The organism is Roseibium porphyridii, assembly GCF_026191725.2.
GTDB classification, from domain to species: domain Bacteria; phylum Pseudomonadota; class Alphaproteobacteria; order Rhizobiales; family Stappiaceae; genus Roseibium; species Roseibium porphyridii.
The window spans coordinates 4,705,933-4,761,718 of record NZ_CP120863.1 but is presented as its reverse complement, the minus strand read 5'-3'; the positions used below and the strand labels follow the sequence as shown (position 1 = coordinate 4,761,718).

Annotated in this window: 57 protein-coding genes, 1 tRNA gene and 1 riboswitch (2 of these 59 running past the window's edge); of the genes, 31 read left to right on the top strand and 27 right to left on the bottom strand. The window is 55.4% G+C overall.

The annotated features are described in order from the left end of the window. On the bottom strand, positions 1-1,375 hold the 5' portion of the coding sequence (locus tag K1718_RS21890) for a GMC family oxidoreductase (protein ID WP_265680858.1). Its footprint begins 239 nt before the window's first position; only the first 1,375 of its 1,614 coding nucleotides appear in the window; its start codon is at positions 1,373-1,375; its stop codon lies off the left edge, out of view. Positions 1,376-1,560: 185 nt separating this feature from the next. Between K1718_RS21890 and K1718_RS21885 the strand changes: the two genes are divergently transcribed. Further along, positions 1,561-2,448 carry a LysR substrate-binding domain-containing protein gene (locus K1718_RS21885; RefSeq protein WP_265680859.1) on the top strand — a complete coding sequence of 296 codons (888 nt, stop codon included), beginning with the start codon at positions 1,561-1,563 and terminating at the stop codon, positions 2,446-2,448. A 23-nt stretch (positions 2,449-2,471) separates the two neighbouring features. Here K1718_RS21885 and K1718_RS21880 read toward each other — a convergent pair whose 3' ends face one another. Both K1718_RS21880 and K1718_RS21875 read right to left on the bottom strand, forming a co-directional pair. Next, entirely contained in the window at positions 2,472-4,841 is a 2,370-nt protein-coding gene (locus tag K1718_RS21880; RefSeq protein WP_265680860.1) for a fatty acid cis/trans isomerase, read from the bottom strand. Positions 4,842-4,848: 7 nt separating this feature from the next. After that, the gene (locus K1718_RS21875) at positions 4,849-5,079 is read right to left on the bottom strand and encodes a DUF3329 domain-containing protein (RefSeq protein WP_209006670.1); all 231 of its coding nucleotides are present in this window, start codon (positions 5,077-5,079) and stop codon (positions 4,849-4,851) included. A gap of 199 nt (positions 5,080-5,278) precedes the next feature. Between K1718_RS21875 and K1718_RS21870 the strand changes: the two genes are divergently transcribed. The 5 genes from K1718_RS21870 to K1718_RS21850 all read left to right on the top strand — a co-directional run bounded on the left by K1718_RS21870 (position 5,279) and on the right by K1718_RS21850 (position 10,064). Beyond that, positions 5,279-6,604, top strand: a complete 1,326-nt coding sequence (locus K1718_RS21870; RefSeq protein ID WP_265680861.1) for an NAD(P)/FAD-dependent oxidoreductase — start codon at positions 5,279-5,281, stop codon at positions 6,602-6,604. 1 nt (position 6,605) lies between these two features. Continuing rightward, on the top strand, positions 6,606-7,940 hold the full coding sequence (locus K1718_RS21865) for an NAD(P)/FAD-dependent oxidoreductase (RefSeq protein WP_265680862.1): 1,335 nt from the start codon (positions 6,606-6,608) through the stop codon (positions 7,938-7,940). Between the two features lie 251 nt (positions 7,941-8,191). Beyond that, positions 8,192-8,563, top strand: a complete 372-nt coding sequence (locus tag K1718_RS27565) for a GNAT family N-acetyltransferase (protein ID WP_371419589.1) — start codon at positions 8,192-8,194, stop codon at positions 8,561-8,563. A 72-nt stretch (positions 8,564-8,635) separates the two neighbouring features. After that, on the top strand, positions 8,636-9,136 hold the full coding sequence (locus tag K1718_RS21855) for a ClbS/DfsB family four-helix bundle protein (protein ID WP_265680863.1): 501 nt from the start codon (positions 8,636-8,638) through the stop codon (positions 9,134-9,136). Between the two features lie 103 nt (positions 9,137-9,239). After that, a complete protein-coding gene (locus K1718_RS21850) occupies positions 9,240-10,064 on the top strand; it encodes a VOC family protein (RefSeq protein ID WP_265680864.1) in 825 nt (274 codons plus the stop codon). A 203-nt stretch (positions 10,065-10,267) separates the two neighbouring features. Here the strand turns inward: K1718_RS21850 and K1718_RS21845 are convergent, their stop codons facing one another. From K1718_RS21845 to K1718_RS21835, 3 genes are read right to left on the bottom strand one after another with little or no spacing between them, the layout of a single operon-like run. After that, a complete protein-coding gene (locus K1718_RS21845; protein ID WP_265680865.1) occupies positions 10,268-10,966 on the bottom strand; it encodes a GNAT family N-acetyltransferase in 699 nt (232 codons plus the stop codon). A gap of 1 nt (position 10,967) precedes the next feature. Next, positions 10,968-11,291 carry an antibiotic biosynthesis monooxygenase gene (locus tag K1718_RS21840; RefSeq protein ID WP_265680866.1) on the bottom strand — a complete coding sequence of 108 codons (324 nt, stop codon included), beginning with the start codon at positions 11,289-11,291 and terminating at the stop codon, positions 10,968-10,970. Next, positions 11,288-11,815: a MarR family winged helix-turn-helix transcriptional regulator gene (locus K1718_RS21835; protein WP_265680867.1), complete on the bottom strand. Its 528-nt coding sequence runs from the start codon at positions 11,813-11,815 to the stop codon at positions 11,288-11,290. The genes K1718_RS21840 and K1718_RS21835 overlap by 4 nt, the downstream gene beginning before the upstream one ends. An 88-nt stretch (positions 11,816-11,903) precedes the next feature. On the opposite strand from K1718_RS21835, the gene K1718_RS21830 reads away from it, so the two are divergent. Further along, the gene (locus K1718_RS21830) at positions 11,904-12,266 is read left to right on the top strand and encodes an ArsR/SmtB family transcription factor (RefSeq protein ID WP_265680868.1); all 363 of its coding nucleotides are present in this window, start codon (positions 11,904-11,906) and stop codon (positions 12,264-12,266) included. Between the two features lie 9 nt (positions 12,267-12,275). Next, complete coding sequence (locus K1718_RS21825; protein ID WP_265680869.1) at positions 12,276-12,767, top strand: SRPBCC family protein; 492 nt, start codon at positions 12,276-12,278, stop codon at positions 12,765-12,767. A 63-nt stretch (positions 12,768-12,830) separates the two neighbouring features. On the opposite strand, the gene K1718_RS21820 is transcribed toward K1718_RS21825, so the two are convergent. Further along, positions 12,831-13,130 carry a winged helix-turn-helix transcriptional regulator gene (locus tag K1718_RS21820; RefSeq protein ID WP_152504398.1) on the bottom strand — a complete coding sequence of 100 codons (300 nt, stop codon included), beginning with the start codon at positions 13,128-13,130 and terminating at the stop codon, positions 12,831-12,833. Positions 13,131-13,261: 131 nt separating this feature from the next. Here K1718_RS21820 and K1718_RS21815 point away from each other — a divergent pair, with 131 nt between their 5' ends. Next, positions 13,262-14,155 carry a DMT family transporter gene (locus K1718_RS21815; protein WP_265680870.1) on the top strand — a complete coding sequence of 298 codons (894 nt, stop codon included), beginning with the start codon at positions 13,262-13,264 and terminating at the stop codon, positions 14,153-14,155. A 77-nt stretch (positions 14,156-14,232) separates the two neighbouring features. On the opposite strand, the gene K1718_RS21810 is transcribed toward K1718_RS21815, so the two are convergent. Further along, positions 14,233-15,219, bottom strand: coding sequence for a J domain-containing protein (locus tag K1718_RS21810; RefSeq protein WP_265680871.1), 987 nt, complete (start codon positions 15,217-15,219; stop codon positions 14,233-14,235). A 199-nt stretch (positions 15,220-15,418) separates the two neighbouring features. Continuing rightward, positions 15,419-15,886, bottom strand: coding sequence for an RT0821/Lpp0805 family surface protein (locus K1718_RS21805; protein ID WP_152502954.1), 468 nt, complete (start codon positions 15,884-15,886; stop codon positions 15,419-15,421). Positions 15,887-15,967: 81 nt separating this feature from the next. On the opposite strand from K1718_RS21805, the gene pdxH reads away from it, so the two are divergent. Then, complete coding sequence (gene pdxH, locus K1718_RS21800) at positions 15,968-16,603, top strand: pyridoxamine 5'-phosphate oxidase (protein WP_152502953.1); 636 nt, start codon at positions 15,968-15,970, stop codon at positions 16,601-16,603. 16 nt (positions 16,604-16,619) lie between these two features. On the opposite strand, the gene K1718_RS21795 is transcribed toward pdxH, so the two are convergent. From K1718_RS21795 to K1718_RS21785, 3 genes are all read right to left on the bottom strand, one after another. Further along, a complete protein-coding gene (locus K1718_RS21795; protein ID WP_152502952.1) occupies positions 16,620-17,594 on the bottom strand; it encodes a magnesium transporter CorA family protein in 975 nt (324 codons plus the stop codon). A 149-nt stretch (positions 17,595-17,743) separates the two neighbouring features. After that, entirely contained in the window at positions 17,744-17,887 is a 144-nt protein-coding gene (locus K1718_RS21790) for a hypothetical protein (RefSeq protein WP_173006113.1), read from the bottom strand. A 285-nt stretch (positions 17,888-18,172) separates the two neighbouring features. Beyond that, complete coding sequence (locus K1718_RS21785; protein WP_265680872.1) at positions 18,173-18,577, bottom strand: hypothetical protein; 405 nt, start codon at positions 18,575-18,577, stop codon at positions 18,173-18,175. Between the two features lie 230 nt (positions 18,578-18,807). Here K1718_RS21785 and K1718_RS21780 point away from each other — a divergent pair, with 230 nt between their 5' ends. Further along, positions 18,808-19,791, top strand: a complete 984-nt coding sequence (locus K1718_RS21780; RefSeq protein WP_265680873.1) for a DUF1499 domain-containing protein — start codon at positions 18,808-18,810, stop codon at positions 19,789-19,791. 1 nt (position 19,792) lies between these two features. On the opposite strand, the gene K1718_RS21775 is transcribed toward K1718_RS21780, so the two are convergent. Then, positions 19,793-20,695 (bottom strand): MBL fold metallo-hydrolase, encoded by a 903-nt coding sequence (locus K1718_RS21775; RefSeq protein ID WP_265680874.1) that lies wholly within the window; start codon positions 20,693-20,695, stop codon positions 19,793-19,795. Positions 20,696-20,919: 224 nt separating this feature from the next. Here K1718_RS21775 and K1718_RS21770 point away from each other — a divergent pair, with 224 nt between their 5' ends. The 8 genes from K1718_RS21770 to phoB all read left to right on the top strand — a co-directional run bounded on the left by K1718_RS21770 (position 20,920) and on the right by phoB (position 29,674). Continuing rightward, on the top strand, positions 20,920-21,399 hold the full coding sequence (locus tag K1718_RS21770; RefSeq protein ID WP_265680875.1) for an SRPBCC family protein: 480 nt from the start codon (positions 20,920-20,922) through the stop codon (positions 21,397-21,399). 189 nt (positions 21,400-21,588) lie between these two features. Continuing rightward, positions 21,589-22,944 (top strand): ATP-binding protein, encoded by a 1,356-nt coding sequence (locus tag K1718_RS21765; RefSeq protein ID WP_265680876.1) that lies wholly within the window; start codon positions 21,589-21,591, stop codon positions 22,942-22,944. 473 nt (positions 22,945-23,417) lie between these two features. Beyond that, positions 23,418-24,455 carry a substrate-binding domain-containing protein gene (locus K1718_RS21760; RefSeq protein WP_265680877.1) on the top strand — a complete coding sequence of 346 codons (1,038 nt, stop codon included), beginning with the start codon at positions 23,418-23,420 and terminating at the stop codon, positions 24,453-24,455. A gap of 83 nt (positions 24,456-24,538) precedes the next feature. Next, positions 24,539-26,011 (top strand): phosphate ABC transporter permease subunit PstC, encoded by a 1,473-nt coding sequence (pstC, locus tag K1718_RS21755; protein ID WP_265680878.1) that lies wholly within the window; start codon positions 24,539-24,541, stop codon positions 26,009-26,011. Further along, complete coding sequence (gene pstA / locus K1718_RS21750; protein WP_265680879.1) at positions 26,011-27,360, top strand: phosphate ABC transporter permease PstA; 1,350 nt, start codon at positions 26,011-26,013, stop codon at positions 27,358-27,360. The genes pstC and pstA overlap by 1 nt, the downstream gene beginning before the upstream one ends. A gap of 47 nt (positions 27,361-27,407) precedes the next feature. Further along, positions 27,408-28,169 (top strand): phosphate ABC transporter ATP-binding protein PstB, encoded by a 762-nt coding sequence (gene pstB, locus K1718_RS21745; protein WP_247649271.1) that lies wholly within the window; start codon positions 27,408-27,410, stop codon positions 28,167-28,169. 34 nt (positions 28,170-28,203) lie between these two features. Beyond that, the gene (gene phoU, locus K1718_RS21740) at positions 28,204-28,902 is read left to right on the top strand and encodes a phosphate signaling complex protein PhoU (protein ID WP_152502942.1); all 699 of its coding nucleotides are present in this window, start codon (positions 28,204-28,206) and stop codon (positions 28,900-28,902) included. A gap of 73 nt (positions 28,903-28,975) precedes the next feature. Further along, entirely contained in the window at positions 28,976-29,674 is a 699-nt protein-coding gene (gene phoB, locus K1718_RS21735; RefSeq protein WP_152502941.1) for a phosphate regulon transcriptional regulator PhoB, read from the top strand. A gap of 84 nt (positions 29,675-29,758) precedes the next feature. Here the strand turns inward: phoB and K1718_RS21730 are convergent, their stop codons facing one another. Further along, positions 29,759-30,295, bottom strand: a complete 537-nt coding sequence (locus K1718_RS21730) for a GcrA family cell cycle regulator (RefSeq protein ID WP_152502940.1) — start codon at positions 30,293-30,295, stop codon at positions 29,759-29,761. Positions 30,296-30,737: 442 nt separating this feature from the next. Between K1718_RS21730 and K1718_RS21725 the strand changes: the two genes are divergently transcribed. The 5 genes from K1718_RS21725 to K1718_RS21705 all read left to right on the top strand — a co-directional run bounded on the left by K1718_RS21725 (position 30,738) and on the right by K1718_RS21705 (position 38,900). Further along, positions 30,738-31,937 (top strand): aspartate aminotransferase family protein, encoded by a 1,200-nt coding sequence (locus K1718_RS21725; protein WP_265680880.1) that lies wholly within the window; start codon positions 30,738-30,740, stop codon positions 31,935-31,937. Next, positions 31,934-32,863, top strand: a complete 930-nt coding sequence (gene argF, locus K1718_RS21720; protein ID WP_152502938.1) for an ornithine carbamoyltransferase — start codon at positions 31,934-31,936, stop codon at positions 32,861-32,863. Before K1718_RS21725 ends, argF begins: the two co-directional genes overlap by 4 nt. 12 nt (positions 32,864-32,875) lie before the next feature. After that, the gene (locus tag K1718_RS21715) at positions 32,876-33,850 is read left to right on the top strand and encodes an Hsp33 family molecular chaperone (RefSeq protein WP_265680881.1); all 975 of its coding nucleotides are present in this window, start codon (positions 32,876-32,878) and stop codon (positions 33,848-33,850) included. A 218-nt stretch (positions 33,851-34,068) separates the two neighbouring features. Continuing rightward, positions 34,069-35,484 carry an efflux RND transporter periplasmic adaptor subunit gene (locus K1718_RS21710; RefSeq protein WP_152502936.1) on the top strand — a complete coding sequence of 472 codons (1,416 nt, stop codon included), beginning with the start codon at positions 34,069-34,071 and terminating at the stop codon, positions 35,482-35,484. A gap of 11 nt (positions 35,485-35,495) precedes the next feature. Further along, positions 35,496-38,900 carry an efflux RND transporter permease subunit gene (locus K1718_RS21705; protein ID WP_265680882.1) on the top strand — a complete coding sequence of 1,135 codons (3,405 nt, stop codon included), beginning with the start codon at positions 35,496-35,498 and terminating at the stop codon, positions 38,898-38,900. On the opposite strand, the gene K1718_RS21700 is transcribed toward K1718_RS21705, so the two are convergent. Continuing rightward, a complete protein-coding gene (locus K1718_RS21700; protein WP_265680883.1) occupies positions 38,901-39,542 on the bottom strand; it encodes an alpha/beta family hydrolase in 642 nt (213 codons plus the stop codon). It abuts the gene before it with no gap. Between the two features lie 112 nt (positions 39,543-39,654). On the opposite strand from K1718_RS21700, the gene K1718_RS21695 reads away from it, so the two are divergent. Continuing rightward, positions 39,655-40,506, top strand: a complete 852-nt coding sequence (locus K1718_RS21695; RefSeq protein ID WP_152502933.1) for a sterol desaturase family protein — start codon at positions 39,655-39,657, stop codon at positions 40,504-40,506. Here K1718_RS21695 and K1718_RS21690 read toward each other — a convergent pair. The 5 genes from K1718_RS21690 to K1718_RS21670 all read right to left on the bottom strand — a co-directional run bounded on the left by K1718_RS21690 (position 40,500) and on the right by K1718_RS21670 (position 45,916). After that, entirely contained in the window at positions 40,500-41,351 is an 852-nt protein-coding gene (locus K1718_RS21690) for a transporter substrate-binding domain-containing protein (protein ID WP_265680884.1), read from the bottom strand. The two genes, K1718_RS21695 and K1718_RS21690, sit on opposite strands and share 7 nt — an antisense overlap. Before the next feature lie 148 nt (positions 41,352-41,499). Continuing rightward, positions 41,500-42,966: a M81 family metallopeptidase gene (locus K1718_RS21685; protein ID WP_265680885.1), complete on the bottom strand. Its 1,467-nt coding sequence runs from the start codon at positions 42,964-42,966 to the stop codon at positions 41,500-41,502. A gap of 89 nt (positions 42,967-43,055) precedes the next feature. Beyond that, the gene (locus K1718_RS21680) at positions 43,056-44,096 is read right to left on the bottom strand and encodes a TRAP transporter substrate-binding protein (RefSeq protein WP_152502931.1); all 1,041 of its coding nucleotides are present in this window, start codon (positions 44,094-44,096) and stop codon (positions 43,056-43,058) included. A 30-nt stretch (positions 44,097-44,126) separates the two neighbouring features. Then, complete coding sequence (locus K1718_RS21675) at positions 44,127-45,410, bottom strand: TRAP transporter large permease (RefSeq protein WP_152502930.1); 1,284 nt, start codon at positions 45,408-45,410, stop codon at positions 44,127-44,129. Continuing rightward, positions 45,410-45,916 (bottom strand): TRAP transporter small permease, encoded by a 507-nt coding sequence (locus K1718_RS21670; protein WP_265680886.1) that lies wholly within the window; start codon positions 45,914-45,916, stop codon positions 45,410-45,412. Before K1718_RS21670 ends, K1718_RS21675 begins: the two co-directional genes overlap by 1 nt. Before the next feature lie 183 nt (positions 45,917-46,099). Between K1718_RS21670 and K1718_RS21665 the strand changes: the two genes are divergently transcribed. Then, positions 46,100-47,026 (top strand): MurR/RpiR family transcriptional regulator, encoded by a 927-nt coding sequence (locus K1718_RS21665; RefSeq protein WP_152502928.1) that lies wholly within the window; start codon positions 46,100-46,102, stop codon positions 47,024-47,026. 139 nt (positions 47,027-47,165) lie between these two features. Here K1718_RS21665 and K1718_RS21660 read toward each other — a convergent pair whose 3' ends face one another. Next, a complete protein-coding gene (locus K1718_RS21660; RefSeq protein WP_173006112.1) occupies positions 47,166-47,618 on the bottom strand; it encodes an Lrp/AsnC family transcriptional regulator in 453 nt (150 codons plus the stop codon). A 149-nt stretch (positions 47,619-47,767) separates the two neighbouring features. Here K1718_RS21660 and K1718_RS27560 point away from each other — a divergent pair, with 149 nt between their 5' ends. After that, positions 47,768-48,046, top strand: coding sequence for a DUF1127 domain-containing protein (locus K1718_RS27560; RefSeq protein ID WP_418068047.1), 279 nt, complete (start codon positions 47,768-47,770; stop codon positions 48,044-48,046). On the opposite strand, the gene K1718_RS21655 is transcribed toward K1718_RS27560, so the two are convergent. Beyond that, positions 48,035-48,108, bottom strand: a tRNA-Gly gene (locus tag K1718_RS21655). The two genes, K1718_RS27560 and K1718_RS21655, sit on opposite strands and share 12 nt — an antisense overlap. A gap of 157 nt (positions 48,109-48,265) precedes the next feature. Between K1718_RS21655 and K1718_RS21650 the strand changes: the two genes are divergently transcribed. After that, positions 48,266-49,066, top strand: a complete 801-nt coding sequence (locus K1718_RS21650; RefSeq protein WP_152502925.1) for an ion transporter — start codon at positions 48,266-48,268, stop codon at positions 49,064-49,066. Here the strand turns inward: K1718_RS21650 and K1718_RS21645 are convergent. After that, a complete protein-coding gene (locus tag K1718_RS21645; protein WP_265680887.1) occupies positions 49,063-49,611 on the bottom strand; it encodes an IMPACT family protein in 549 nt (182 codons plus the stop codon). The two genes, K1718_RS21650 and K1718_RS21645, sit on opposite strands and share 4 nt — an antisense overlap. A 6-nt stretch (positions 49,612-49,617) precedes the next feature. After that, positions 49,618-50,754 carry a 2'-deoxycytidine 5'-triphosphate deaminase gene (locus K1718_RS21640; protein WP_265680888.1) on the bottom strand — a complete coding sequence of 379 codons (1,137 nt, stop codon included), beginning with the start codon at positions 50,752-50,754 and terminating at the stop codon, positions 49,618-49,620. 129 nt (positions 50,755-50,883) lie between these two features. Continuing rightward, positions 50,884-50,963: riboswitch (SAM riboswitch) on the top strand. Between the two features lie 44 nt (positions 50,964-51,007). On the opposite strand from K1718_RS21640, the gene K1718_RS21635 reads away from it, so the two are divergent. Further along, positions 51,008-52,207 carry an O-succinylhomoserine sulfhydrylase gene (locus K1718_RS21635; RefSeq protein WP_265680889.1) on the top strand — a complete coding sequence of 400 codons (1,200 nt, stop codon included), beginning with the start codon at positions 51,008-51,010 and terminating at the stop codon, positions 52,205-52,207. Positions 52,208-52,413: 206 nt separating this feature from the next. Next, on the top strand, positions 52,414-53,214 hold the full coding sequence (locus tag K1718_RS21630; protein WP_265680890.1) for a Stf0 family sulfotransferase: 801 nt from the start codon (positions 52,414-52,416) through the stop codon (positions 53,212-53,214). Positions 53,215-53,268: 54 nt separating this feature from the next. On the opposite strand, the gene K1718_RS21625 is transcribed toward K1718_RS21630, so the two are convergent. Then, positions 53,269-53,877: a CDP-alcohol phosphatidyltransferase family protein gene (locus K1718_RS21625; protein WP_152502921.1), complete on the bottom strand. Its 609-nt coding sequence runs from the start codon at positions 53,875-53,877 to the stop codon at positions 53,269-53,271. A gap of 148 nt (positions 53,878-54,025) precedes the next feature. Here K1718_RS21625 and apaG point away from each other — a divergent pair, with 148 nt between their 5' ends. Beyond that, positions 54,026-54,427 carry a Co2+/Mg2+ efflux protein ApaG gene (gene apaG, locus K1718_RS21620; protein ID WP_265680891.1) on the top strand — a complete coding sequence of 134 codons (402 nt, stop codon included), beginning with the start codon at positions 54,026-54,028 and terminating at the stop codon, positions 54,425-54,427. Positions 54,428-54,696: 269 nt separating this feature from the next. Here the strand turns inward: apaG and K1718_RS21615 are convergent, their stop codons facing one another. Beyond that, positions 54,697-55,545, bottom strand: coding sequence for an alpha/beta hydrolase family protein (locus K1718_RS21615; RefSeq protein WP_265680892.1), 849 nt, complete (start codon positions 55,543-55,545; stop codon positions 54,697-54,699). A gap of 18 nt (positions 55,546-55,563) precedes the next feature. Then, positions 55,564-55,786, bottom strand: partial view of a tellurite resistance TerB family protein gene (locus K1718_RS21610; protein ID WP_152504394.1) — the 3' portion only. Its footprint extends 191 nt past the window's final position; the window shows 223 of its 414 coding nt (coding positions 192-414); its start codon lies beyond the right edge, outside the window — the gene reads right to left on this strand; it ends in the stop codon at positions 55,564-55,566.

Here is a 55,786-nt window from a genome sequence, read left to right as displayed (position 1 = left end):
CAAGAATTCCTTCGTCATCGAGCTTGCCGAGATCAGGTGCAACAGGCCCTTCGACAAGCCCGCTCAAGGCTTTGCTTGCCATCAGATTCTGACAGAGCCGGCCCCCGGCGATCACGGCCATGCAGTCTTCTTCGGTTGAAAGCGAATTCGGTTGAATGACAGGTGCAACTGTGGCGTCAGCGCTCTTGATAGCAATACGCCCCCGACTGGTCGGGCGAGTCGGCTGCGCGCAGATGATGAAACCGTTGAAAGGATCGATCGCCAGCCGGGTCTGATCCTTGTCGGCCGTCAACTGATAGCTGATCGGGTTGAAATAAAGTTGCTGGTCTGGCCGGCTCAATTCCCGTCTTGATCGGAAGAATCCGCCGCACTGGTTGACTGAAAGCGACAAAGGGCCCTTGCGCGTCAAGGCATATTGAATTGCCGCGAGTGTCCGACCGATTGCCGGACGCAGCACGGCGTTCAGCGTCGGCTCCTTGGCGCGGAATGTGAATTTCGTTGACAGGTGATCCTGCAGATTGCCACCGACATTGTCATTGGCCTGGATGATCGGAATGCCGAATTCGCGCAGCAGATTGCCCGGGCCGACACCGGAAACCTGCAGAAGCTGCGGTGAGCCGATTGCTCCGGCAGCCAGGATCACTTCTCGTCGTGCAAAAAGTTGAATGCCATCACCCAGTTCAATGCCAATGGCTTCCGCGTTTTCAAAGAGAACCCGCTTGACCAGTGCCTTGGTGCGCAGACTAAGGTTTCGGCGTTTCAGGGCAGGGTGCAGGAAGGCCCGCGCTGAGGAGCAGCGCCGTCCGTTGCTGGTGTTGATCTGATAAACACCGCCACCTTCCGGATTGTCGCCGTTCAAATCCTCAGTCCAGGGCAATCCCGTCTCCTGGACCGCAGCACGAAAATGGCGGTTGATGCTGTGGATCTGATCGGTGACGTTTTGCACTCTTATGGGGCCGTCGCCATTTTCCCTTCCATCCGCCGACACTTTTGTTTCGAGCTTTTCGAAGACCGGTTTGACGCTTTGCCATCCCCATCCATGCGCGCCTGCTGTTTTCCAGTCTTCAAAGTCACCTGGCAAGCCACGGCAATAGACCATGGCATTTATCGAGCCTGATCCACCGACGATGCGCCCTCGTGGCCAGCAACCACTGCGTCCGTCCAGGCCCCCGTCAGGTTCGGTCTGATATTGCCAGGTGCGTTTGGCATCTCCGTTCAGTTTGCCGTAGCCAAGGGGTATCGACACCCACGGAGATGCGTCCGAACCACCAGCCTCGAGCAAAAGCACGGAGATGTTGGGATCCGCGCTCAGGCGTTCGGCCAAAATGCATCCGGCGGAACCCGCCCCGACAATGATGAAGTCAACCATTTCCATGCAATGCGCCGTTGGATTGTTCGCACGTTCAACAAATTTCGTCGAGCAGATGAAAAATATGAAGCGAAAAATTATTTGGTGTAACTTCGAAAAAATTTGTAGGAAAACGGGTCTGCGGACGAGCCCGCTCCTTAGCTTGTTGGATCCTTTTCTCTTGGAAGAGCAACAAAAAACGGAATACTCATATGCCGTATGACCTTCCGCCACTGTCCTGGTTACGGGCTTTTGAGGCAAGCGCACGTCTTGGCAATTTCACGCGTGCCGCGGAAGAATTGCTGATCACACCGGCCGCGATCAGTTATCAGGTACGCCAGCTTGAACAGCAGCTTGGCTATCCGCTGTTTGAGAGGCTGCACCGAACTCTTGTGCTGACCCGATTGGGTCAAACCTATCTGCCCACAGTCGAAAAGGCCTTCTCGGATCTCTCCATTGCGACTGTCTCTGTATTCGGCGATCGCAATAGGCAACCGGTCCGGTTCCGATGCCTCAACAGTTTTGGTCAGCTCTGGATGATCCCGCGTATCAGGCGATTTCAGGAGCTTCATCCTGACGTTGATCTCCAGATGATTTCAGCGTCTTGGGCTGAAACGCTCAATCCTGAACTGTTCGATATCGATATCCGTTTCGGCGATGGCACCTGGACCGATGGCATTGTGGAATTTCTGCAGAACGACCCGATCATTCCCGTTTGCCATCCTGACTTGGGACTGTCTGCAACAAAGCATGACCTTGAAGCTCTGGGTGCTGCACCTCGGCTCGACATCATGGGGGTTATCGATACCTGGGAGAGTTTCTTTCGCGGCTATGGGCATGAGGTGCCATCGCGCAATGGCCTCCAGGTCGATCAGACGCTGTCAGCTCTTGAACTCGCCGCGTTGGGGCACGGTCATGCACTTGTTCTGGAATCGCTTGCACAGCCTTATCTTGATGCGGGGCGGCTGGTCCGGTCCTGCGACCGGCGCATCAACAGCCGCCACAGTTTTTATCTGGTCACATCCAGACCTAGAAAGGCCCTTGCGCCGGCAGCTCAGAACTTTTGCGACTGGATGATCGACGAACTTCGCCATCCGTAGTCGGGTTCTTTCAGGAGGCGGTGTCAGTCAACGGAAAAGGTGTATTCGAAAAGCCGTTCGATCGGGTCAAGCGGTTTGGGATCGCGGTAGCGGTTGATATCCAGCAGGCCGGCTTGAAGAGTGTCCTGGGCATTAAGGCTTGCCTGGGCCAGATCAAGCATGCTCCAGAAATCCGGGTCGGTGCGCCGGATGCCGAACCGCTCAACAACGCTTAAATATTCCCGTTGCGTTCGAATGCCCTTAACGGCATCCACGAAGGCAGACACTTTGGTGTCTGGCACCTTGAAGATGAAATTCGGATAGCTACTGAACTGGCCCGGAAGAACGGTCAGGCTGTCATTTTCAGGGTCCCTGCGAAGATCCTCATTAAAAATAAATGCGACATTACTGTGGGCCTTGTCATGAACAAGCGTGAAGACCTTCGTTGCGGCATCCGTTTCCACCAGCAACAATGCGATGTCCGGTAGAAATTTGGCAAAAGGGGCCGGGGTCGCGGCAAGTGGGCGCAATCGACCCTCGATTGTCTCGTTCGTGGCACATTGATCGGCTGAACACCGGTTGATTGGATCAGCGACGGGCCAGAGTCGCGGTTCGATCTTCAAAAGCTCGGTCAGGAATTCGCTCTTGGGTTGACCTGTTTGAAAGCCAATTCCCGTCGGTGAAGAGGTATCAAGCTTGCGTTCCTTCCATCGGTCTACCAGCGAAACCAGGGGGCCCTGATACCAACTCTCATGAAGGGGGTCACGCAGGTCGCGGGGCAGAAACGCCAGAAAATTACGCTCTCCTTCACGGCGCAGGCTGTCCATATAGATCCGCGTCGTCAGCTGATGTTCGACATTGCCGAAGACATCAAAGCCGGCCACCAGATTGTAATAGATCCGTTCAAAAAGCGGAAAATCGATCACCCAGGCAGTTTCCGGAACGGCACCGCTAAACCCGGGAACGACAGACGCGGAGGAGAAGTTTCTAAAAACGGTCAACCGGGCATCGATGTTGTTTCCGTCACCGCCCCAGATGTCCTGGTAGGTTGGCCCACCATTTTGCGCAGCCTTTGCCGCGTAGTGGGCTTGGCGCAATTCCTGGTACTTGATAGGGCCGAGCGTGAGGAAGCTTTTCAATCGGTCCGAGATCTTGCCTTCAACCTTAGCAAGCGGCAGTTCAAGGATCGGAATGGCTTCGTCAAGATAGGCGGGATCGGTTACCGACAGGTCCGCATCCGGGGCGAGAAACGCCACCCAGAATCGGTCCTCGATGACATTGACAGCAACCTGGCCGTAGCAGACCGGACCACGAATGAAGGACCGGACGAAGTAAAGTGCATCGTCGAGCAGAAACTGATAGCGACTGCGGGCTGGAATGGCCCGGAAAGTGGACAGCGGATTTCCACCTGCATCGATCGAATAAGGCGGAAGCGCGTCAATTTCCCAATCGCTTTCAAGGAAAAGATCTCTATAGCGCTCCAAACGCTTCGGACCGATTTCGTAAACGATGTGCTCCTTGTGGAGGATCGTGTCATTGAGAGGAACGAGCCTGTAGGAGAAGTCACCACCTGGATCGTCAAATGGTCGCCGCGATGCAATTTCGTCCGGTGGTTCTCCAGCAGGCGTCCGTGAACGGATAAGTCGAAAGAAAGTCCTCGACGTGTCGCCTTCCAGATGCAGGTGAGCCAGAAAAAGGTGCTCATAGATATAGCGAGCGGACAGTTTTGACTTCAGTTGCCCGTTGTTCAGGAAGGCCTCGATCGTTTCGATGTGATCGAGTGTTGTTTTTGGCAGGACAGTTGCTGTCTCGTCTGACGGCGCACCATCCATCGCCCATGAGAGCAGCCTTTGATAGTCCGCTTCCGGGAGGGGAGCTGTTGCAAACGGCATTCCGCCCAAGGGGTGGTCATCCAGATAGTCGCCGATTTCTGACGGCATCGGACAGCTGTTCTTTCGAAGCGGGCTGATGTTCAGCCGATCGGGCAAGGCTGCACCGAGCGTAAAATCGTTGTTGCGTCCCGCGCGCAGCAATTGTTCAAGAACCGACGGCCCTTTGTTGCTATCTGCGACAGCAAAGAAGTCCTTTTGCCGCCATTCGGGAACGGCCCTTGCATCAACCCCGAGGCGCGTCATGGGGGCATCGTCAAGCCGTGTTGAATCATAGACCTTTGTTTTGCTCGCTCCTCTAACCCAGCCGTCAGGAGAGGAAAGCTTGAGCTGGCATGGCGCGTCATAGCAGCCGTGGCAGACAACACAGCGTTTGTTCAAAACATCCTGAATGGCAATTTTCGACGTACTTGTCTGTTGTCCCTGGGCCAGTGCTCCTGCAAGCGGGATTACCATTGGAAACGCAACCAGAACCACGAACTTTGGAATTAATGCGTTCAGGTAACGGAAACAGATCTCGATCATCTGGGGACTACCCGTCGTTATCATCCATACGCGGTCGTGTTTTGCGCGAGGGATCATCCGGGCCCTTGTATCCGATCAGATAAGCCCAAGCTGCATAACCAGTGATCGCACCGATAATATAGACCCAGGTTATGTTCCCAAGATAATACTCCATTCCGGCCCAGGCTCCGCAAAAGAGAACCAGCAGGATCCTTCTCCAGAGTGGATCAAACCAGGGATGCTCAACAGGTCCAAGCACAGTTTTGCCTTTCCTTTGGATTAAAACGCAACGGGCGTCGCCCGTATGTCGTTAAGGGAGCCTCAAGAGCTTGCAAAATCAAGCAAAACCTGAGCCGACTACCTCTATTTCATCTTGAAAATGGTCGCTGAACGAGAGATGTTGACGTAAGTTGAGGCGCTACAACCAACCCGTATTCAAGAGGAGCCTGCGTTCGGACATGCTGACAGCGCTCGACCTCCTGACGGCAAATGACGACCCTGGCAAGCATGCGCCTTCCTACTACGCGGCAACAGCCAACAGGCAGACATCACATGCACCGCTGGAAGGCGCGCGCACTTGCGACGTCTGTGTGATTGGTGGCGGTTATACTGGTCTGTCCGCTGCTCTTCATCTCGCCGAGCGCGGACAAAAGGTGATGTTACTGGAGGCCAACCGCGTCGGGTGGGGGGCCTCAGGCCGCAATGGTGGACAAGTCGGGTCCGGACAACGTGTCGAGCAGACTGTTCTGGAAGCCCGACACGGAAAGTCTCACGCCCGATTGCTATGGGATCTGGCCGAGGAGTCCAAGGCGCTTGTGAAGCAGCTGATCGTGCGCCACCAGATCGCCTGCGACTACGCGCCGGGTATTTTGCACGCGGATCACCGCAAGAGCTTCCTTGAGGAGAGCCGGGACTATGTCGAGCATCTCCGTTTCCAATATGGCTACGAGGACATCCGGTACATTGGTCCTGAGGAAATCGGAGAGCATGTCGGCAGCCCAAAATATTTTGGCGGCACACTCGATCAGGGTGCCGGTCACCTTCACCCTTTGAATTTTGCGCTCGGACTGGCCCGTGCCGCAGAGGCTGCAGGGGCAGTTCTTTTTGAAGAAACCAGAGTGACAGAAATTGAAAGCAGCGGACAACCGCGCGTACTGGTTAAAACAGAGCGCGGCGAACTACGCGCGGACAATGTCATTCTGGCTTGCAATGGTTATCTCGGCCGTCTTGAGCGCAAGACGGCAGCTCACGTGATGCCGATCAATAACTTCATTATCGCAACCGAGCCCTTGGCGGCCACGGAGGCTGAACAGATCATTCGCGGCAACCTTGCCGTTGCCGACAGCAAGTTCGTCATCAACTATTTTCGTCTGTCCAGCGACAAACGTCTTCTCTTCGGCGGAGGCGAAAACTACGGCTACCATTTCCCAAAGGACATCAAATCGTTCGTACGCGCACCCATGCTCGAGATTTTTCCTCAACTTGAGGATGTCGGCATCGATTATGGTTGGGGTGGCACACTCGCAATCACACCGAAACGGATGCCTTATTTTGCCCGGCTGGCGCCGAACATGTTCACCGCCTCAGGCTATTCCGGACACGGCGTTGCGATGGCAACGCTTGGCGGTCAGATCCTTGCGGAAGCCGTCAGCGGTATTTCAGGACGTTTTGACGTATTTGAAAAGCTTGATGTTCCCGCGTTTCCGGGAGGCGACAAGCTTCGCTTTCCGTTACTTGTTCTAGCCATGACCTGGTTTTCATTGCGCGACAGACTGGGTATTTGAAATGGACATCAGACCCTTCCCAGCTCAAACAGATGACCGCCGAACACTTGGAAGCTATTGGGAGGTCAGCGTCCCCCAACCCAGACAGGACCGGAAACTTCATGGCAATGCCCTCTTCGACGTTGCTGTCATTGGTGCCGGGTTTGCAGGCCTGAGCGCTGCCTTGCGCCTCGCCGAAATGGGGATCTCGGTGTGTGTTCTTGAAGCTGAACATGTCGGCTTTGGCGCGTCGGGCCGTAATGGCGGTTTTTGTTGTCTTGGCGGCACGAAACTCGATGCACGACAGCTGGTCAATAGGTTCGGTCTGGAAGAAGCGCGCAAGTTTCTGGCCTTCCAGGTGGCCGGTATCAATCTTGTTGCGCAGCGTCTGGACAGCTGGGGTGTTGATGCCGACCGTCATTCAAAGGGCGAGATGTTATTGGCGCACAGAGCGAAGGACGTTGCTGACCTCAAGTCCGAAGCTGAGTTTCTGAAAGCCAATTTCGGTATCAGAACCAGATTTTTGTCTCGTGAAGAATTGTTTGAACAAGGTTACGGCGGGCCGTCATTTCATGGTGGACTACATGTGCCTTACGGCTTCGCCCTGAACCCGATGGCCTACGTACAAGCGCTTGCTGACCGGTTGCGCAGAGCCGGGGGGAAAATTTTCGGCAAAACGCCAGTCGGTTCAATTGACCGGGACACCGACCGTTGGCGCCTTGAAACAAAAAACGGGTACGTGCGCGCCAAGAAAGTTGTGCTCGCCGGCAATGGATACTCAGATGAAACCGTCCCGGCTTGGTTGCATGGGCGCACGATGCCGGTCATGTCGTCCATTCAGGTCACGCGACCCTTAAGCGAAACAGAGTTGGCAGAACAGGGCTGGACCTCCGACACGATGGCCGCCGATACTCGGATACTTCTTCACTATTTCAGGCTCTTGCCCGACAAAAGGTTTTTGTTTGGAACACGCGGCGGCATAAATGAAGATGCGTCCTCGATAAAGGCCATGCAGAAGCGCGCGCGCGCGGATTTCGAAAGTATGTTCCCTTCCTGGGCGAATGTTCGATCAGAGTTCAGCTGGCACGGTCATATCTGCATCGCGCGCACCCTGACGCCGTTTGTTGGAGAGGTTCCGGGTCTCGATGGTGTTTACGCCGCCATGGGCTGGCACGGAAGCGGCGTCGCCATGGCGTCAATTTCGGGCGAGAAACTTGCCGGGCTGATATCGGGAAAGCTGCGCCAGGAGGATTTGCCTGCCGCGCTGCAAAGACCCTTCACAAGGTTTCCCATTCCAGCGCTCCGCAAACTTTACCTACAGGGTGCGTATTGGCTTTACGGCTTGAAGGACAGGTGACCAAGTTGGCTGTGATCCGCGCTGCAAGGAAGTCTGACACGAACGCTGTCAATTCGATCTGTTTGCGAACGGGAAACGCGGGCAAAGACGCGACAAGCCTATATCAGGACCCGGATTTGATCGGCTTGATCTATGCAGCCCCTTATCTTTTCGGTGATGACGCGCTCTGTCTAGTCGCTGAAGATGAAGAAGGTGTCTTAGGTTATGTGGCAGGTGCGACGGACAGCCGATCTTTTGAGCACCATTTGGAAATGAATTGGTGGCCCGAGTTGCGTAAGCGGTATGCTGAGCCGCAAGGTGATCCGGCTAAGTGGACGCCAGATGACAAGCGCATAAATTTTATCCACCATCCGCGACCGGTTCCAGGTGACATTGTGCTGGCCTATCCTGCGCATATTCACATGAATTTGCTGCCTCAAGCGCAGGGACGGGGGATCGGCAGTCAGTTGCTGGCGTCCTGGGTGGCCAGCGCAACGGAAAAGGGTGTCCGCGCAGTGCACGCAGGTGTAAGCGCAGCCAATCAAGCTGGTTTGAATTTCTGGACTGCGCGTGGATTTGACCCGGTTCGTGAAGACCCGCATGGCGGCTCGCTTGGCACGATCTGGTGTGGCCGAATTCTTTAGGCACGATTGTTCTGCATCAAGGCCCGGTCTGGGAAGTTTTTCGAATATGCATACAACCCTGAGGAGGTTGTCATGGCCGCAACATCAAAACAGCAATTGCTCGATCTCACCGCCAAGGAATGGCAAAAGCTTTTGAAGATCCTTGATGAGCTTCCTGCGATTTTGCGTCTTCAGAAAGACGAAGATGAAACCTCGCCGAAAGATATCATCGGACACAGGGCGCATTGGATCGAACTGTATCTCGGCTGGTTCAGAGATGGGCGTGCGGGCAAGGAAGTTTACTTTCCGGCGAAGGGATACAAGTGGAACGAGACCAAGCGCTACAATGCCGACTTGAGGCAACAGCAGGCAGGGCTCACTTGGGACGCGGCACGATCCATGCTTGAATCCAGCAATGCCGAGTTGCTTGCCTTGATCGAAAGCCTGTCTGAAGAAGAGCTTTATGGCGGCCCAATGAAGGGCGCGAACAACAACTGGACGACAGGGCGCTGGGCCGAAGCCGCAGGTCCCAGCCACTACAGGTCCGCAGCCAAGTATCTGCGCCAGAAAATGCGCGCCGCCACGGTCAAGTAACGCTTTATGGGTCGGCAACATAGCGTCCGAGGGGCTTAGTGCCTTGCCGGACAGATCAATGCATCTTAGCTGAGAACTACCGAATGTTCTGATAGGTGCATTGATGGCCCATGGTGATTTTGTCTGGTGTGATCTCTCGACGTTTCGCTCTGAAGTTACCAAGAGCTTTTATACGGCCGTGGTCGGCTGGGACTATGTTCGTGACCGGCAGCCAAACGGAGATCCCTATTTCATTGCTGCAAGCAGAAACCGTCAGCAAGCCGGATTATTTGATATGCCGGCGAAGTTCCGGGAGATCGGACTGCCAAGTTTCTGGATGTCCTATATCGAGGTCTCGAACATAGAAGACACCGTCGCACGTGCAGAAGAATTCGGTGGCAAAATTGAACTCAAACCCACGCCTTATCTCAAAACGTCGCGCATTGCTCTTATCCGGGACCCGTTGGGAGCTGGTTTTACGGTAATTGAGAAGCCTGCCTTGCCTGTCAGAGATGATGTGGCCGGTGCTGGAAGCATGGTTTGGAATTCTCTTTACGTCTCCAATGCCGCTGCTGTCATTCCATTTTATGAGGCCTTGTTTGGGTGGACCTCTTCGATTGGAGATCAACCGGGTCACTTCACCCTGGAACTGGGGGAGCGGCATATCTCGGATGTTGTCGAAGTTCCCGAAGACATTCGCGGAGCGTCTGAGTTCTGGGGTGTTTTTATCGGGGTCAATGATCTGAATGTCGCCAAAGACGCGGCTAAGCATACTGGCGGCAAAGTCCTTTATGAAACACCGGAGGATCGAAGTGTGCTCATCCAGGACCCTGATGGTGCGGCCTTGTTCCTGCGGGAAACCGGCGCGGATGCCAGGCACTCCGGGAAGCAGAAAGTCCGTGAAACTGCAGGTTTGAAGTGGAAGACCCTTCTGGCACTTGCCATCTAGTGGATCGCTGTCGTCTTTGAGGTCTATTTGGTCTGGGGCATTCTCTTCCTGCTGTGGGTCATTCCAGCGTTAAAGTCTGGAGAAACATATCTGGTCGAACCAATCAGGAAACTGGAACATCCGCTTCTCTATTGGGCGCTTGTTTCCACCTGGATTATTCTGAGTGTCGTGACGATCGCATACGGTCTTTGGCCTGCAACCCCTTAGTCGGAATTGCCTTCCAATCGCCGGACCACAGCAACATTCACTTCGCTCCAGATCTCAAAACCGAGTTTCCGATAAAGTGCGATCGCGCCCTCATTGTCCGCATAAGAATGAAGGAAAGGGGTGTCGCCACGCTCCCGAATTTTGGATGCGACCCAAATTGACAGTTCGGATGCAAGGCCACGTCCTCGAAAGTCCGGATGTGTGCAGATGCCGCTGATCTCGGTATAGCCATCGAGATTGAGGCGCGTTCCGGCCATCGCCGCAAGACGGCCATCCAATTTGACACCGTAAAACTGCCCGAGTTCCGGTGTGCGCTTGGTGAACGGACCCGGTTTCGTCAGTTCGGCAAGGCTGACCATCTCGTCAATGTCCGGCTGTTGCAGGGAAACAATCGTGACTTTTGGAGCTGCTTCCGGTTGAGGGGTCTTTTCAGTCATCAAAACGCCGAGTGCCGTCATCTCGATTTCCAAGTCGGATGGCAGAGCGATTTCATCAGCCTGAAGCAAATAGACAGGTGGGTCTTTGGGCGACATGAGACTGGCAAGTGCTGCAAGCGCTTCGGGTGAATTGTCCCTGGATGCTGCAAACGGAGACACGTCCGGATCGAACCTCAACGCAAGGTCCTCGCCACGCGAAAACTGGTTTTGGCGAGATGTCAGAGCCGACCAGACGACCCGATTTAACAGAGCGTTCATATCATCCCTCGCAGTTGCGGCTGGTGCATAGCTCATAATGTTGTGCTGTCTGATCCCATCTTTTCAGAACTGTTCGGGCAGCGTCCGGCACGTAGGAACGTTCGTAGTCCTGCCCCAGAAACGCGATGATGTTATTTCGTGATCGAAAACTCATGACCGTGATGAATTCGATCTCCGATTCCAGGTCACGTTGAAGAACTTCAATACCTAGGTAGCCGGGTATCGACTTTGCTTCGATCCCGGGAATGACCACACTCGTCAGGATTTCGTAATAGGCCTCTGCATTATCCGGCGTTGTCCAGCCATGCCATATGCGTTTGATCATTCGCTTTCCTCCGATTTCCGCATGGTGTCCCAGTCTGGAAAGGGCGGGGGAGGGTGTCGGTCGGCAAGTGCAAGCTCAGACAGTGTCTGTTCAAGTTGGGACAGCTGTTCAAGAAACGAACCATGCAGCTCACGGCAGGCGTCTTCCACGGCCAGAGTGACTGCGGGCCAATGTTGTGCCTTGAGTTTTTCGACCAGTTTGCTGCCATCTGTGGTCAGCTCAATGGTGCTGACCCGTTTGTCGGTCTGATCAGGTCGAGGCTCAACCAGGCCTGCACTTTTCATCTTCTTGATCATGCGCGTGATGCCGGGTTGGCTTTGTCCAAGAGACTTGGCCAGATCACCGATGCTCATCGGCCCATGCAGATCCAGGGCTGCCAGAACCGGGTTGTATGGCGTTGGTAAATCTTCGCCGGCAAGCGATATCGCGAGCTCCTGGGTCTGTGACTGAAGCTTTTCACCAATCCTCTTCAATCGGCTGCCAAGCGTTGCATATCCTAGGGTGCGGACAATGTCTTCGACCATAAACGCCTCCATTTATATAACAAGATATATAACTAATTATTTTTTTCAATAGTTGACACTGTTTTACATTGAATATAACTAGAGAGTTATGGAACAAGTTGGTTATATAAAAGAGGCTACGCAACTGGACACCGTCTTTGCCGCCCTTGCGGATCCGACACGCAGGGCGATCCTGACGCGGTTGGCGAGCGGTGAAGCGTCGGTCAACGAGATTGCTGCTCCGTTTGAAATGAGCCAGCCGGCAGTTTCAAAACACCTGAAGGTCTTGGAACGGGCCGGACTGGTCATGCGTGGTGCAGACAGACAACGCCGCCCAGCGAGGCTGAACGCCGCGCCGATGAAGGAGGCGATTGCCTGGTTGGAAGAATTCAGGAAGTTCTGGAGCTCAAGTTTCGACCAGCTCGATGATCTTCTGAACGAGCTTAAAAACACCGATGAGTTAGGGAGTTAGGCAATGGCAATGCCGGAATTTATACTTGAAAGACGTTTCAACGCGCCTCGAGACATGGTTTGGCGGACCTGGACAGAGCCTGAATTGCTAGCTCGTTGGTATGGGCCGGGTGTGGAAACGGTCGTGCACAAACTGGACGTCCAGCCGGGAGGCCTCTGGCTGAATGAAATGAGGTTTGGTGAAAACTCTCACTTTCAGCGCGTGGAATATACGGAAGTCGTTGCTCCTGAAAAGCTGGTGTGGCTTCACTCGGTCTCGGATGGCGACTGGAACGTGGTTTCAAATCCGATGATGCCGGACTGGCCAAAGGTGTTGCTGACAACCGTAACCTTTTCGCAAACCGGAGATCATACGGACGTTCGACTGGTCTGGACGCCACATGAGGCGAATGAAGCGGAGATTGCCTGTTTTGCCAGCGCGATCAGCGGACTCGACAAGGGGTGGGGCGCAGGTATGGATCTGCTCGCGGAAATGTTGGCAGAAATGCAACGCAAAGGCTGATCAAAAACGGTTGTCGCGCAGAAACACGTGCTCGACATCATCTTCATCCAGACTTCAACCAGATCAGGATCGCTTTTCCTGGTCTGGTTTTTCGTTCTGTAGGTGCTGTGCCCAGGTCATTGACCACGTGCCAAAAGGCTCCAGCATACCGAAGAGTTCCAGACCCAGCGGTGTCAGCTGATACCCTCGCTCGCCGCGCTCGATGAGCAAACTGGCTCTCAGTTCCTTGAGTCGACGGTTGAGCACAGTCGGTGACACGCTCTCACACCGGTCCTGCAGTTCTCTGAAGGTCATCGGTCCTCCCGAAAGCTGCCAGATGATGCCCAGCGCCCAATTGCGTCCGAGGAGGTCAAAGAGTGCCATGATTGGCTTGCCGGAACGCGAGCCGCGCACGGGTTGGCCTGGTTGAGGTGATGATACAGGCAATTTACCCTCTTGCTATCTTTTGTGTAGCGAACTAATGCTACGTAAAAGATAGCACGCGGATAACTACCATGCTTGGAATTGTTGCGGCTTCAACCGCTCTTTTTGCCTCTATTGGGTGGGCAAGTGGAATTGTGTTGGCACAGATGCCAGCCAAAGCGTTGGGCGCGTTTGAGTTTACCCGCATTCAGCTGATATTCTGCGCAGCTCTGATGGCGGTGCTGAGCAGTTTGTTCGACCTCTGGCCGAGCATTGACTGGCAACACTGGCCAGCCTTTTTGGTCAGCTCACTTGGCGGAATTCTGCTTGGAAATCTCGCGATGATCGAGTGCCTGCGTCGTGGCGGGCCGCGTCTCACCGAGCTGCTTTTGTGTTTGAAAGCCCCCGTGGTCGCCGGGCTCGCCTATTTCTGGATAGGTGAAACAATCGGGCCAGTGGATTTATTGGGTGGTGTGCTCATTCTTGCCGGTCTCGTGATAGCCATTCGTTTTGGCAGCCAGGCTGAGAGGGAAGAGGGCGTTGCTGGAAAGCGTTTGTTGAGTGTTGTGTTACTGGGGCTATTGGCAGCAACTCTTCAAGGGGCGGGTTTTCTCGCGGTTAAACCAGCGCTGACCGCTGGTGCTGAGCCAGTCGCGGTAACTGCCATTCGGCTTCTGGGAGCTGCAGCCGTGATCTCACTGGCGAGTATCTGGCCCTCTCAGGCCGTGAGGGCGGATACGGAAACCTCGCCCTATCTTCTTTTCAGAACGATCCTGCCCGGCGTCATCGGATACGGGATTTCATCGTCGCTGCTGCTATATGCCTTCGCCAATACACAGGCAGGAGTTGCCGCAGTGCTGGGGTCGCTTTCGCCCTTGTGCGTGTTGCCGATCCTTTGGGCAACAAAGGGAAAAAGGCCTGGCCTGGAAGCGATGGCAGGAACCGCAATCGCTGTCATAGGCACTGCAGTTATCGTGCTCTATTGACCGCCAACATGAAAATGCCGCCCAGACGGCGGCATCTCCGATCGCTTGCACCTATTGGCGAAGGTTTCGTTTCGGTCTCAGTCGAATTCCGGACCGCGGGCCCGATAAGGTGTGATTTCCTTCCAGGCTTTCATGAGCGTTTCCAGCTCTTCGTCATTGTGAGGCGGCATCACGATCTGCAGCTTGACCAGAAGGTCGCCATGGCCACCGGTCTTGGTTGGAAGACCCTTGCCTTTCAGTCGCATGGTTTTCCCACTGGAGGCGTTTTCCGGGATTGTCAAATTGACCGCACCCGTAAGTGTCGGAGTGCGGACTTTTGCTCCCAGAACCGCCTCATAAAGCGCCAGCGGCAAATCAAGATGCAAATCCGAGCCTTTCACTTCGAACAGCGGATGTTGGCGAAAGCGGATTTCGACCATGGCATCGCCGGCAGGCCCGCCATTCTCACCTGGATGTCCTTGTCCCTTGAGACGGATCTTTTCACCCTCGACGACCCCTTTGGGCAAGGTCACATTCACGGTCTTGCTATTGGGTAGCGTGACCTGCGTTTTGCCGGAGTTGACGATATCCTCGAGCGATGCACGCGCGATGATTTCAGCGTTTTTGCCTTTGGCTTTAGGGGCGGATCTGGTTTGCGCGCCTCCGGCGAAACCACCGCCAGGCCCCGCTCCAGCACCGGCGCGACCGCGAGAGCCACCCTTGCCGAAGCTGCCGAAAATGTCGTTCAGAATGTCGTCAAAAGCGCCAGAGCCGCCTGAGTTCTTGAAGCCTCTGGACCCGCCAGCAGAGCCGAAGTCCTGATGGCCGGTGAAGCCTTCAAAACCACCGGCGTGGAATTTCTGCTTGCCCTCTGCATCAATCTCTCCGCGATCGAACTGGGCGCGCTTTTCCTTGTCGCCGACAATCTCGTAAGCTTGGTTCACTTCGGCAAAACGCTGTTGTGCACCCGGATCGTTTTTATTTTGATCGGGGTGGTACTTTTTGGCCAGTTTCCTGAAGGCCTTTTTTATGTCGCCCTCGCTGGCGGATTTCGCCACCCCGAGGACGCTATAGGGATCACGCATTCGTCTCACCAGGTTTCTAAAGATTTTCCGGCCTACCAACCCACGCTAAAACGCTCCGGACACAGTGCCTGCTCCGAAGCGTGCGATACCAAGGGGTCAAGTCCAACCGGACTTATCTCTTATATCGGAACGAACAGGTGGAAATTCCAGCCCCGTCCATGTCAGAAGCTCTTTGCTTTTAGCGTCTTTGTTCGAAGGATCAAGCACCTGCGACGGAAAGTGTTGTTACAGCGAATTTCTGCGTCACGTCGCGGCAGGCGGTTCCGGAATAGAGTTTTATACCCGTAATGGTGTTTGCAGTCGTTTTGAACGACAGGCAACCGGTCTCATTCAGGTCGGACGTCACGATGCTGGACAGCGTTCCGGAATTTCCGCTCACTGAATTGAGCCAAGGCAGTGTCAGACCGTTTGTATCTCCGCTTGCAGTCAGGTCAGGTCCGATTACGTCCAGGTTTTCCGCAATAATTGAGCGATCGTCCTGATTGATGTCAGAATAGGCCTCATCTGTTGTGGAGGCGATCGAGCCGGTCAATATCGTAGGGGTGTCAACATTGTTGCTGCCGACAGGGACCGACACCTGGCTGCAACCAGCAACAGCTGCCCCGACCACGAACAGGACGGCGGCAAAGGGCTGGATCTTGATACGCCTGGCAGTATATGAACGCATACGATACATCTATTGGACAGCCCCCACGTGATGGCAGTCTCATGCCGCGCTTCAGGCTGTCGTTTCCTTCGACAGGTACCCATGACAGACCTCAAAGATCCTCATGAAGAGTTAACAAAAGGTGACTTCACCGAAGTCACACAGCCATTTGATCTTTTTTCTGAATGGCTTGAGGATGCCAAGGCGTCGGAACCAAACGATCCGAATGCCTTTGCGCTGGCAACGGTCGACCAAACCGGCATGCCAAATGTGCGGATGCTGTTGCTCAAGGGCTTCGATGAACGCGGTTTCGTGTTTTACACAAATTTTGAAAGCACAAAGGGCAAGGAACTCCTGCAGGCGGGCAAAGCGGCCATGTGTTTTCACTGGAAGTCGCTGCGCAGGCAAGTGCGCATTCGTGGTCCTGTTTCTGAGGTGCCGGCTGATGAAGCCGACGCATATTACCAGTCACGGCCGCGCGGCAGCAGGATTGGCGCTTGGGCCTCCAAACAGTCGCGGCCGCTGGAAAGCCGGTTCGCACTCGAAAAGGAAGTTGCTAAATTCACCGCCAAATTCGGCATTGGCGACATCCCACGCCCGGACCACTGGTCCGGCATGCGCTTGGAGCCTGTCTCCATTGAATTCTGGCACGACCGGCCATTCCGGCTGCACGACCGGGTGCTGTTGACACGAGAGGCTCCCGGTCAGAAATGGAAACGGGAACGGCTATATCCTTGAGGTTTTGGTCGATCCGCTAAAGCAGCTTCTTCCATCGGAAGACAAGAAAGGTTGCCACGATCGAGAGCAGCATGAGCCCGATTGAAAACGGGAAGCCAAGTTCCCACCGCAATTCTGGCATCTTGTCGAAATTCATGCCGTAAATCGATGCGATCAGGGTCGGGGGCAGGAAGATAACTCCGAGGACCGTGAAGATCTTGGAAATCTGGTTCTGTTCCAGCGTGACCAGGCCGACGGTTGCGTCGAGCAAAAACGCCAGCTTGTTGTCCAACGCATCGCCGTGCTCCTTGATGGAATGAATGTCCCGGCCGAACATCTTGACTTCGGCGATTTGGTCTTCGCTCAAATCAAATCGCTTTGCATGGGTGTTCATGTATATGAGCATCCGGGCAAGGCTTGTACAAACATCGTGCATCTTGGTGACGTGAAGGCCGATCTGGCCTAGCTGCCGTATGGCATCCTGATAGCTGGCGGTTTTCCGGGTGTTCAGTCCATCACCGAACACCTGTACAGCGAGTTCGTCATATCGTGCTGATGCCGCTTCCATTTCGTCTGCGCAGCGGTCGACGATGATGTCGAGCATCGCAAACAACACCGCAGGTCCGCGATGGGCGATCGTTCTATCGCTCTGGATTTTGCGAGAGAGCAGGGCAATAGACTTTGGTTCGCCATATCGGACGGTAACCAGGCGTTTCGCGTTGGCCACAAAGGTGACGGACGATAAGGTAGGATCGATTGTGCGGGTGGCGATCGGAAGCTGGGCAGTCATGACAACCGCTCCCGGCTCCAGATAAAGGCGCTCAGACGTTTCGATCGAAGCGATCTCTTCGCGCGTCGGTATTTCCGCTCCCATCAACTTCTCGGCGGCCTTTTGCTCATCTTGTGATGGGGCGACCAGATCGATCCAGATGGATGTTGTTGGCAGCGGCGTGCCCGGAGCAAGTTCTATGCGCTCCAGGCCGTTTACCGAGGGGCAGTAGGCTATGATCATTTAAGCTGTCTCCGCTGGAACACTCATTGCGTCCGGATCAGCGGCAGTGTGCCCAAGTGATCATGCGGCGGCAACCTTGTCTGCCTGTCCCTGATCCTCAGATGAGGATGTTGGCGGCATTGTGGGTTGGCGCTTGCAGTGCCAAAAGCTTACTTCTTCTTTTTCTTCTCTGTACCTGCGTTTTTGCAGATTGCAGCTGCAGTAATCGCGGCGATGCCGACCGGCTTGTACTGATTGACAAGTTTCGCTCCAGAAGAAGCGATTGTGGACGGTCGGGAGATTTGTTCAGACATTTGTCAGGTCCGTTGTAGTCCAGTGCCCGCGATACTGGTTTACGCGTTGATGTTGTGCGGGCGCGCTGCATTTGGTGTCCAATTGCGGCAAACGGAAGGCAGATTGAAAAGTCGCCCACATTTGATGCCTGGACCCAATAAGTATGTGCTTATTGCCGCGTTCAGGCCAGTCAAATACCATAACAGGATGTAACGATAATTCTGCGAATTTGAAGAAAGCAGGTAATCTTTTATTTACCTGTTTTGATATCCGTCAAGTAAAGGCCGATAGGTGCAAGTTGGTCACTAAATAAAGTAGGTTCTGTGGTTCCTTAGAGGTAATCCGCGTGTCGTGCGGATCAAACCATGGCTGCAGCGAAGCACTGTCAAGATCAGTGCAGCGCCTGCAAATGCCAGACCTGCAAAAATGAGTAACGACGACAAGGAAGCCCCCAGTACGATCAGGAGGCAACCGGTCAGCAAACCGATGACCAAAAGTGCAATGGTTGTGCGAAGATAGTGGTAGTGAGCCTGAAACTCTTCGTTTTGCGTTTCGGCAAACAAGATTGCGAACAAAAGGGCGATTGGACACAGCATGACCGACAGTGTCATCAGGTAACACAGAAAGATATTGCCGCGGCCGGGCAGGAAAAACGAGCGCAACCGACTACCCTGACGGCGGCCGCGGTTCTTAGCGTCAGTATTTCGCACCAGATTTTCCACCGGATGACCTGTGCCCTTGACCGGCATCCTTACCTCGCGCCTCTTTAGCCTTTTTTCAGTGCCGCTGAATCAGGCGTTTGCCCAACCCTCTTTTTGCAAATTTATGCTTTGCTGCCCCTGAAAGTGAAGTTCATTTTTGACATTTGGTCTGTAAAGAAAGAAACAATCAGAACGTCAGTGTTGGCTTTCGCGCTCAAGAGCCAACGAATTGGAAAGCTATGAAACGTTACGCCGCCTACAAAACAAGGTCAGCACCGGCAAGCCGAATTGTCGGCGCGGTTGCGCTTGCATTGGCTGTAACCGCCTATCTGTCCAAGCGTTTCGGTTTCGTTGATGCAGATGTGTTCGCACTTTCTCTTGCAGGAGCCGGAGTGGCAGCACTCCTCGCAATCGGTCTCGCGCTGATTGCCTTTCAACGAATTTGGGCACATGGCGGACCGGGCCTTCCATCGGCTTTGACGGGCATGTTGCTTGCAGCCATTGCGCTTGTCGCACCCGGTATCATTCTGGGCATGCTGGTCCTTCAGGCCGGACCAGACGACTTGTCGACAAACCGCCTCGACCCGCCGAATATGAAAATTCAAGCTCTCTCGGAAGAGCAGCCTTTTCTTGGCTGGTTCAACACGTCGTTGGAAACACATCTCTGGCCCGCGATCACGCAGGTAACCGGTTCGGAGCCAAAGACAACCGGGCGCTCCAGGCAATACCCGGATATCGTCCCGCGAAGATACAGAATACCTCCCGCACAGTTGCACGCAGCTGGCGCAAAAGCCGTCGATACATTGGGGTGGGTCGTTGTCGATGAACTGCCGCCCGATCTCCTTGATGCCCCAACAAGATTGCAGGCAGTTGGAACGTCACGGCTTCTGGGCCTCAAACATGACGTCAGCTTGCGCATCCGCCCCGACCCACTTGGTGCGTTGCTGGATGTGCGAGCCCGGTCCCAGACACCTCTCAAGGACCTGACCGGAAACGCAGACAATATCCGGCTGGTATTTGCCGAGATCGACAGGGTTCTGCTGGAGACATATGGTGATCTGGCTCGTCTGTCGGTCGACGAAGATGAGCTGGAGGACGAGCCGGAAATCGTGCCGTTGCAGGAGCCGCGCGACACGATACCACTGCCTGGTTTCAAGCCTTACTTTGAAGAGGAAGAGGGTCCCGAAGTTGACGATTTCGGTCTGACCGATCTGGAAGGCTGATTTAAGCGCGCCTGCCATAGCGGCTGTTGAGGCCGAGCCCGGGTGAAGCGGTTGCTTCGCCGCGCCCTACCAGATCTTCCAGGTGAGCAAAAACCGACAGCCCCGCGGCTGGATACAGGGCCGGGTTCACATCAGCGTAAAGCACTGTGACAATTTCCGGAATGCTCTTATCGCCGTTTGCCAACTGGCTAAGAATTGATTGTTCGCGCGCGAGCCTGTGCTGCTTCAAGTCCTGCACATACTGACTTGCTTCTCGGATTATGCCTCCATGGCCCGGGCAATAGAGCTGTTCCGGGCGCGCCAGAAGCTTGTCCAACGATGTCATGTAATCGCGCATGTTGCCGTCAGGCGGTGCCACGATGGATGTCGACCACCCCATCACATGATCGGCCGACAGCAGGAGGTCAGCGCCGTCAAGTGCGAAACACAGGTGATTGGCCGTGTGTCCGGGCGTTGAAACGGTTTCCAGCGCCAGGCCCGCAGCGCGAAAGACTTCGCCATCCTCCAGTTGCTGATCCGGGGCATATTCCTTGTCGCCGCTGGCGTCGAGAGGATTGACTTCATTTTCCAACAAGTCTCGTGCCGCACGGTGGACACCGCAGCCGACAATCTGTGCACCTGTTCTTTGTTTCAGCAGTCTCGCGCCCGGAGCATGATCGACATGGGTATGACTGACGAGGATCGCTTCTATGGTGGCTCTGTCTGCAGCCTTCAGGATCGCGTCTACTTGCAGTTCGTCTGCCGGACCCGGATCGACGACAACGAGCCTGTCGGTTCCAAGCAAATAGCAATTTGTGCCGAAAAATGTGAAAGGTCCGGGATTGTTCGCGGTCAAACGCCGGACACCGGGAACGATTTCGATGGCCTGTCCGTAACGGGGGGTGAAGTCTCTGTCGTGCCGCAAGTCCGAGGTGCCTTTTGAATTGAGCTTGGGATCAAAGAATACTTGCGTCGCTTTCCACCGCAATTCAACGAAGAAATCTAGCCGGTGACTCGGGAATAATTAGGCACTTTCACTCGTCATCTGTCTGACGTTTGAATCAGCTAGGGAAACCGGACTTTGCCAATTCGGGCATTTCTATGAAAGATTGTCACTTGAACAAGATTGAACAGCCTTGGCGGAGCGTGATGTCGCACGAAACTGAATGCCGGTTTGACAGCTTGCTGGACATGCCGAGGGAAAAGGCATTTTCCATGCTTGTCGATCGGTTGGATTTGTGGTGGTCATCTCCGTTCGCAGACGTCGCGCAAGGAAATGTGGAAGCCGGTATCGAACCTTTTGCCGGCGGCACTTGCTATGAGATCGACAGTGCGGGTCAACAACGCGTCTGGGGCACCGTCCTTTCGATCGAGCCGCCGCTCTTTATTCGCATCGCCTGGCAGGTCACCATCGAAGGCACCGAAGTCGCGGATCCGGCGACCGCAAGTCGTGTCATGATCAATTTCCGGGAAGCTGGCGAGGCAACACGTCTTGAAGTGGTGCACAGCGAGTTTTTAAGGCACGGAGAAACCGGCGCTGAGTATCTTAATCGAATGCGTAGGTCGGAGGGCTGGCCGGACACGATTGCCAGACTGAAGTCCGCAGCTCGTTCAGGTAGCTGGCGATGACCAGGTCTTTATTGGCGCAACAAATTAAAGTGTCGCCTCTGTCGCCGGAATGACATGCTTACCGTGCTAGACGGTGCCCAGGCCCGTTTTTCAAATTTCCGATTTCGACCTTGTCAAACTCCTACGACGTCGAAATAGTGTCGGCAATTCGGGACACCGATCTCAGGTATACAATCACTTATCGAATTCATGACCGATTCCCACTCGTCTGAAGAGGAGGCCGCCGAGGCCAAAGCAGCAGCCTCGCCGCTGACCAGAATTGGTGAGGCACGCTGGATCCTGCTGACCGCCCTGTGCGCGGTTGTCTATGGCATCTTCACCTATGGTGTTTCGCTCTGGTCCAGCATCGTTGCAATGCTCGCCCTGACCTCGGTTGCGGCTTTCGTTCCAAGACGTTCGGTAAACCGGCGGGTTAAACTCAAGGCCCAGCGTGAAATCCGCAAAATGTGGCCCGGCACGGGAATGAAGGTGACCGTCGACGCTTTGCCAACGCCATGTTTTGTGGCGGATGGACGTGGCATTACGCGCTATGTCAACGCTCAGGCGCAATCTCTTTATCAAGGCGTAAAGCCCGGGGACCCACTTTCTTTTTCACTCAGGGCACCATCACTCCTTGAAGCGTTTGATCGGGTTTGCAGCACCGGTCAAACCGAGCGGATCAGCTGGGTCGAGAAGGTCCCGACAGAAACCTCTTATGAAGCTCACATTGCTCCGATCTATATGCCAGGCAGCAACACTGCCGAACGCCCACAAAGCCTGCCTGACTTTATATTGGTCGTTATTCAGGACCTGACGGAAAACCGCCGCTTGGAGCGCATGCGCAGCGATTTCGTCGCAAACGCAAGCCACGAGTTGCGAACCCCTCTGGCCTCCCTCACCGGGTTTATCGAAACCTTGCAGGGACCAGCGAAAAACGACCGGGAGGCGCAAGACCGTTTCCTGTCGATCATGCTGGATCAGGCCGGTCGGATGCGTCGATTGATCGATGATATTCTGTCTCTGTCGCGGATCGAACTGAAGGCTCATGTCCGTCCTGACAGTGTTGTCGACTTTTGTGAAGTCGTCCGCCACACATCGGATGCCTTGTCTCCTCTCGCCAAGGATCTCAACGTTACCATCCGGCTGAACATGCCTGACCAGGCGGCGAGGGTGATGGGTGAACGAGATGAACTCATTCAGGTGACGGAAAACCTAATCGAAAACGCCCTGAAATACGGGTCGGAGGGTGAGTTCGTGGATGTCTCGTTGTCCGCTCAGTCGGATGCGGCAGCTGCTACCGGCTGGGAACTCTCCATTCGCGACTACGGTGACGGTATTCCGACAGAACACCTGCCGCGTCTGACGGAGCGGTTTTACCGTGTGGATGTTGAATCCAGCCGTGCTTTGAAGGGAACAGGGCTGGGTCTGGCAATCGTAAAGCACATCCTGACCCGCCATCGCGCGCGCTTGGACGTTGAAAGCGAACCTGGAAACGGTGCCGTTTTCAAAGTGTTTCTGCCATCGATAATCGAAGGCGAGGGCACAGACGAGGCCGCGTCCACTTAAAGATCAGTTTCGCATGAGAGTTCTGACTTGAATCATCCATTGCACAGCAGAGCCGCCGTCAGACCCTTTCTGCAAGTTGGCAGAGACCCGTCCAGCGAAGACGTAGCTCTCCGAAAGATTGAGATGAAGGCTGGATCTTGAACGTGAGTGTCCATGTTTTGCTTTTGACGCAATCTGGCTCGGATCGAGCTAACCATGGCATCTCATTCAAAGTTGGCGATGAGTCTCGCTGATTATCAAAGCCAAGGATGTGTTTATACGGCGAGCAACGAGTCGTAAAATGACGGTCATATTGACATAAAGCTTTGATGAAACGAAAAAATCTCTTTTATTTCAGTTATTTAAATTGTCACAAAACTGAAAAAGAACTGTCATAGAACTCTCATCCATGGGCCCTAGGGTCCCGGCATCGCTCGCGCATTTCTGCGACTTGCGATCCTCTACAAACCTTGACATTCAAAGGGAGTGGTCAAGTGAAATTTACGACCCTCGTAAGCGCAACTGCTCTGGCTGTTGCTTCTACCGCATTTGTTGGCGCAGCTCAGGCTCGCGATCAGGTTCAGGTTGCTGGTTCTTCCACCGTCCTGCCGTACGCTTCCATTGTTGCTGAAGCCTTTGGTGAAAACACCGATTTCCCGACACCGGTTGTGGAATCCGGTGGTTCTTCCGCTGGCCTGAAGCGCTTCTGTGAAGGTGTTGGCGAAAACACCATCGACGTGGCAAACGCTTCGCGCAAAATCCGCGAGAAAGAGATCAAAGCCTGTGCTGAAGCTGGTGTTAAGGACATTATAGAAGTCCGCATCGGTTACGACGGAATCGTCTTCGCATCTCAAAAAGACGGCCCGGCCTTCACGGCGTTCCAGGCAGCAGACATCTTCAACGCTCTCGGCGCCAAAGTGCTGAAAGACGGCAAGATCGTCGACAACCCATACAACAAATGGGCTGAATTCAACGCTGACCTGCCGGATGTCGATATCGCTGCTTTCATTCCGGGCACCAAGCACGGTACCCGTGAAGTGTTCGAAGAAAAGGTTCTGGCAGTAGGCTGTGAAGCAACCGGCGCCCTTCAGGCAATGCTCGACAGCGGCATGTCAGAAGACGACGCGGAAGATGCTTGCATCGACGTGCGTGCAGACGGCAAGTCCACCGACATCGACGGCGACTACACCGAGACGCTTGCTCGCATCGACTCCAACCCGAACGGCATCGGCATCTTCGGTCTCGCATTCTACGAGAACAACACCGACAAGCTGAAAGTTGCGACCATGGGTGATGTGGCTCCGTCCACGGAAACCATTTCTACCGGTGAGTACCCGGTTTCCCGTCCGCTGTTCTTCTACATCAAGAAGGCGCATATCGGTGTTATCCCGGGTCTGAAAGAATATGCGCAGTTCTTCACAGCAGACGAAATTGCTGGACCGTCCGGCCCGCTGGCTCAATACGGCCTCGTTGCCGATCCTGAGCTCGCTGCCACGCAGGCGTCTATCGAAGCTGAAGAAACAATGAAGTAAGAGAGCCTCGGCTCATTCAGAAAGGGGCGGCAATTCCCGTCGCCCCTTTTTCGTTTCCGGACATACACACTCTGGGGGACCATATGTCCTTGTTCTGGCTCGTCGTGATCGTGCTTGCCATATCTTTGGTAGGCTACATCGTGGGGCGCGCACGTGCCTTGACCAGCGCTTCTGGAGAGATCAGCCAACTGCACTCTCTTCCGTCCTACTATGGGGCAAACGTGGCCATGAAGGCCGCCGTTCCTGCGTTTCTGGTTTTGATTGTCTGGCTGCTGGTGCAGCCGTTTTATATTAACAGCACTATTTCCAGCGCAATTCCCGAAACCGCCATCCAGGAAGGCTCATCGCTGGGTCTTGTCATGGCAGAGGTGCGCCGCGCAGCGATCGGACTGGAAAATGCGGTTTCCAGCGGCCAGATGAGCGAAGAATTCGCAAGCAATGCCCGCGCAGATTTCACCGACATTACCGCCCGTCTGAAAGCTGCCGGACAAATTGTAACGTCCGATATCACGCAGCCGGTCATGCGGGCAGCACAGTCCTATCGGATCATGGCGGCGACCGGCAGTCTTTACATGTCGATTGTCGTTATCCTCATCGCGATTGCAGGAGCGCTTTGGGGCCTGAAGGAAACCAACAAGGATTTCCGCGCTCGAAACACGGTGGAAAACGGAATACGGGTCATCCTGTTTTCTGCGGCCCTGATCGCCATTTTGACGACGGTGGGGATCGTGCTGTCTCTGGTGTTCAACACGATTGAATTCTTCAGGCTTTATCCGGCGATGGATTTCTTCTTTGGCCTGACCTGGTCGCCGAGCTTCTCCGGTCGTGGCGGCTCGTCAGAATTGGGGATACTTCCACTGCTTTGGGGCACATTCTATATTTCGATTGTCGCTCTTGTTGTAGCGGTTCCCATCGGCCTCTTTGCAGCTGTCTATCTGTCTGAATATGCCAGCTCGAGGGTTCGCTCTGTCGCCAAGCCACTGCTTGAGATCCTGGCCGGTATCCCGACCATTGTTTACGGTCTCTTCGCATTGCTGACAGTCGGGCCGCTTCTCTTGTCGGTATTCGGCGACAATGGGCTCGGGATCATGCAAGCCGGTACGGCCGTCATGACGGCAGGTCTCGTCATGGGCATCATGCTGATCCCGTTTGTGAGCTCGCTCTCCGACGATATCATCAATGCAGTTCCCCAGGCGATGCGTGACGGCTCTTACGGCCTTGGTGCAACGAAATCGGAAACGGTAAAGCAGGTCATTCTTCCCGCTGCTCTTCCGGGTATCGTCGGCGCAATCCTGCTCGCGGCCTCGCGCGCAATCGGCGAAACGATGATCGTTGTACTCGGGGCTGGCGCAGCCGCGCGCCTGAGCCTCAATCCTTTCGAAGCCATGACGACGGTGACTGCGAAAATCGTCAGTCAGTTGACCGGCGATGCCGACTTCGCGTCCCCGGTTGCTCTGGTTGCCTTTGCCCTCGGCATGACGCTCTTTGTGGTGACACTTGGACTTAACATCGTCGCACTCTACATCGTGCGCAAGTACCGGGAGCAGTATGACTGATGACCGACGCAACACTTCCTCCCGCAACGTCCGAGCCCTCCAGCGCGAAGTCTGTTCAGCCCAAGTCGCTTTATGCGATCGATGAACTGACCCGTAAACGGAACGCGGCGGAGAAGCGCTTTCAAGCCTACGGCATTGGAGCGATTGGAATTGGCCTGTTTTTCCTCGTTGTCCTGGCCATCGCCATCATTTCCGAGGGCATTCCCGCTTTCACCAAGACGGTTGTCGAGGTGGAGTTCACGCTGACACAAGAGCAGTATGACGAAGCGGAGGGCCAGCTCTTCAAGACCAAGGCCTATGCGCAGATCTTTATCGAAGCTCTGCAAGGTCAGCTTGAAGAAAAGGGCCTCGACGTTCCCTTCGACGCCAGCACGATTGAACGTATTGTCGGCAAGCCCGGCGGCGACATCAGATCGTTTTTCAAGGCGGATGAGAGCCAGCTTGGACAGCCCGTTTCGTTTGAACTGGCAGCTTCCTCACGCGTTGACGGTTATCTCAACGGACGTGTGACACGCGAGAACATGACCGACAGCCGCTTCTTGCAGAAAGCAGATCTGGACCTTGTCGATATCCTGGTCGAGGCCAATATCATCAGATCTGTCTTCAACTGGAGCTTTATCACCGGAACGGATTCAGGCGTCGACAATCCGGGTGGGGCCGGCATTGGAGCATCGGTGATCGGCTCCTTCTTCATGATGCTGGTGGTTCTGTTTTTGTCGCTCCCCATTGGTGTGGCAGCCTCCATTTATCTTGAAGAGTTCGCACCGCAGAACAAGTTCACCGATCTGATCGAGGTGAACATATCGAACCTGGCTGCGGTTCCTTCCATTGTGTTCGGCATCCTGGGTCTGGCCGTCTTCATCCAGTTCATGCATCTGCCGCAGTCGGCACCGCTGGTCGGCGGCCTTGTGCTGACACTGATGACGCTCCCCACGATCATTATCTCAACACGCGCCTCGCTGAAGGCGGTGCCTCCGAGCATTCGCGACGCGGCACTTGGCGTCGGCGCTTCGAAGATGCAGGCGATCTTCCATCATGTGCTGCCACTCGCAATGCCGGGTATTCTGACGGGAACCATCATTGGTCTGGCACAGGCGCTGGGTGAAACTGCACCTCTGCTTCTGATCGGGATGGTCGGCTTTGTTGCGCGCGGATATCCAGATGGCTTCGTGTCGGGCTTCCTTGATCCGAACTCTGCCATGCCGGCTCAGATCTACACCTGGGCAGCCAGGGCGGATTACGCATTCTACGAAAAAGCTTGGGGCGGTATCATCGTCCTGCTGATCTTCTTGCTCACAATGAACATTCTCGCGATCATCCTGCGCCGCAGGTTTGAGCGCCGCTGGTGAGGATTGATGCGATGAACGAGATGCCGAACATTGAACAGGCGATAAAAATGACCGACAGCAAAATCTCTGCAAACAAGGTTCAGGTCTATTACGGCGACAACCAGGCCATTAAGGACGTGGATATTGAAATCCAGCCGCGTTCAGTGACAGCCTTTATCGGACCATCTGGTTGTGGCAAGTCGACGTTTCTGCGAACCATCAATCGCATGAATGACACCATCGACATTTGCCGTGTCGAAGGCTCGATCAAGATTGACGGCGAAGACATCTACGATCCCAAGGTCGATCCGGTGCAGTTGCGCGCCAAGGTTGGCATGGTGTTCCAGAAACCGAACCCGTTTCCGAAGTCAATTTATGACAACATCGCCTACGGTCCGCGCATTCATGGTCTGGCAAAAAACAAGTCAGAGCTTGATGATATCGTCTCTTCCAGCCTGCAAAAGGCAGGTCTCTGGGAAGAGGTGAAGAACCGGCTGGATGAGCCCGGAACCGGCATGTCCGGCGGTCAGCAGCAGCGCCTCTGTATTGCCCGCGCGATTGCCGTCAGTCCTGAAGTGATCCTCATGGACGAGCCGTGTTCGGCTTTGGATCCGATTGCGACCGCGAAGGTGGAAGAGCTGATCGACGAATTACGCGAGAACTATACGATCGTGATTGTGACGCACTCCATGCAGCAGGCAGCGCGTGTGTCCCAGCGCACGGCATTCTTCCACCTTGGCATTCTGGTTGAAGAGGGGCCGACACAGGACATCTTCACAAACCCGAAAGACAAGCGTACTCAAGATTACATCACTGGCCGCTTTGGCTAAGAAATTCTTTCGAGATTACTAAAGAGGACAAAGTATGTCTGAGCATACAGTCTCTGCCTATGACGAAGAACTAACGGAAATGGCCGGCAAGGTCGCCGAAATGGGCGGTTTGGCTGAAAAGGCTTTTGCCGATGCCGTTTCTGCACTGGTGTCACGGGACCTGGATCTGGCCAAAACCACCATCGCCCAGGATGAACGGCTTGATACGTTGCATCAGGAAGTGGAAGCAAAGCTGATCGAAATGATCGCGCGCCGTCAGCCCATGGGGCAGGATCTGCGGGAAATTACGGCTGCCACACGTATCGCCAATGATCTGGAACGTGTTGGAGACCTGGCCAAGAACGTTGCCAAACGCGCTATTGCGATCGACAACAGCCTTGGGTCTAAAAAGCTTGCGATTGGTGTCGAGCACATGACCGAGCTTGCGCTGAGCCAGCTGAAGCAGGTCCTGGACGCTTATACACGCAAGGATCCGGAAGCAGCGAAACGCGTGCAGGAAGCCGATGCGGAAGTGGACGCGATCTACACGTCGCTGTTCCGCGAGCTTCTGACCTACATGATGGAAGATCCAAGGGTCATCACGCAGTGTGTCCATCTCCTGTTCTGCGCAAAGAACATTGAGCGCATCGGTGATCACGCGACCAATATTGCGGAAAACGTCTTTTACATGGTGACCGGTGAGCGGCTTCCGGAGGAACGGACCAAGCTGGACGAGACCACCAGCGTTTCCTAACAGCCGAGCGAAATTTCGAACGAACGATCCGGCCGGCGCGCCTGTGCCTGCTGCATGATATGGAGCGAGATGTATGCCGAAGGTGCTCATCGTTGAAGACGAAGAACCGCTTAGTCTTCTGTTGAGATACAATCTGGAAGCGGAAGGATACACCGTTGAATCGTGTATTCGTGGCGACGAGGCTGAAATTCGGCTGCGGGAAAGCGTACCGGACCTTTTGCTGCTTGATTGGATGCTTCCGGGTCTGTCTGGGATCGAGCTTTGCCGTCGCCTGAGGGCCAGGGAAGACACCGAGCGACTGCCTGTCATCATGCTGACGGCACGCGGTGAAGAGGCCGAGCGCATCAGAGGACTGTCGACAGGCGCGGACGACTACGTCGTGAAGCCGTTTTCCGTACCTGAATTGATGGCGCGGGTTCGCGCAATCCTGCGCCGGGCAAGTCCTGAAGTGGTGTCCACAATGCTGCGGTCCGGAGATATCGAGCTGGATCGTGAAACACACAGAGTTCGCAGGAATGCAAAAGAAGTCCATCTTGGACCCACTGAATTCCGGCTGCTGGAATTTCTAATGACATCACCCGGACGGGTCTTCTCACGTGAGCAATTGCTTGATGGTGTTTGGGGGCATGACGTCTATGTCGACGAACGTACCGTCGATGTTCACGTCGGTCGCCTTCGCAAGGCGCTGAACAGGGGCAAAGCCAGGGACCCCATCCGAACCGTCCGTGGTGCCGGATATGCGTTCAACGATCAGTTTTCGGTGGTTGCGTGACGAAGTGACGGACCATCAAGCGCAAAATCACAACAAAAAGCCCGCCAATCTGGCGGGCTTTTCGTTTTCGATGCTGTTTGATCGCTATCCCGCGCGGGCGATCACTTTGCGATCGCGGCGACGATCTGCAACCGGCTGATAAGCGATCTTGCAGTGGTGCGCGCAATAGGGAACACCGGCGTCGGACTGACGTCCGCAAAAGTAAAAATCGTCAGTCGCAGGATCGCCAATCGGCCATTTGCATGTCCGTTCGGTCAGGGTCAGGATCGACGCGCGCTCTGAAATTGGCACCAGCTCAGCGATTGGCTCAAGGTCTGGCTCTGCCTCGACGATAGGTGTCGGTGCGATGTCCGCCTTCAGGGCTGTTGCACCGATGGTCTGCGGCTGCGGCGTTGGTTTCTTTGGTGCGGAAGTCCCGGTTGCTGGCGCGTTGGTGCGTGGACGGCGAGGCTTGCTGCTGGACGATGAGGACTTTGCGCGACCTGACAGTCCAAGCCGATGTACTTTGCCGATAACGGCGTTCCGGGTTACGCCACCCAGCTCACCCGCAATCTGGCTTGCACTCAAGCCATCGCTCCAAAGCTTTTTGAGAAGCTCAACCCGTTCGTCTGTCCAACTCATTGCCGCACCTTTTCATTTGACCGTTTTGCCGGCCATTAACCTCGTGCTAGGCATGCGCAGGCACGCCCACTATGGCATATCTAGTGCCTAAGAATGATTAGCCCCACGAGATCTCGTGTTTGAATATCAAGAGGTTACAATAACGTTAATTTGTCAGGCAACCATTCGCCGGAAACCAGTTGGGGATGAAGCGACTTTTCCCCAAGTATGGCGAGGCCCTTGAGACTTTTGCTGAATCTGGGCTCAGACGCTGCAGGTAGCGGAAACGCGCCATTTCCATTGACAGGCCTCGGGGCCGCGGGTGTATAAGAAAGCCGCAGCGTGCCGCCTCTTCGGGGCGGCATGTTGCATTTTGGCCTGACACAGTAACTTTGACATCGTTGCCCATGCCGGGCGCGAGCGTTGCTTTCGTGCAGGCGTTCTTAAGGAGACAAAAGAGGTTATGTCCGAGACTGCATTATTCGGTAACTACGCAAGATCGAACCTGTCGTTTGATCATGGGGAAGGTGTCTGGCTTGTTGCGAAAGACGGCCGACGATTCCTCGATTGCGGTTCCGGTATTGCCGTCAATTCCGTAGGGCATAGCCATCCGCACCTCGTATCCGCGTTGCAAGAGCAGGCTGCCAAACTCTGGCATGTATCCAACCTGCATCAGATACCTGAAGGCGAGCGCCTTGCGCAGCGCCTTTGCGATGCCTCATTTGCCGACAAGGTGCTTTTTGTGAATTCCGGCGCCGAAGCGATGGAAGCTGCCATCAAGTGCGCGCGCAGGTACCACTTCGACAAAGGCCAGCCGGAGCGCTATCACATCGTAACCTTCGAGGGCGCGTTCCATGGTCGGACCCTTGGGACCATCGCTGCGGGCGGCCAGGCCAAGTATCTGGAAGGATTTGGCCCGAAGGCACCGGGTTTCGATCAGGTGCCTGCGAACGATCTGGATGCGCTCAAGGCTGTCCTTGGACCGCAGACGGCAGCGATCGCGCTTGAACCCGTCCAGGGTGAAGGCGGTATTCGGGAAATCCCGACGGACTTCCTGCGTACTGTGCGTCAGCTGTGTGATGACCACGGTATCTTGCTGATCCTGGACGAAATCCAGACCGGCGTCGGCCGTACGGGCAAGTTTTTTGCGCATGAGTGGAGCGGCATTGAGCCGGACATCATGGCCGTTGCCAAAGGCATTGGCGGCGGGTTTCCGATGGGGGCCTGTCTCGCAACAGCGGACTGCGCAGAAGCGCTAGCACCTGGAACGCACGGAACGACTTTCGGCGGCAATCCCCTTGCGATGTCGGTCGGCAATGCTGTGCTGGATGTCGTGCTTGGTGACGGCTTTCTGGAGGATGTTCAACAGAAGGGGCTCCATCTCAAGCAAAAGCTTGCGGGCCTCGTGGACAGTCATCCCAAAGTGCTGGACCAGGTGCGAGGCAACGGTCTGATGTTGGGCATACGGTGTGTTGTGCCTGTCGGTGAATATGTGGGAGCGGCACGTGATGCTGGCTTGCTGGCAGTGCCCGCGGGCGACAACGTCGTACGCATCATGCCGCCGCTCACAATTAGCGAAGAGGAAATCTCAGTTGCCGTAGAGCGCCTTGAAGTGGCTGCGCAGGCGATTGAAGCGAAACTGGTGGAAGGAGCGGCAGAATGACCGCGAACGGAAGCTACCGGAATTTTCTGGATCTGACCCAGTTTGACGGCGACGAGTTGCGCGCCATTCTTGACACCGGTCGCAAGATCAAGTCCAGCCGCAATGGCGTACGCCGTGGCGAAGGCCCGCTTGCGGGCAAGGTTCTGGCCATGATCTTCGAACAACCTTCGACACGCACGCGCATTTCCTTTGATGTCGGCATGCGGGAGCTGGGCGGTGAAACCCTGATGCTGACCGGTGCTGAAATGCAGTTGGGCCGGGGAGAGACCATTGCAGATACGGCCAAGGTCCTGTCGCGTTTCGTCGATGCCATCATGATCCGTATCCTCGACCATCATGAACTCAATGAACTTGCCGAAAACGCAACTGTTCCGGTTATCAACGGTCTGACCAAAGTGTCGCATCCGTGCCAGATCATGGCAGATGTCATGACGTTTGAAGAACATCGCGGATCGATCAAGGGCAAGAGTGTTGCCTGGACAGGTGACAACAACAATGTTCTGGCGTCGTGGGTTCACGCAGCACCGCGGCTCGACTTTGAACTGCGCATTGCAACACCAGCCGAATTGGCACCGCCGCAAGACCTAATCGATGCGGCCCGTGCCAAGGGTGGTTCCATTCTCGTGACAACAGACCCATATGAGGCGGTCAAGGGGACCGACTGTGTCGTGACCGACTGCTGGGTGTCTATGGGCGATGATGATGCGGAATCGCGTCACAATCTGCTCAGCGCCTATCAAGTGAACAACCGTCTGATGTCGGAAGCGAACAGCGACGCTTTGTTCATGCACTGCCTGCCGGCTCACCGCGGCGAGGAAGTGACGTCGGAAGTGATGGATGGTCCCAACTCTGTGGTGTTTGACGAAGCCGAAAACCGACTCCATGCCCAGAAGGGTATTCTGGCCTGGTGTTTCGGCGCAAGTTAAGGCAATTCCATCGTGGCATTGAATCTTGATGAACTGGGCATCACGCCCGCAGGGCTGGATGCTGTCCGGCCCTTTGCTGTTGAAACTCTGGATGTCAGGGGCCGTGCCGTTGCGCTCGGTCCAGTGCTGCAGACCATCCTGGGACGGCATGACTATCCTGAACCGGTCTCTCGCCTCCTGGCCGAGGCCATCGTCCTGACATGCTTACTGGGGACGTCGCTGAAGTTCGACGGGCGGTTTACCCTGCAAACACAGACGCAAGGTCCGGTTTCCATGCTGGTGGTCGATTTTGCATCTCCGGATGCTATTCGCGCCTGTGCGACCTATGACGCCGAAAGGGTCGAGGCGCTCATGGAAGCTGGAAAGGCGACGCCGGAAGCCTTGCTTGGCCACGGACACCTGGCCATGACAATCGATCAGGGTCAGCATATGCAGCGCTACCAGGGTCTCGTGGAGCTGGACGGTGTTTCGCTGGAAGAAGTTGCGCGGCGGTATTTCGAACGGTCCGAGCAGATCCCGACCGAAGTCCGCCTGGCCGTAGGTGAACTTTTCACGAGACAGGAGGGCGAAGGCCCCCACCGGACCTGGACTGCAGGTGGCGTGGTGGTGCAGTTTCTTCCTGAATCCCCTGAGCGGATGCGCCAGGCGGATCTGGATCCGGGCGATGCTCCCGAAGGCACTGAAATTCACGAAGTTGAAGAAGACGACGCCTGGGTCGAAGCCAAGCTGCTGGTCGAAACAGTCAAGGATGTCGAACTGACGGATCCTGAAGTCAGCGTCGAGATGCTGCTGTTCCGATTGTTCCACGAACGCGGCGTACGCCTCTTCGAGCCGCAGCCTTTGTTGGATAAATGCCGCTGCTCGCGCGAAAAGATCGAAGGCGTGCTGGCTGGCTTCAGCGCTGAAGAAATCGAACAGATGACAATTGATGGAAAGATCGTCGTCACCTGCGAGTTCTGCAGCACCAAATACGAGTTTGACGACTGATCGAATGCATGAACGGGCGCAACTCTCAGTGCGCCCGTTGCCCTTTCGGATGCACGAACCTCGCTCCCAGCAACATTCTGTTACACTTTTCAACGTGCCAAACGTCTGGTCCGCGCTTATGTGAGACTTGAATTTTGCATCGCGAAGGAAATCTATCCTTCGAAGCGGCGAAGCAAAGCTTAGCCTTAGAAGCGTCTTGACCTCCGGGTGCACAGAATATGCTGCAGTCTATTAAATCCGATTCCGCCAATACGCAGGTCTCTGAAGTTCTGCCACCTGAGGACAGGGGGCAAGACCAGCGGCCCGGGCGGATCGCGATTGTGCTCAAAGCCCTTCTTCAGGCTGCGCTCGCATTTGCCATTCTGTTCGGTGCGGTAACCGGGATGAACTCGCTTGTCGCAACCAAGCCTGATGTTCCCAAGAGGCCTGTCCAGGAAAAAAGTTACGCTGTAACCACGGTTGAGGCTGTCCGCGGCGACCATGCCCCGATGATCAACGTGTTCGGTGAGACAATGGCAGGACGCGAAGTTGATTTGAGGACGCTGGTTGCCGGTGAGGTGGTCGAGGTTCATCCGAACCTGAAAGCGGGGGGGCATGTTTCGCAAGGAGAAGTGCTGGTCGCAATTGATCGCTTCGACTACGAAGGCGCGGTGACCGAGGCGGAAGCCAACTTGGCTGAAGCGCAGGCCGCTCTTGTGGAAAGTGAAGGTCGGGTGCGGCTGGAAAAGGCAAATGTTGTCCGGGTCACGGAGCAACTGGATTTTGCCGCGCGTGACCTGGAACGGGCACAGGAGCTATTGGGACGAGGGGCCGTGACCGAGCGGACTCTCGATGAGCGAAAGCTTCTTGTCTCCCAGCGGCAGCAGTCGCTGGAACAGACCGAAAACTCTCTTGCGTTGGAAGAGGCCAAGGTGGTTCAGCAAAAGGCTGCGATCAAACGGCTGGAGTGGCGCATGGAGAATGCAGAGAGGCAGCTGAGCAACACGATCCTGAGGGCGCCGTTCGACGCGATTGTGCGTTCGGAAGAAGCTGAACTCGGTCGGCTTGTCAGCGTTAACGATGCGGTTGTTTCGCTTTATAGCAGCGACGAATTCGAAGTGCGGTTCACATTGTCGGACAACCAGTATGGCCGGCTGCTTGCGGAAAGTGGCACGGTTGTCGGGCGGCCTGTGGACGTGACCTGGTATCTGGGCAACGTTCCTGTCAGCTATCGGGCCGTTGTGACACGTATCGGTGCCGACGTTGCCAGCACCAGAGGTGGTGTCGATTTGATCGCCTCTATCGAGAGTGAAGGCGTGGATGTGCCACTTCGCCCAGGTGCATTTGTAGAGGTTTCCGTGCCTGATCAAACTTATGCCGACAGCTTCCGGATCCCCGAAACAGCCTACTATGGCGAAGGAACCGTCTACGTTGTCAAGGATGACAGGCTTGAACGGCGTGAGGTGATGGCGCTTGCCATTGATGACGGCTTCATCCTGGCAAAAGGAGATCTTGAACCGGGCGAAACATTGCTCGTGACACGTATCCCCGAAGCAGGAGAAGGCCTCCTCGTTCAGGACGTTGCATCCGGTGGTGAGGCCGCTGGCCCGCAAAATGTCAGTCAGACGGACACTGCTTCCGGCGAAAATCGGTAGGAGGGCGACTGATGGTTTTTGAAGGAAAGTCCCGCGGTCTTCTTGAGGTCGTCGTTCGTCATCCGAATGCGGCCAATCTCATCATGGCCGTCATGGTGCTCTTCGGCGCATATGGGCTTGCAAAGCTCAACACCCAGTTTTTCCCCACAGTCAAAACTGAAATGATCACCGTTTCGGTCACTTGGCCCGGCGCAAGCGCTGAGGATGTTACGTCGAATATTCTGGAAGTTGTCGAGCCGGAATTGCGGTTTTTGGACAGTCTCGATGAAATCGTTTCTTACGGACGCGAAAGCAGCGCGACGATCAGAATGGAGTTCTTGGAAGGTGCCGACATGCAGGTGGCGCTATCCGATGTCGAACAGGCCATTTCGAACATTACAACATTGCCGATAGATTCAGAAACACCTGTCATATCCTCCAATACCTTTACCGATGGCGTTGCGACGATCGCGTTGCGGGGTCCGTTCTCCGAGGATGCGCTGAAGGTGTTTGCCCGGCAGATCCGGGACGATCTTCTTGAGCGCGGGATCGACAAGGTGGAACTGAACGGCTACCGATCGCCGGAATATCTCGTTGAGGTGCCCGAACGGGAATTGCGCCGGCTTGACCTGACCATTTCCGATGTCGCCAGCCAGATTTCCGGAAACACAATCGATCTCCCGGCGGGCAGTCTTGACGGTGCTGTGGAGCGTCAGATCCGCGCTTTGTCTGAGCAACGCTCGCCTGAGGCCGTTGGCCGAATTGACGTAAAGTCCTTCGCAACGGGCGAAAAAACGCTGGTCAAAGACATTGCGGATGTCAGCCGCGACTTTGACACGGGAGAGAACCAGGGGTTTTCGAACGGAATTCGCGCAATAGAACTGGAGATCCTTCGGGCGGAAAACACTGACACCTTGAAGGCAGCGCAGATCGTTGACGACTATCTGGCCGAAATCAGCCCGCAATTGCCGCAATCTCTCGAATTGTTGAAATACGATGTCCGAGCAGATGCGGTCAAAGGACGAATAACACTTCTTGTCGAAAACGGTCTGACCGGTCTGGTGCTCGTTGTTGGGATCCTGTTTCTGTTCCTGAATTCCAGGATTGCCTTCTGGGTCGCCGCCGGCATACCCGTTGCGATGATGGCGACCTTGGGGATCATGTGGCTGATGAACGAGAGCATCAACATGATTTCCATGTTCGCGCTCATCATGATGTTGGGCGTGATTGTTGATGACGCGATTGTCGTTGGCGAGCACACCGCAACGCGGCAGGCCATGGGCGACACACCCGAAGACGCGGCCATCATCGGGGCGTCGACCATGCTTGCCCCGATCTTCGCCGCCAGCGCCACAACAATCGCCGCTTTTCTGCCGATCCTTCTGATCAGTGATGTGCTTGGGCAGATCATGGGCACCTTACCAGTCGTGGTCGTCGCGGTGGTCCTTGCCTCGGTAATCGAGTGTTTTCTTATTCTTCCCGGGCACCTCTCCCACGCTCTCGGAAGTCGTCCGGGTTGGAGCTGGTGGCGTGTGGCCATTCTGGCTGCTGCACCGGCGTTCTTCCTGACAGGTTTGGTAACACAGCCGGATCTTTCCGTGCCGCCTTTCCTGGATGTGATTGATGATCCATTGCGCGCTCTGAAAGATGCTGTCGGGATATTCGCCTTCGAAGTCATTCTGATTGCCAGCTGTTTCTTTCTCGCTGTCGCGATTGAAACATTGCTGGCTGCCTTGCGGCGAGGCAAACAGCGTGATCAGGGTGCAGAAAGACCAAGCTTGTTCCGGCGCGGGTTTGATGGCGGGTTCAACTGGATCCGCGATTACCCATTCAGGGCATTGGTGTCTGCAGCCGTGCACTGGCGGTACGTCACATTTGCAATTGCGATTGCTGCCTTGATACTTGCCGTCGGTCTGGTGCGCGGCGGGCGTGTTGGCTTCACTTTCTTTCCCTCTCCTGAGGCTGAAAACCTCACAGCGTCCGTGTTCTTCCATGCCGGCATACCTGAAGAGCAGGCAATCGAAGGTATCTTGACCATCGAAAAGGCCCTCAAGGACGCTGAAGCAAATCTGACCGAGGGAACGGATCAGTCCCTGGTCAAGGCAACATATGTCACGCTCGGGTCCGCCGGAAACAATCGCGGCGACAATATTGCAAGCATTTCGGTTCAGTTGACGCTTTCGGAAGAAAGGACTGTGAGAACACCGGAAATCGTGCGTGCCTGGCGAGCGGCGCTTCCCGCCATTCCTGGCACCTCGCGGATCGCCATCGCAGAAAGGCGGGGCGGCCCCCCGGGACGGGATCTGGACATCCGTCTCACCGGGGCACCGCTTCAGGATCTGAAGGCAGCTGCTCAGGAACTGCAGCAGGAACTGTCAGCTTTTCCGGGTACCAGTGGCGTAGAAGACGATCTGCCCTATGGCAAACCCGAGCTTCTGGTTGAGCTGACCCCCCGTGGCCGCACACTCGGATTTACGGTCGAAAGCGCAGCGCGGCAAATCCGCAATGCGTTTGAAGGAAATATTGCCAGACGCTTTGCGGAAGGGGATGAGGAAGTTGCCGTCCGAGTGAAACAGGTGTTCGACCAGAATGGGACGGCGGCGCTTCGTCAACTGTCGCTGAAGACGCCAGCGGGCGAGTTCGTGCCCTTGACCGAAGTGGTCAATCTGACAGATGCGCAAGGCTTTTCCGTAATCCTGAGGAGGGATGGCAAGACGGTTGTCACGGTTGTTGCGGATGTCGACAGCACGATCACTTCCAACAATGAGATCATTGCCGAACTCAACAAGGCATTTCTGCCGGAACTCGCACAAAAATACGGTCTGGAATACTCCTTTGCAGGACGTGCCGAGGAACAGTCGAATGCCTTCTCGGATCTCCTGACCGGGATAATGATGGCAGTTGCAGGTATTTACATCATTCTGGCGGCGATCTTTGCCAGTTACTCCAGACCACTTGTGGTTATGTCGATCATCCCGTTTGGCATCGTAGGGGCGATTGTTGGCCACTATCTGATGGGCTTCAATCTCACAATCCTGAGCATGATCGGGCTGCTCGGGCTGGCCGGCATTCTGGTCAACAACTCGATTATTCTCGTCGCCCGGTTCGAAGAGCGCAGGAAGCAGGGAGAGGAGCTCTATTCGGCCGCTGTCGGATCAAGTTGTGATCGGTTGAGAGCGGTTCTTCTGACATCCATGACCACCATCGGTGGTCTGCTGCCTTTGATGTTCGAAACCAGTCTTCAGGCCCAGTTCCTGCTGCCTATGGCAATTACCATTGTGTTCGGGTTGGCAACGGCAACCGCGCTTGTGTTGGTTCTGGTGCCTGCGCTGATCAAGATCGGAGATGACCTTGCCGGGTTGGTTCTGATGCGTCGTGGCCGTGCGCAATTACCGGCCCCGACTTCGGGTGGGCGCGGGATCACTCCTGCTGAGTGATCAAAGGCGATGGGCGAAGTTTGCCGTTGCCTTGGCCGCTGCTGCGATGTTCCCATCAAGCGTTGCCGGGGATCTGCCGCGTGGGCCGAAATCGTGGTTTCCGTCCTCCAGATAGGAGAGGGATACATGATCCGGCAGCTTGATCTCGTCCAGTTCGGCTCTATTGCCAAAGGGGTCCCGCTCTCCCTGTAGGATCAGAACCGGTCGTTTTGCGTCTTCGATTGGTGCCATTCGCCAGTCTGCGTCCGGTTTGCCCGTCGGATGGAACGGGTATCCGTAACAGCAGATCCCTTTCACCCGTCCGGGCAGAGACCCGCCGCCGCCGAGCATCGCAGCGACCCGTCCACCCATGGATTTGCCACCAATCAGCAAAGGGCCTTCGGTTTCCGTCAGGATCGTCTGCAGCGCTGTCTGGAACTCACTGATCAGTTTGTCCGCGCGAGGTGGCGGACGTTTTGAACCACCTGTCCGCCGTCCGGCCATATAGGAAAATTCGAACCGGGCAACAGCCACGCCTTGTAGAACCAGCGCTGTGGCGAGCTTTTCCATGAAGGTTGAATCCATCGGTGCCCCGGCGCCGTGAGCAAGCAACAGGCTGGTGTGGGCAGGCGTGTCGGGGCGGGTCCAGAGGAAGGCGCTCATGATGATGTGATCTGTCGCAGGGGTATTTGATGTAAAAGGCGGTAGTATCTGGCGTATAGAGCCTGGGATGCCTTTGCAAGGCGCAAGATCCACTCCGCAACGACGAGGCGCAATGTTTGAACAGCTGGATATCAATCAGGTTCGTATGGCCTGTTTTGCCGGCATTTTCCTGCTTATGGCTCTGCTCGAGGCGGGATTGCCGCGGCGGCAGCTGAAAAGCAGCAGGCTGAAGCGCTGGCCAACAAACTGGGGCATCATATTCCTGGATGCCCTGCTGGTGCGCCTCATATTCCCGATTGGCGGCGTGGGACTTGCTCTTCTGGCGCAGGAACAGGGTTGGGGACTTTTTAGCCTCTTGGGTTGGGGCGGTCTGGTTGCCGGCCTGTTGACATTTCTTGTGCTTGATTTTGCCGTTTGGGGCCAGCACGTCGTTTCGCACAAGGTGCCGATTTTTTGGCGAATCCACCGGATGCACCACGCTGACAGCGAAGTCGATGCTACCACGGCACTGCGTTTTCACCCGATTGAGATCCTTTTGTCCTTTGTCTGGAAAGGCCTGGTGATCGTCGCTCTTGGCGGACCTTGGGAAGCCGTGTTGGTCTTCGAGATCGTGCTGAATGCTTCAGCTGTCTTCAGTCATGCCAATTTTCGCATCCCCTCAAGACTGGACAACATCCTGCGCTTTGTCATCGTCACACCGGACATGCACCGCATCCATCATTCGGTTCTGCGCCGGGAAACCGATTCCAACTACGGCTTCTACCTATCCATCTGGGACAGGCTCTTCGGCACTTATGTTGAAGAACCGGAAAAAGGCCACGACGGCATGGAAATTGGCCTGGGTCCTGCGCTGACACCACGCGCGCACTCCTTTCCCTTCAGTCTCGCAATTCCTTTTCTGGCAAATGGCGATGCCAAGCCGGAGACGAAAAGCGCATCGGAAGAAAAGGCGGACCGTCAGTAAAAACTCTGCGGGAAGTACCGCAGGTAAAGCTCACGGAAGATACCTTTTTGATGCAGCTGGCGGAGCGCATAAGTCAGCGCGGCAGCGCGCTCCGGGTCGTCCGAGCGAGTGGCGATTGCCAATCCTTCATCGAAATAGCCTGGCTCCAACCAGGGACCGCCTGCAAAGGCGCAGCAACCATCGGCGGCCTGGCTCGGTAACCAGAATGAAAGGCTGAGCCCATCGCCGAAATGTGCATCTGCTGCGCCAGATATGACTGCATCCCGTGCGGCTGTTTCCGTCTCCAGGCTGACAATCTCGGCCATCGGCCAGAACCTGTTGGCAAAGGCTTCATAGCGTGTGCCTGCCTCGACGCTGATTTTAACGCCGTTCAGCTTCTGCTCGTCAAATGTCGCCACCTTGTTGGCAGCAACGATGAACCGGGCGGGCAACTTCATATAGTCTTCGGTGAAATTCAGGCGCCGTGTGCTCGCCAGATTGCGCGACAGGCCGGAAATGATGGCATCGCCTTCATCCTCATCCAAGGCGGGCAAAAGGACGTCGAAGTCCTTGATACGCAGTGCGCAGGAGCTGCCCAGCTCCTGGCAGAGCGCGCGTGCCAAATCGACGTTGAAACCTGTCAGGCGACCTTGCGGGTCGCGAAAGACGAAAGGTGGATATCCATCCGTTGCAAGAAACTGGATCTTGTCCGGGATCGAACCGGGACGATCATGCACCGCTTTCGGATCCCAGAAATTCGGCACCCGGATCGCCTCGTCCTGGGCACTTGCGGATTGGACCATGATCGCAAGAAGGCACAGGCATGCACCCAGAAAACCAATGGAAGTTTGTTGTCCTATCCTCACGCGGAATTCCCGATGCCTCTTTGATACAGCGCAGTGGCTGCCTTGCTGCCAAATCAATTGTGGGCGCAGAGTATCGTGTTCAGGGTCAGCTTGTCAGCACGCAATGTCATTTCACGGCCGGACATTAAGTCCAGTCGATTATGATCCCTCAAGCAGCTTCCGTCTCATGAGGATTTTCGACAATCGGCCAGATCGGCCGTTCCAGTCTTGTGTAGGCATTGTTCCTGGGGTCACTCGGATAGGGGCCATCGACGGCACAATATAAAATATCCGTAGCAATGGTTTCGAAAGCGCTGTGAAAATGGTTCGTGGATTTCACAACGAGCGTTTTTTGAGCGGTGACGTCGATGCCGAGATTGGTAAAGAGATCCGGCGAAAAAGTCTGTGCCCGGTTCGAATTCAAAACCACGACAATGCCATTGATATCGATCACCGCGCAGTCTCCAAGGGGTACAACGGACTGACCAAAGCTTTGCACAGCGTTGCGCTGTGTCTTGAGCACACTGACGTTGCCATCGACCGGGTCGCCGGCATCCGAGGCGGTTTTCCCGCCGAACCTGAGGTCAAGGCACGCGCCTTCTCCTGCTGCATGACACAGACGGACAGCCATAGGGTCCCAGATCGTACCGAACGCAATGTCCGTCAGTCCCAGATCGAGTGCCCGGCGCAGCAATATGGTTGAATCACCTGCAACACCGCCGCCGGGATTGTCCCAGACATCGGCAATGACAACGGGTCCTTGTGGATGTGCTGTTGCCTTTGCCAGGGCAGCACTGGGCGACAGAAATTCCGGCCGCGTCGTTCCACGAAAGGAAAACAGTTCCAATCCGAGTTTTTCTGCGAGCTGGTCTCCTGCTTGTTTCTCGTTGTTTGTGGTCACAAGGATCTTGGCACCGAGATCGGGAGAGTCTCCTGCCATGAAACCATGGATCACGGACAACGACAGAGCTGCTCCGGACTGTTCATGACGGACCATCTTGTCAATGAAGCCGCGCATGGGAGCACGGCTTGTCGGCAGTATTTCGATCATGCGCACATCGAACACAGACAGGACCGGTTCAATTTCGCTGCGTGCGGCCCGCAGTGTGAGCTCCACACATGCTTCGCCTGTTTCAGCAAAATCCGTATGCGGGAACTCCTTGAAAACCGTAATGATATCGGCGTTCTGGATGCGCTTGTCGCTGAGGTGACTGTGTGGATCAAACGTCACGCCAATTTTGGCGGCAGGTCCGGCAATCTGGCGAGCCGCAGCGATCAGGTCGCCTTCGCAGTCGACACATCTATCGGCGATCATTGCGCCATGAAGTCCGAGAACGATGGCATCAAGCGGCAGGGCGGCGTGAAGTTGTCCCAGGATTTCATCGCGCAGATGTGTCCAGGTTGACGTGTTGACCAGCCCGCCGGGTTCTGCCCAGGTCGCTGTGCCTTCGATCAGCGTGATTTCACCGGCACGAGCGCGTTTGCGAAGCGCTGGAAAGACCCCGCTGCACAGGGTTGGGGTCTCGGGATGTTTCCCAGGCGGGGCATAAAAGCTTTCTTTAAAGTCGGCGAGATCCGTTCGGAGCGGAGAAAAAGTATTGGTTTCAGTCGCGATGGAAGCACAGAAGACGCGCATTGAAGTGTCCTGTCCAATGAGAGGCGTTTCTTGTTGTTGTTGCAAAAAGGATGGCCGGTGGGGGCTTAATCTCCCACCGGCCGTTTTCATTAGTCGAGGTAGGTTTCAGCGTTTGCCTTGGCAACTTCCGCCTTGAACAGCGTCAGGAGCTCAACCGCCTTTTCATCGAGGTTTTCATTCACGTGGCCTTCAAATGCCGGTTGCGTCGCTGCGGCCATGGCTTCGCGCTGAGCATCGTCCAGTGCGGTGACTTCCATGGCATCCATAAGTCCGGCGAGACCGCGTTCGGAAGACTCGATAATGCGCGACAGGCCTCGGCTTGCGGTGACACAGTTTTCCGCCGCTGCATGAAGCGTTGCACGCTCTTCATCGCTGAGACCTTCATAAAAGGCCCTGTTGATCATGAATGTGTATGGCGAAAACAGGTGGTTTGTGAGCGTCAGATACTTCTGTACCTCGGAAAAGTTGGCAAAGGAGATGATCGGAACCGGGTTCATCTGACCGTCGATCACACCGGTTTGCAGACCGGAGTAAACCTCACCCCAGGAGAGTGGATAGGCTTCTGCACCAAGCGCTTGAATGATCGTCTGGTGCGAAGGCAGGGTCATTGTCCGGATACGGATGCCCTCAAAGTCTTCAAGGTTCGCAATTGGTTTTTGCGAATTTGTCACCGCGAAAAAGCCGCCGGTGTCCGGGAAGCCGAGGACAACCACATCGCCCAACGACGCTTCGATGTCGGCAGCTAGCGCTTTGCCGAAATCGCCATCAAACACCTTGTAGGTCGCTTCGTTGCCTGCAAACGCAAACGGGAGGTTCAGAACATCAATACGCGGATAGTAACTCGCGAGTGCCCCGGTAGATGTGAGAGTTGCCTGGATGAGACCGTCCCGAACCTGTTGAACGTGTTCTGCTGCCGAACCGAGCTGGTTCGAGCCGAAGACCTCGACGTTCACACTTCCATTGGTTCCTGCCTGGACCAGATTTGAAAAAACTGCGGTGCAGGCATGTGCCGGATTTTCAAATGGATCAGTCTTGTTGTCGTGGCCGAACTTGATGGTGCCTCCGGCACCGAGCGCTGTGCTTGCCGTCATGGATATGGCAAGGGCCAGTCCTGTTGTAAGTAGTCTCATGTTTTCAGTCCTCTCTGGTTTCTTATGAGGTCAGTTGGCAAATCCAAGGAAGCGTGGCAGCAGCAACGCTGCGTCTTCCCAGAATGCAAAGATGAAAAGGATGCTGATTTCGGCGATCAGGAAGGGCATCAGCTTGATCGATATGCGTTCGAGCTTTTCCCCCGTCACAGAGGACAGGACGAAAAGACAAGCGCCGACAGGCGGTGTCATCAGCGATATGTTCAGCGCAAGGACGAAGATGATCCCGGCGTGAATGGGCTCCAGGCCGACCTGCTCGGTCAGTGGCACGAGGACAGGCGCAAGGATGATCAGGATCGCGGTGATGTCCATCACCATGCCAACCAGCAGCAAAAGCCCGATGATGATTGCAATAACTGCGTAGCGGTTGTCGGAAAGGCTTAGAACATTCTCTGCTATCAGTTGCGGAATGCGCTCAAAGCTCATCCACCAGCCGAGAATTCCCGCAAAGGCGATGATAACGAAAATGACACCGGTGATCCGGGCAGTACGCACCAGCATCTGGTAGAAGGCTTTAAGCTTGAGTGTGCGATAGACGAAAACACCGATGAAGACAGCATAGGCGACCGCGATGGATGCGGCTTCCGTTGGTGTGACAACACCACCGAGTATGCCGCCCAGAATGATAATCGGCATGGCCAGCGCCGTAAGTGAGCTGACAAATGTCGACCAGACTTCCTTCAAGGTCGCACCCCGCGCCGCCTTGGGCAGGTTTTCCCGGTTTCCGCCAATCACGATGACCGTCATGCAAACTAGGCAGATGACAAGACCGGGCAGAATTCCGGCTGCAAACAGACCCGCAATCGAAACGCCCATGAGCGAGCCATAGACAACCATGAGCCCGGAAGGAGGGATTGTCGGACCGATGATGGATCCGGCTGCGGTCACGGCACAGGCATAGTCGCGCTTGTATCCTTCCTTGACCATTGCCGGCACGAGCGTTCGTCCAAAGGCGGCTGCATCTGCAGTTGCAGAACCGGTCAATCCGGCAAAGAAAACAGAGGCCAGCATGTTGGTGTGCGCCAGACCGCCTCGGAACCGGCCCACCAGAACCTGTGCCAATTTGACGAGCCTGTTGGTGATTCCGATGCCGTTCATGATTTCCCCGGCCAGGATGAAAAACGGCATGGCGAGAAAGGGAAAGATATTCAAACCGTTGAAGATCTTGCTCGGTCCGATGGACAGGAACTGTGTGCCCCCCATGTCGATCAGGCCGACGACACCGGCAAGACCGATGGCAAAACCGATCGGCATGCCGAACAGGATCAGTAGAACAAATGCAAGGCCCGCCCACATCACACGGCTTCCTCTTCAGTCGGGAACTCCAGGTGAGTGCCGAGATCCCGAACGAGAACGAGAGCAAGCTGAACGCTGCAAAGTGCTGCAGATACCGGTATGGCTGCATAAAAAGGCTCGAGACTGAGCCCGAAAATCATTGCCTGCCGACTGGCGCCGCTGTGGGCGAAGCTGAGGCCAAACCACAGAACATAGACAAAGAGGCTCAGCGCGAGCAGATCCATGACGACGAGCACGGTCCGCTGGAACGGCTTGGGCCACAAGTTTAAAAAGGCTGTGAGACCAATATGTTCGCGGCGGGCAATACCGCAGGAAATCGCCAGCATCGCCGCCCAGATCATCAGATAGCGTGCCATGACCTCGGGCCAGGGGAGTTGCCAATGAAAGTAATATCGGTCGACGACGCCCAGCCAGACATCCAGCACCAGCAACAGCATCAATAAGGCAACCACGGCTTCGGTGATCGTGTTGATCCGTGCGCTAGCGAGACGTGCCCACGTTTGCATTCCACCCTCCCAGATACGTAATTGAAGTACATAGTGTGGAGAGAAAATTACAAAATCAAGCAAAATTTCTAACTAAAGTACAAAAATGATATCAAATTGGCACTTAATTCTGTATCTTGAGTCTGGATTTCAAAAAGAAATGTACTTAAATTACAAATTGAAATGATGGCGTGGGAGCAGGAAATGTCGGATAGCGAAAGCGCGGAAACTGAACTTCCCAAACGTGGACAGGCTGCCGTTGCAGATCTGATTTCCGCATTGAACCGCATAGACGGCCAACTCGCCTCCCGCGAACAACGCGTTGCAGATTACGTCAAAGCCAATATCGACAGCATCAGCACGATGACCATCGCTGAGCTTGCGGGGGCTGCCGATGTTTCCACCCCCACCGTGATCCGGTTCTGCAGATCTCTTGGGTGCGATGGTTTCAAGGAATTCAAATTGCGTTTGGCGCAGAACCTGGCCGTTAGCCTTCAGTATATTCGGCCGGACGTGGGTGAAGAGCCGGCCAGCATGGAAAATTCTATCGACCATGTACTGGCGGCAATCTATGCGACGACCAACGCCATGCGTAAACAGCTCGATCCAGCGCAACTGGAACTCGCCAAGAGGGCAATTGTAGGCAGCAAGCAGCTTCTTGTCGCTGGTATGGGCGGAGGGTCATCCGTGCTTGCGCAGGAGGGGGCCAACCGGTTTTTCAGGCTTGGCATCACGTCAATGGCCGTCAACGACAGTTACATCCTGCAAATGCGGGCCGCAACGCTGGGGCGTGAGGACACGCTGCTCCTGTTTTCAGCAAGCGGTGAAACCGATGCGATTGTTGCAGCTGCAAAGGTTGCCGGAGCTTATGGTGCAAATACTATTTGCATCTCGAAGCCCGGAAGCCGGCTTGCGAGTGTTGTCTCCATTCCGATCGTTGTCGATCTGCCGGAAGATCCACATATCTTCAAGCCGACTGCAAGCCGCTATGCATACCTCGCAGTTTTGGATGCGATCGCCATGTCGGTCGCTTATGAAACCAGAGAGGAAACAACGGAGAACCTGCGCCGGATCCGCTCTTCGCTAACGGCGTATCATGGGCGTACTGCTCCTCAGCCTTTGGGCGACTAGGCAAGGCAATCGCCAGTCCATTAAGGGGGGGCATTCGCCATCCATCCCGCGCAGTCTACCAGGTACATGAAGCCTTTTGTGTGTGAAAGACAATGCTCAAGACACAGCGCACTTGCTGGCCATGAGCGCGAAACGGGTGTCAGTCTCCCGCCATTGGATCATATGATCTCAGCACCACGATCGTGTCGAAGCCCTTGATCTCCTCTGCATAGAAGTGCCTCTCGGTGAATGCGGCATAGGCTTCCATGGAGGCGCATTCGATGGTCAGCACCAGGTCGGCCTTGCCGGTGACATGATAAAGCTTTTTCACTTCCGGCAATGTCAACAATTTCTCGCGGGCTCTGGCATTTCGCTCCGGCTGGCCCCGTACCATTTCCAGCATGGCGAGCAGGGTGACGGTGGATCCGGTCACTTCGGGTGCTAGGACGGCAATTTCCTTTTGGATAGCGCCTATCTCCCGGAGTCGCTGGACCCGGCGCAGGCAAGCGGCCGGCGACAGGCCGACTTTTTCGGAAAGCTCCTTGCCGGTCTGGCGCGCGTCGAGGCTCAACAGACGCAGCAAGCGGTGATCGAAGTCATCAAGCGGTTCCATAAGTTTAGTTCCGTTCAAAGTTTTCTTGCGAGAAAATATCATGAATTCCTCGTTGGTGCGAAAATTTCCTGAATGTGTGAGAAAATTGCGCACTCTGCGCAGGAGTGTCCTTTAGCCTTCGCTACAGTCAAGACGAAGGAGCACTCGAGATGAGCGATCAAACGGCAAACCTCAGCCTATTCCAAACCGCCAAAGCGTCATTCCCGGATCTGTTGCAGACCTTTGTTGGGAGGCTTCAGCACCAATCGAAGTGCCGCACAGACGCGCAAAATCTGGCCCGAATGCCGGATCATCTGCTGCGTGACCTCGGTTTAAGCCGATCAGAAGTCTCAAAGTTAGTTGGGAGAGAGCTGACCGATGTGCCGCCCAATTGCGGTGACACCGATGCGCAGAGGATACTGAGGCGGTTGAACTGCTGGAGCGGGTGAAGGGAATCGAACCCTCGTCTTAAGCTTGGGAAGCTTCTGCTCTACCATTGAGCTACACCCGCGGGGGCTCCGGGAGCTTTCTGCGCCGAGCGGGCGGGTCTGTCAACTCAAGAAGTTGGATATCGACGGTCTGTTGATCTTGCACTGCGGCAAAGAAATCGCCATGTTCGCGCGGGCGCAAAATGCGCCAATGATGATGGCACACTCCAGGTCGGAAATATGCGAAACAAGGTCAAGGCGCTCGTCACCTCGCGCAATTGGGAATTCTGTATCATCGGGATTATTGTCCTGAACGCCATCACGCTGGGCTTGGAAACCAGCAAGACGGTGATGGATCAGATTGGCGGACCGCTCGTGTTTGTCGACAAGGTGATCCTCGGGATTTTCGTGGTCGAGCTGATCTTGCGTCTCTATGCGCATGGCCTGAAATTCTTCAAGGATCCCTGGAGTATTTTTGACTTTGTGATCGTGGCGATTTCGCTTGTACCAGCCAGTGGAAATCTCTCGGTGTTGCGTTCGTTGCGCATCTTGCGTGTCCTGCGACTGATTTCGGTCGTTCCCTCGCTCAGACGCGTGATCGGAGGCCTGATTGCAGCGCTTCCAGGCATGGGGTCGATTGTTGTTCTCATGGCGCTGGTTTTCTACGTTTTTGCTGTTATGGCGACCAAGCTCTTCGGGCAAACTTTCCCCGAATGGTTCGGCGACCTCGGAGCGTCGCTTTATACGCTCTTCCAGATCATGACGCTGGAGAGCTGGTCCATGGGCATCGTGCGTCCCGTGATGGAGGCTTATCCTTATTCCTGGCTGTTCTTCGTGCCCTTTATCCTGTGCACGGCATTCACAGTGCTCAACCTCTTCATCGGTATTATCGTATCGGCCATGCAGGAAGAACATGATGCCGAGGCCGATGCGAACCGGCAGGCGATCCATGACGATACCGGCCTGATCCTGGAAGAGGTGAAAGCGCTGCGGACCGAACTGAAAGCGCTCAGGGCCGAGGTCGACAGGACCAAATCTTAAAGGATCTCGAGGGTTTCCTGCGGACCTTCAACGAGAAGGCGCACACCGTCTTCCGTGTAGTGGCGCGCAACTACGCTTAGTCCAAGTGCTTCGACGCGCTTTTCCAGGTTTGAACTGGAGGCGAAATCCGCGCTGAACTCCTTTTGGGCCAATTTTCTGAATGGCACGAGTTCAGCGTTGTTGATGGCGTCCTGAGCTGCGCCGGAATAGGCCCTCGCAAGGCCACCGCCGCCGAGTTTGGTGCCACCGAAATAACGCACGATCAGCACCGCGCAGTTGATGAGTTCCGCCCCTTGCAGAATGCGCAAGGTCGGCATGCCTGACGTGCCGGCGGGTTCACCGTCGTCCTTGCTGCTTTCTTCGACCCTGTCATCTTCCAGAAGCCGTCTGTGAGCCGTGACCACATGATTGGCCTTGCGATGTTCTTTGCGAAGGTCGTCCAGTCGTTGGTCAAACGCTTCAAATGGGACCAGATGCGCAAGAAACCGGGATTTCCGATCCTCCAGAAAACCCTCGAACTCGCGAGTGACGGTCTTGAATGCCATGCCGGTCTATGCGGGCGACCTGAAGTGTTTGGAAAGTTTGAGCGCCTGGCCCTGATAGTTGGAGCCGATGCCTTCGCCATAGAGCGTGGCCGGGCGTTCTGCCATGTGCTCATAGACAAGGCGGCCAATTGTCTGGCCGTGTTCCACGATGAAGGGCACGTCGTGCGACCGGACTTCCAGAACGGCGCGTGAGCCGACGCCGCCGGCTCCGGAATGGCCGAAACCGGGATCGAAAAACCCTGCATAGTGGACGCGGAATTCGCCGACCAACGGGTCGAAAGGCACCATCTCCGCAGCATAGTCAGGCGGCACATGCACGGCCTCCTGGCTCACCAGAATATAAAAGGCGTTCGGATCAAGGATCAGCTCTCCGCGCTGGCGGCGGTGGATCGGTTCCCAGAAGTCGAGTGGGTCCTGAGCGCCGACAACATCGACGTCAATCAGGCCGGAATGATGCTTGGCACGGTATCCGATCAGGCTGCCTGGACCATTGCCTTCAAGATCGATTGAAAGTTGAACGCCGTTGCCGATCCGCTCGTTCCCCCCACTCATGAGCGTGTGGGATTTGTGTACCTCTTCCAGAATGTCGTCGGCAATCAGCGATTGGCCGCGTCGGAAACGGATCTGGCTTAGCCGAGAGCCTGAGCGGACCAGGATCGGGAAAGTGAGCGGTGATATCTCGGCGTAGAGCGGGCCTTGGTAGCCGGCAGGGATGGTGTCGAAGGCAAGGCCATTGTCGGTGATGACACGAGTGAAGACGTCGAGACGACCCGTGGAACTTTTCGGATTGGCAGTTGCCGAAATGTCTTCCGCCAGGGCAAGGCTTTCCTGCAAGGGCACAATATAGACGCACCCGGTTTCAAGAACCGCGCCTTCTGAAAGGTCGATTGTATGAAGCTTCAGCTGCTCCAGCCGGTCGGCAACCCGGATTGCCGGACCGGGCAGAAAGCTCGCGCGCACTCTGTAGGCCTCGCTCCCAAGCCTCAGGTCGAGGCTGGCAGGCTGGACCTGGCCGGTGACCGGAGGTTTGGCAGACGATATTTCACCGGCTGCGAACATCTCCTGAATGATGCGTTCGGGCAAAATGCCGCTGGCTGAAAGTGCTGCGCTACCGTTCAAGACCTGACCCGCCGTGACGTTCATATGGATTTCCCGCAAATTCCTTGCCTATCGTCCTTAACGGATAGGGCGGCTCGCGCCAACAGGCTTTGTGGTGGATGGCAGGCTTTTCGCCGAAGGAGATTGACCTTCGAAACGTTTTCCCTTAACAGACAGGCTCTTCGTGGTGATTTGGGCCGGCCGGCTTGCAGCCACGTTAAACAAGTCGCTAAAAAGGCCGGAGGTGCAAACCCCGGTCTTGAGGCTGGGGTTTTTTGCGTTTGGAGCATTGGAAGACATGACTGAGACCACCAAGACCGGAAACAAGAACTGGCGTCCTGCAACCGCATTGGTGCATGGCGGCACCATGCGGTCGCCCTTCGGTGAGACCTCAGAGACGATCTACCTGACACAGGGGTTCACCTATAGCGGAGCAGAAGCTGCCGAAGCCCGCTTCAACGGCGAGGATCCAGGCTATGTCTATTCCCGTTATGCCAACCCGACTGTCAGCATGTTCGAAGACCGGATCAAGGCGCTCGAAGGGGCAGAGGCCGCACGTGGGACCGCAAGTGGCATGGCGGCTGTCAATCTGGCGCTGATGGCGTCGGTCAAGGCGGGCGATCATGTGATTGCGGCCAAAGCGCTGTTCGGGTCGTGTCGATACATTTGTGAGACGCTCTTGCCGCGGTTCGGAGTTGAGAGCACGCTGGTGGACGGTACCGACATTGATCAGTGGAAAGCAGCCGTTCGACCGAACACCAAAGCGCTGTTTCTGGAAAGCCCAACCAATCCGACGCTCGAAGTGATCGACATTGCCGCGGTCGCCGATATCGCAAAAGAAGCAGGGGCGCGGTTGATTGTAGACAATGTTTTTGCGACGCCGCTTTATCAATCGCCGCTGAAGCTTGGTGCCGACGTTGTTGTCTATTCGGCGACAAAACACATTGACGGTCAGGGCCGTTGTCTGGGCGGGGTCGTCCTGTCAGATGAAGAATGGATCGTCGACGAGGTCATGCCCTTCATCAAGCATACCGGGCCCCACATGAGCCCTTTCAGTGCTTGGGTTCTTCTCAAGGGGCTGGAGACTTTACCGCTGCGCGTTGCGCGTCAGACCGAGAGCGCCGGTCAGGTTGCCGGTTTTCTGGCGGACCAGTCCAAGATCAGCCGGTTGATTTATCCCGGGCGCGCCGATCATCCGCAGGCTGAGGTGGTTCAGCGTCAGATGACAGCCGGATCAACGATGGTTGCCTTTGAAGTCGAGGGTGGCAAGGAGGCTGCCTTCCGCTTCACCAATGCGCTGGAGACCATCAAGATCTCCAACAATCTTGGGGACGCCAAAAGCCTGATCACCCATCCGGCCACCACGACCCACCAGTCGATCGGTGAAGAAGCGCGTGCGGAGCTGGATATATCCGACGGCATCTTGCGGCTGTCGGTTGGCCTGGAGGATCCACTGGATCTTCTGGAAGACGTTGAAAAGGCGCTCAGCGCGGTTTGATGAGTTCGCTGTACCAAGATGAAAAGCCCGGTCAAGTGCCGGGCTTTTTTCATTGGAATGCCATCCAGCTCCGTTGTGAGGGAGCAACACCTTGCGCTGGAACTGCTGCCAGGGAACCAAAACAAAGTGAATTGCCGTCCAAGGTATGCCAAGGAAACCCTTTGGATGGGCGGAGAGCTTTCCCGTTGAATACCTAAGGACAGGAAATGGCGCAGATGGCGGTTCAGTCCCGGTTCGGTTATCAGGCCTATATCATTTGTACTTCACCGCGCAGCGGCAGCACTCTGTTGTGCAGACTGCTGGCGGCAACAGGCGTTGCCGGAAGGCCGGAATCCTATTTCCACGTGCCGACACTGGCGGCCTGGCAGAAATCCCTGAACCTTCAGACTGTTGCCTACGAAGATAAGGCTTCGGCTCTGAAGGCAGTTTTCAACCGCGCTCGTTCCAAGGGAATGGGGGAGAGCAATCTCTTCGGCCTGCGATTGCAGCGGAAAAGCGCGAGCTTCTTCTTTGAGCAGCTGGAGTACATTCACTCAGACGTTTCAGGTGATCTGGCGCGCTTCGAGGCGGAATTCGGCAAAACATGTATTGTCCACCTGACACGGCAGGATAAGCTTGCCCAGGCGATCTCGTTGATCAAGGCAATGCAAACCGGCCTTTGGCACAAGGCGCCAGATGGAACCGAGCTGGAAAGAACCTCTGAACCGCAAGAACCGGACTACGACCGGGATCTGATCCGTAAGACGATTGAGGAAGTCACGCACTATGAAGATGCGTGGAGCAACTGGTTTTCGCGGGAAGGACTTGATCCCTATCGGATAACCTATGACGAATTGGCGACTGATCCGGAGACTGTCCTGGCCGATCTCATCACGCATCTCGGTTTTGATGGCGCTGTCGCCAAAGGCATTCCGCTGCCTGTGGCAAAACTTGCGGACAAAGTCAGTGAAGAATGGAAGACACGCTATCTTTTGGACGAAGGGCTCAACGACACAAGAGCCAAGTGACATTCAGCCCTAGGGCACCATCCTCGAGGAAGAGTGCATTCAGGCGCTCAAGCCCTAGTCTTTCAAGGCTGCGACGCCAATCATGACACGGGCCGCGGCTGAAACGAAACAAACCAACGCAAATCCCCAGGCCAAAACGGGGAACCAGGCGGGAAAGAGGGCCATCAATAGGAAAAGGGCGATGGTTTCAGCCCCTTCAGCCAGACCGCCGAGATAGTAGAGAGACTTGGAACCGCGTGCGTCCGTCGTCAACTGTTTACGTTCCGCCATGATTGCGAAGGCCAGAAAGGCTGAACCGTTGGCGTAGAAGCTGCATAGAAGGGCTGCTGCAGGAAGGGCGTTGTTTGCAGGGTCCAGCATGGCAAAAGCAAGCGGGATAGCGCCATAAAAGAAAAAGTCGAGTGTGATATCGAGGTATCCGCCGAGATCGGTCTTGCCGGAGGCTCGTGCAATTGCACCATCAAGGCCATCCGCCAGACGGTTCAAGCCAATCAGAAAGAAGCCGGCAAGCGTCGCGCCGCAAGCGATCGCCAGGGCTGCGACAAGACCCAAGGCGAAACCGAACAGGGTCACCGCGTTTGCACTGATGCCGGCAGCCGCCAACGCCTGACCCATTTGGTTCAGGGGCGGATCGATCAGAGGACGAATTCGGGCATCGAACATGTTGATGGTCACATAATTGGAAAATTCAGCGGTCTACATGCAAAATCCACTCGGAAATCACAAGTCAGTCCCTTTCACGCTTACGTCATACGCCTTATAAGCCCGTTTTGAATGAACGGGTCCTCACCCGGAAGCAAAAGGATTAATCGTGTCGGGCAGTTACAGCGCCACAACCGAAGGAATCGAAGTTTCCGTCGAACCATTTTATCTGGACGATGAATCGCGCCCGGAAGAAAGTGAATTTATCTGGGCCTATATGGTCGAGATCCACAATGGCGGCAACGAACCGGTTCAACTGAAATCCCGCTACTGGCAGATTACCGATGGCCTCGGACGGCAGGAAGAAGTGAGCGGACCGGGCGTCGTCGGAGAACAGCCGGTTATCGAGCCTGGGGAAACCTACGAATACTCCTCTCACTGCCCGCTGGCGACGGACAGCGGAATCATGGCGGGTGCCTATGAGATGGAGCGGCCCGACGGAACACTCTTCAACGTAACGATACCGGCGTTTTCACTGGACCTTCCTGACAGTATTCGGAGCTTGAACTGACGCGAAGCTACAGGACCTGAAACCAGAGCATAAGCGACCTGTCAGTTTTTAGTTTGAGAACGCGCTTGCTGCGCAATCCACGTCGTCAGTATATCCAGCGTTTCAGGCGCATAGGCGTACCGCCCCAAAGCGAGAAATGCTGCCTGGGACCACCATGGCATCTGGCCTTCAAGCTGGTAATTGAACCACTCTGCACGCAAAAGACTGTGCGTTCCGCCATTGATCATGTCGCTGCGATTTGCAGCATGCCCGGACGCCAAGAGACGCCGTTAGCGGCTTGAATTGTAGTCGGGGTCAACATTCAGATCTTCGCTTCCGTGCAGGGTTAGCACCGGAATCGTAATCTTCGTCAGATGGTCCGAAGAGTCCGCCGACAGGTTTTTTCGAACGAACCGGAAGCGACTGGCGCTCATGGGATGGGGTCCGGCAAGCTCGAGGTAGTCCTGGTAGTCGAAATCTTTGGCGATCATTTGTCGATTGGCAGCGGCACTTTTTTCCAACGCTGCTTCTATCTCGTCCGCAGAAACGCCGGTGCTTTCAAGACGGCGGCGCTGATAATAAAGACCTTGCCGCTGCCAGTTGACGGCACCGCCAATGATAATAGCGAATTCGGCGTTTGTGTTGCCTGCGGCAAGGTCCGCGATCACCCAGCCTCCCTGAGAGAAGCCAAGAACGCCCTTGCGGACCCCTGAAAGGTCCTCTTCCAATGCCAACGCCGTCAGTGCGGCTTCTGCAAGGTCTGCGCGTTCGGAAAGTGAATATTGCAGCCAGTCACCGTCGCTTTTGCCGATCCCTGGTTTGTCCCAGCAAAAGACAGCGATGCCGTCGTCAACGAGTGCATTGATGAGCGGCAGATAACCGCCATTGGCAAATCTGTCTGTCGGCCCGTCGCCGTGGATCAGAAGCACAAGCGAAGTCGGGTGTTCAGCCGGAAGGATCAACGACCCGGAAATCTGGTGTCGCTGGTCCTGAAAACTGAGCTCGCGTGTTTCAAACCTTGAAAGGTCAAAATCTCCAAGGCCGGAGAGAAAGACAATCAACGCAGCAATGGTCAACACCGAAAGAGCGGCAAAGCCTATTGGAAATATCCTGTTGCGTTTTTGCCTGGGTTTTTTCAACCCGTCGGTCCGCCTTGTTTAAACCGAGCGATGACGCGCAATTGCTCCACGTTCGATTGCTGCGACGGTCAGCTTGTCGAGACTGAACCGGTCACGAAGCAGCTGGAGGATGCGCAGCTCTTCCTGTTCAACGTGAAGATCGGCCGCTGCAACTTCGACAGCAAGCGCATAAGCCGTGTCGTAAAGCTTGGCCGGAAGCACGTCACCCACCAGCTCCAGCACCAGTTTGAGACCATCGTCT

Excerpts from the sequence above, each read along its gene's own strand:
- K1718_RS21885 (WP_265680859.1), top strand. The coding sequence starts at position 1,561 with ATGCCGTATGACCTTCCGCCACTGTCCTGGTTACGGGCTTTTGAGGCA.
- K1718_RS21880 (WP_265680860.1), bottom strand. The coding sequence starts at position 4,841 with ATGATCGAGATCTGTTTCCGTTACCTGAACGCATTAATTCCAAAGTTC.
- K1718_RS21870 (WP_265680861.1), top strand. The coding sequence starts at position 5,279 with ATGCTGACAGCGCTCGACCTCCTGACGGCAAATGACGACCCTGGCAAG.
- K1718_RS21865 (WP_265680862.1), top strand. The coding sequence starts at position 6,606 with ATGGACATCAGACCCTTCCCAGCTCAAACAGATGACCGCCGAACACTT.
- K1718_RS27565 (WP_371419589.1), top strand. The coding sequence starts at position 8,192 with ATGAATTGGTGGCCCGAGTTGCGTAAGCGGTATGCTGAGCCGCAAGGT.
- K1718_RS21855 (WP_265680863.1), top strand. The coding sequence starts at position 8,636 with ATGGCCGCAACATCAAAACAGCAATTGCTCGATCTCACCGCCAAGGAA.
- K1718_RS21850 (WP_265680864.1), top strand. The coding sequence starts at position 9,240 with ATGGCCCATGGTGATTTTGTCTGGTGTGATCTCTCGACGTTTCGCTCT.
- K1718_RS21845 (WP_265680865.1), bottom strand. The coding sequence starts at position 10,966 with ATGAACGCTCTGTTAAATCGGGTCGTCTGGTCGGCTCTGACATCTCGC.
- K1718_RS21840 (WP_265680866.1), bottom strand. The coding sequence starts at position 11,291 with ATGATCAAACGCATATGGCATGGCTGGACAACGCCGGATAATGCAGAG.
- K1718_RS21835 (WP_265680867.1), bottom strand. The coding sequence starts at position 11,815 with ATGGTCGAAGACATTGTCCGCACCCTAGGATATGCAACGCTTGGCAGC.
- K1718_RS21830 (WP_265680868.1), top strand. The coding sequence starts at position 11,904 with ATGGAACAAGTTGGTTATATAAAAGAGGCTACGCAACTGGACACCGTC.
- K1718_RS21825 (WP_265680869.1), top strand. The coding sequence starts at position 12,276 with ATGCCGGAATTTATACTTGAAAGACGTTTCAACGCGCCTCGAGACATG.
- K1718_RS21820 (WP_152504398.1), bottom strand. The coding sequence starts at position 13,130 with ATGGCACTCTTTGACCTCCTCGGACGCAATTGGGCGCTGGGCATCATC.
- K1718_RS21815 (WP_265680870.1), top strand. The coding sequence starts at position 13,262 with ATGCTTGGAATTGTTGCGGCTTCAACCGCTCTTTTTGCCTCTATTGGG.
- K1718_RS21810 (WP_265680871.1), bottom strand. The coding sequence starts at position 15,219 with ATGCGTGATCCCTATAGCGTCCTCGGGGTGGCGAAATCCGCCAGCGAG.
- K1718_RS21805 (WP_152502954.1), bottom strand. The coding sequence starts at position 15,886 with ATGCGTTCATATACTGCCAGGCGTATCAAGATCCAGCCCTTTGCCGCC.
- pdxH (WP_152502953.1), top strand. The coding sequence starts at position 15,968 with ATGACAGACCTCAAAGATCCTCATGAAGAGTTAACAAAAGGTGACTTC.
- K1718_RS21795 (WP_152502952.1), bottom strand. The coding sequence starts at position 17,594 with ATGATCATAGCCTACTGCCCCTCGGTAAACGGCCTGGAGCGCATAGAA.
- K1718_RS21790 (WP_173006113.1), bottom strand. The coding sequence starts at position 17,887 with ATGTCTGAACAAATCTCCCGACCGTCCACAATCGCTTCTTCTGGAGCG.
- K1718_RS21780 (WP_265680873.1), top strand. The coding sequence starts at position 18,808 with ATGAAACGTTACGCCGCCTACAAAACAAGGTCAGCACCGGCAAGCCGA.
- K1718_RS21770 (WP_265680875.1), top strand. The coding sequence starts at position 20,920 with ATGTCGCACGAAACTGAATGCCGGTTTGACAGCTTGCTGGACATGCCG.
- K1718_RS21765 (WP_265680876.1), top strand. The coding sequence starts at position 21,589 with ATGACCGATTCCCACTCGTCTGAAGAGGAGGCCGCCGAGGCCAAAGCA.
- pstC (WP_265680878.1), top strand. The coding sequence starts at position 24,539 with ATGTCCTTGTTCTGGCTCGTCGTGATCGTGCTTGCCATATCTTTGGTA.
- pstA (WP_265680879.1), top strand. The coding sequence starts at position 26,011 with ATGACCGACGCAACACTTCCTCCCGCAACGTCCGAGCCCTCCAGCGCG.
- pstB (WP_247649271.1), top strand. The coding sequence starts at position 27,408 with ATGACCGACAGCAAAATCTCTGCAAACAAGGTTCAGGTCTATTACGGC.
- phoU (WP_152502942.1), top strand. The coding sequence starts at position 28,204 with ATGTCTGAGCATACAGTCTCTGCCTATGACGAAGAACTAACGGAAATG.
- phoB (WP_152502941.1), top strand. The coding sequence starts at position 28,976 with ATGCCGAAGGTGCTCATCGTTGAAGACGAAGAACCGCTTAGTCTTCTG.
- K1718_RS21730 (WP_152502940.1), bottom strand. The coding sequence starts at position 30,295 with ATGAGTTGGACAGACGAACGGGTTGAGCTTCTCAAAAAGCTTTGGAGC.
- K1718_RS21725 (WP_265680880.1), top strand. The coding sequence starts at position 30,738 with ATGTCCGAGACTGCATTATTCGGTAACTACGCAAGATCGAACCTGTCG.
- argF (WP_152502938.1), top strand. The coding sequence starts at position 31,934 with ATGACCGCGAACGGAAGCTACCGGAATTTTCTGGATCTGACCCAGTTT.
- K1718_RS21710 (WP_152502936.1), top strand. The coding sequence starts at position 34,069 with ATGCTGCAGTCTATTAAATCCGATTCCGCCAATACGCAGGTCTCTGAA.
- K1718_RS21705 (WP_265680882.1), top strand. The coding sequence starts at position 35,496 with ATGGTTTTTGAAGGAAAGTCCCGCGGTCTTCTTGAGGTCGTCGTTCGT.
- K1718_RS21700 (WP_265680883.1), bottom strand. The coding sequence starts at position 39,542 with ATGAGCGCCTTCCTCTGGACCCGCCCCGACACGCCTGCCCACACCAGC.
- K1718_RS21695 (WP_152502933.1), top strand. The coding sequence starts at position 39,655 with ATGTTTGAACAGCTGGATATCAATCAGGTTCGTATGGCCTGTTTTGCC.
- K1718_RS21685 (WP_265680885.1), bottom strand. The coding sequence starts at position 42,966 with ATGCGCGTCTTCTGTGCTTCCATCGCGACTGAAACCAATACTTTTTCT.
- K1718_RS21680 (WP_152502931.1), bottom strand. The coding sequence starts at position 44,096 with ATGAGACTACTTACAACAGGACTGGCCCTTGCCATATCCATGACGGCA.
- K1718_RS21675 (WP_152502930.1), bottom strand. The coding sequence starts at position 45,410 with ATGTGGGCGGGCCTTGCATTTGTTCTACTGATCCTGTTCGGCATGCCG.
- K1718_RS21670 (WP_265680886.1), bottom strand. The coding sequence starts at position 45,916 with ATGCAAACGTGGGCACGTCTCGCTAGCGCACGGATCAACACGATCACC.
- K1718_RS21665 (WP_152502928.1), top strand. The coding sequence starts at position 46,100 with ATGTCGGATAGCGAAAGCGCGGAAACTGAACTTCCCAAACGTGGACAG.
- K1718_RS21660 (WP_173006112.1), bottom strand. The coding sequence starts at position 47,618 with ATGGAACCGCTTGATGACTTCGATCACCGCTTGCTGCGTCTGTTGAGC.
- K1718_RS27560 (WP_418068047.1), top strand. The coding sequence starts at position 47,768 with ATGAGCGATCAAACGGCAAACCTCAGCCTATTCCAAACCGCCAAAGCG.
- K1718_RS21650 (WP_152502925.1), top strand. The coding sequence starts at position 48,266 with ATGCGAAACAAGGTCAAGGCGCTCGTCACCTCGCGCAATTGGGAATTC.
- K1718_RS21645 (WP_265680887.1), bottom strand. The coding sequence starts at position 49,611 with ATGGCATTCAAGACCGTCACTCGCGAGTTCGAGGGTTTTCTGGAGGAT.
- K1718_RS21640 (WP_265680888.1), bottom strand. The coding sequence starts at position 50,754 with ATGAACGTCACGGCGGGTCAGGTCTTGAACGGTAGCGCAGCACTTTCA.
- K1718_RS21635 (WP_265680889.1), top strand. The coding sequence starts at position 51,008 with ATGACTGAGACCACCAAGACCGGAAACAAGAACTGGCGTCCTGCAACC.
- K1718_RS21630 (WP_265680890.1), top strand. The coding sequence starts at position 52,414 with ATGGCGCAGATGGCGGTTCAGTCCCGGTTCGGTTATCAGGCCTATATC.
- K1718_RS21625 (WP_152502921.1), bottom strand. The coding sequence starts at position 53,877 with ATGTTCGATGCCCGAATTCGTCCTCTGATCGATCCGCCCCTGAACCAA.